The organism is Microbispora sp. KK1-11, assembly GCF_006874435.1.
Classification (GTDB): Bacteria; Actinomycetota; Actinomycetes; order Streptosporangiales; family Streptosporangiaceae; genus Microbispora; species Microbispora catharanthi.
The window spans coordinates 1-56,277 of the sequence record NZ_VIRJ01000042.1 but is presented as its reverse complement, the minus strand read 5'-3'; the positions used below and the strand labels follow the sequence as shown (position 1 = coordinate 56,277).

The 56,277-nt window shown below is 70.7% G+C and carries 55 protein-coding genes, 1 tRNA gene and 1 pseudogene (1 of these 57 only partly in view); 39 read left to right on the top strand and 18 right to left on the bottom strand.

All coding sequences use genetic code 11. The features are described from left to right. Nucleotides 1–1,995, bottom strand: partial view of a GH1 family beta-glucosidase gene (locus tag FLW16_RS46060; RefSeq protein WP_142565969.1) — the 5' portion only. It extends 360 nt beyond the left edge of the window; 1,995 of the gene's 2,355 nt are visible here — the first part of the coding sequence; its start codon is at nt 1,993–1,995; its stop codon lies beyond the left edge, outside the window. Nucleotides 1,996–2,240: 245 nt separating this feature from the next. Here FLW16_RS46060 and FLW16_RS38700 point away from each other — a divergent pair, with 245 nt between their 5' ends. Both FLW16_RS38700 and FLW16_RS38695 read left to right on the top strand, forming a co-directional pair. Continuing rightward, the gene (locus FLW16_RS38700) at nt 2,241–4,100 is read left to right on the top strand and encodes a glycosyltransferase family 2 protein (protein WP_142565968.1); all 1,860 of its coding nucleotides are present in this window, start codon (nt 2,241–2,243) and stop codon (nt 4,098–4,100) included. Nucleotides 4,101–4,175: 75 nt separating this feature from the next. Next, nucleotides 4,176–5,225, top strand: a complete 1,050-nt coding sequence (locus tag FLW16_RS38695; RefSeq protein ID WP_142565967.1) for an energy-coupling factor ABC transporter permease — start codon at nt 4,176–4,178, stop codon at nt 5,223–5,225. Here FLW16_RS38695 and FLW16_RS46350 read toward each other — a convergent pair. After that, nucleotides 5,170–5,307 (bottom strand): hypothetical protein, encoded by a 138-nt coding sequence (locus FLW16_RS46350; RefSeq protein WP_221891490.1) that lies wholly within the window; start codon nt 5,305–5,307, stop codon nt 5,170–5,172. The genes FLW16_RS38695 and FLW16_RS46350 overlap by 56 nt on opposite strands. A gap of 77 nt (nt 5,308–5,384) precedes the next feature. Between FLW16_RS46350 and cbiQ the strand changes: the two genes are divergently transcribed. The 6 genes from cbiQ (at nt 5,385) to FLW16_RS46055 (ending at nt 10,159) form a co-directional block, all read left to right on the top strand. Next, nucleotides 5,385–6,149, top strand: a complete 765-nt coding sequence (gene cbiQ, locus FLW16_RS38685) for a cobalt ECF transporter T component CbiQ (protein WP_142565966.1) — start codon at nt 5,385–5,387, stop codon at nt 6,147–6,149. Beyond that, a complete protein-coding gene (locus tag FLW16_RS38680; protein WP_142565965.1) occupies nt 6,146–6,898 on the top strand; it encodes an energy-coupling factor ABC transporter ATP-binding protein in 753 nt (250 codons plus the stop codon). Before cbiQ ends, FLW16_RS38680 begins: the two co-directional genes overlap by 4 nt. 40 nt (nt 6,899–6,938) lie before the next feature. Continuing rightward, nucleotides 6,939–7,283 (top strand): STAS domain-containing protein, encoded by a 345-nt coding sequence (locus FLW16_RS38675; RefSeq protein ID WP_142565964.1) that lies wholly within the window; start codon nt 6,939–6,941, stop codon nt 7,281–7,283. Between the two features lie 33 nt (nt 7,284–7,316). Then, on the top strand, nt 7,317–8,096 hold the full coding sequence (locus FLW16_RS38670) for an SDR family NAD(P)-dependent oxidoreductase (RefSeq protein ID WP_142565963.1): 780 nt from the start codon (nt 7,317–7,319) through the stop codon (nt 8,094–8,096). 15 nt (nt 8,097–8,111) lie between these two features. Then, nucleotides 8,112–8,909 carry a crotonase/enoyl-CoA hydratase family protein gene (locus tag FLW16_RS38665; protein WP_260616070.1) on the top strand — a complete coding sequence of 266 codons (798 nt, stop codon included), beginning with the start codon at nt 8,112–8,114 and terminating at the stop codon, nt 8,907–8,909. 290 nt (nt 8,910–9,199) lie between these two features. Continuing rightward, complete coding sequence (locus FLW16_RS46055; protein WP_185949785.1) at nt 9,200–10,159, top strand: collagen-like protein; 960 nt, start codon at nt 9,200–9,202, stop codon at nt 10,157–10,159. Nucleotides 10,160–10,169: 10 nt separating this feature from the next. Here FLW16_RS46055 and FLW16_RS38655 read toward each other — a convergent pair whose 3' ends face one another. Then, nucleotides 10,170–11,078, bottom strand: coding sequence for an SDR family oxidoreductase (locus FLW16_RS38655; RefSeq protein WP_142565962.1), 909 nt, complete (start codon nt 11,076–11,078; stop codon nt 10,170–10,172). Beyond that, complete coding sequence (locus tag FLW16_RS38650) at nt 11,075–11,677, bottom strand: TetR/AcrR family transcriptional regulator (protein WP_142565961.1); 603 nt, start codon at nt 11,675–11,677, stop codon at nt 11,075–11,077. Before FLW16_RS38650 ends, FLW16_RS38655 begins: the two co-directional genes overlap by 4 nt. Before the next feature lie 133 nt (nt 11,678–11,810). Between FLW16_RS38650 and FLW16_RS38645 the strand changes: the two genes are divergently transcribed. Next, a complete protein-coding gene (locus tag FLW16_RS38645) occupies nt 11,811–12,437 on the top strand; it encodes a rhomboid family intramembrane serine protease (RefSeq protein ID WP_142565960.1) in 627 nt (208 codons plus the stop codon). 113 nt (nt 12,438–12,550) lie between these two features. On the opposite strand, the gene serC is transcribed toward FLW16_RS38645, so the two are convergent. After that, nucleotides 12,551–13,675, bottom strand: coding sequence for a phosphoserine transaminase (gene serC / locus FLW16_RS38640; RefSeq protein WP_142565959.1), 1,125 nt, complete (start codon nt 13,673–13,675; stop codon nt 12,551–12,553). Nucleotides 13,676–13,799: 124 nt separating this feature from the next. Between serC and FLW16_RS38635 the strand changes: the two genes are divergently transcribed. Beyond that, nucleotides 13,800–16,538: an ABC transporter substrate-binding protein gene (locus FLW16_RS38635; protein ID WP_142565958.1), complete on the top strand. Its 2,739-nt coding sequence runs from the start codon at nt 13,800–13,802 to the stop codon at nt 16,536–16,538. Nucleotides 16,539–16,665: 127 nt separating this feature from the next. Here FLW16_RS38635 and FLW16_RS38630 read toward each other — a convergent pair whose 3' ends face one another. Next, nucleotides 16,666–17,772 (bottom strand): citrate synthase 2, encoded by a 1,107-nt coding sequence (locus FLW16_RS38630; RefSeq protein ID WP_142565957.1) that lies wholly within the window; start codon nt 17,770–17,772, stop codon nt 16,666–16,668. A 170-nt stretch (nt 17,773–17,942) separates the two neighbouring features. Here FLW16_RS38630 and pdxH point away from each other — a divergent pair, with 170 nt between their 5' ends. Further along, nucleotides 17,943–18,587, top strand: a complete 645-nt coding sequence (gene pdxH / locus FLW16_RS38625) for a pyridoxamine 5'-phosphate oxidase (protein ID WP_142565956.1) — start codon at nt 17,943–17,945, stop codon at nt 18,585–18,587. Between the two features lie 35 nt (nt 18,588–18,622). Here the strand turns inward: pdxH and FLW16_RS38620 are convergent, their stop codons facing one another. Continuing rightward, nucleotides 18,623–19,189, bottom strand: a complete 567-nt coding sequence (locus tag FLW16_RS38620) for a UdgX family uracil-DNA binding protein (RefSeq protein WP_260616067.1) — start codon at nt 19,187–19,189, stop codon at nt 18,623–18,625. 124 nt (nt 19,190–19,313) lie between these two features. On the opposite strand from FLW16_RS38620, the gene FLW16_RS38615 reads away from it, so the two are divergent. Together FLW16_RS38615 and FLW16_RS38610 are read left to right on the top strand one after the other, a co-directional pair. After that, nucleotides 19,314–20,018 (top strand): metal-dependent transcriptional regulator, encoded by a 705-nt coding sequence (locus tag FLW16_RS38615; protein WP_139580490.1) that lies wholly within the window; start codon nt 19,314–19,316, stop codon nt 20,016–20,018. A 120-nt stretch (nt 20,019–20,138) separates the two neighbouring features. Then, a complete protein-coding gene (locus tag FLW16_RS38610) occupies nt 20,139–22,367 on the top strand; it encodes a SpoIIE family protein phosphatase (protein ID WP_142565954.1) in 2,229 nt (742 codons plus the stop codon). A 36-nt stretch (nt 22,368–22,403) separates the two neighbouring features. On the opposite strand, the gene FLW16_RS38605 is transcribed toward FLW16_RS38610, so the two are convergent. Next, complete coding sequence (locus tag FLW16_RS38605; RefSeq protein WP_142565953.1) at nt 22,404–23,294, bottom strand: hypothetical protein; 891 nt, start codon at nt 23,292–23,294, stop codon at nt 22,404–22,406. Nucleotides 23,295–23,445: 151 nt separating this feature from the next. Here FLW16_RS38605 and FLW16_RS38600 point away from each other — a divergent pair, with 151 nt between their 5' ends. Beyond that, nucleotides 23,446–24,237 carry an alpha/beta fold hydrolase gene (locus FLW16_RS38600; protein ID WP_142565952.1) on the top strand — a complete coding sequence of 264 codons (792 nt, stop codon included), beginning with the start codon at nt 23,446–23,448 and terminating at the stop codon, nt 24,235–24,237. 65 nt (nt 24,238–24,302) lie between these two features. Beyond that, nucleotides 24,303–24,464 carry a hypothetical protein gene (locus FLW16_RS44175; protein ID WP_167538831.1) on the top strand — a complete coding sequence of 54 codons (162 nt, stop codon included), beginning with the start codon at nt 24,303–24,305 and terminating at the stop codon, nt 24,462–24,464. A 21-nt stretch (nt 24,465–24,485) separates the two neighbouring features. Here FLW16_RS44175 and FLW16_RS38595 read toward each other — a convergent pair whose 3' ends face one another. Then, a complete protein-coding gene (locus tag FLW16_RS38595; protein WP_142565951.1) occupies nt 24,486–25,631 on the bottom strand; it encodes an acyl-CoA dehydrogenase family protein in 1,146 nt (381 codons plus the stop codon). A gap of 247 nt (nt 25,632–25,878) precedes the next feature. Between FLW16_RS38595 and FLW16_RS44170 the strand changes: the two genes are divergently transcribed. After that, nucleotides 25,879–27,303, top strand: coding sequence for a hypothetical protein (locus FLW16_RS44170; RefSeq protein ID WP_185949784.1), 1,425 nt, complete (start codon nt 25,879–25,881; stop codon nt 27,301–27,303). An 11-nt stretch (nt 27,304–27,314) separates the two neighbouring features. Continuing rightward, nucleotides 27,315–28,202 carry a class F sortase gene (locus tag FLW16_RS38585; protein ID WP_185949783.1) on the top strand — a complete coding sequence of 296 codons (888 nt, stop codon included), beginning with the start codon at nt 27,315–27,317 and terminating at the stop codon, nt 28,200–28,202. An 11-nt stretch (nt 28,203–28,213) separates the two neighbouring features. Here the strand turns inward: FLW16_RS38585 and FLW16_RS38580 are convergent, their stop codons facing one another. Beyond that, a complete protein-coding gene (locus FLW16_RS38580; protein WP_142565949.1) occupies nt 28,214–28,975 on the bottom strand; it encodes a hypothetical protein in 762 nt (253 codons plus the stop codon). Nucleotides 28,976–29,124: 149 nt separating this feature from the next. Here FLW16_RS38580 and FLW16_RS38575 point away from each other — a divergent pair, with 149 nt between their 5' ends. The 5 genes from FLW16_RS38575 (at nt 29,125) to FLW16_RS38555 (ending at nt 34,701) form a co-directional block, all read left to right on the top strand. Further along, the gene (locus FLW16_RS38575; protein ID WP_142565948.1) at nt 29,125–30,381 is read left to right on the top strand and encodes a hypothetical protein; all 1,257 of its coding nucleotides are present in this window, start codon (nt 29,125–29,127) and stop codon (nt 30,379–30,381) included. 156 nt (nt 30,382–30,537) lie between these two features. Then, nucleotides 30,538–31,464 carry a hypothetical protein gene (locus FLW16_RS38570; RefSeq protein ID WP_142565947.1) on the top strand — a complete coding sequence of 309 codons (927 nt, stop codon included), beginning with the start codon at nt 30,538–30,540 and terminating at the stop codon, nt 31,462–31,464. Between the two features lie 8 nt (nt 31,465–31,472). Beyond that, nucleotides 31,473–32,390, top strand: a complete 918-nt coding sequence (locus tag FLW16_RS38565) for a class F sortase (RefSeq protein WP_142565946.1) — start codon at nt 31,473–31,475, stop codon at nt 32,388–32,390. Nucleotides 32,391–32,469: 79 nt separating this feature from the next. Then, entirely contained in the window at nt 32,470–33,468 is a 999-nt protein-coding gene (locus tag FLW16_RS38560) for a hypothetical protein (RefSeq protein ID WP_142565945.1), read from the top strand. A gap of 87 nt (nt 33,469–33,555) precedes the next feature. Further along, nucleotides 33,556–34,701: an acetyl-CoA C-acetyltransferase gene (locus FLW16_RS38555; RefSeq protein ID WP_142565944.1), complete on the top strand. Its 1,146-nt coding sequence runs from the start codon at nt 33,556–33,558 to the stop codon at nt 34,699–34,701. Nucleotides 34,702–34,765: 64 nt separating this feature from the next. Here FLW16_RS38555 and FLW16_RS44165 read toward each other — a convergent pair whose 3' ends face one another. The 5 genes from FLW16_RS44165 to FLW16_RS38535 all read right to left on the bottom strand — a co-directional run bounded on the left by FLW16_RS44165 (nt 34,766) and on the right by FLW16_RS38535 (nt 40,017). Further along, a complete protein-coding gene (locus FLW16_RS44165; protein ID WP_185949782.1) occupies nt 34,766–34,912 on the bottom strand; it encodes a hypothetical protein in 147 nt (48 codons plus the stop codon). A 282-nt stretch (nt 34,913–35,194) separates the two neighbouring features. After that, a complete protein-coding gene (locus FLW16_RS38550; protein ID WP_396687049.1) occupies nt 35,195–37,075 on the bottom strand; it encodes an acyl-CoA dehydrogenase family protein in 1,881 nt (626 codons plus the stop codon). Nucleotides 37,076–37,112: 37 nt separating this feature from the next. After that, nucleotides 37,113–38,498, bottom strand: coding sequence for a cell wall metabolism sensor histidine kinase WalK (locus FLW16_RS38545; RefSeq protein WP_142565943.1), 1,386 nt, complete (start codon nt 38,496–38,498; stop codon nt 37,113–37,115). A gap of 10 nt (nt 38,499–38,508) precedes the next feature. Continuing rightward, on the bottom strand, nt 38,509–39,207 hold the full coding sequence (locus FLW16_RS38540; protein ID WP_142565942.1) for a response regulator transcription factor: 699 nt from the start codon (nt 39,205–39,207) through the stop codon (nt 38,509–38,511). 78 nt (nt 39,208–39,285) lie between these two features. Next, a complete protein-coding gene (locus FLW16_RS38535) occupies nt 39,286–40,017 on the bottom strand; it encodes a methyltransferase (protein ID WP_142565941.1) in 732 nt (243 codons plus the stop codon). 188 nt (nt 40,018–40,205) lie between these two features. On the opposite strand from FLW16_RS38535, the gene FLW16_RS38530 reads away from it, so the two are divergent. Together FLW16_RS38530 and FLW16_RS38525 are read left to right on the top strand one after the other, a co-directional pair. Then, nucleotides 40,206–40,757 carry an RNA polymerase sigma factor gene (locus FLW16_RS38530; protein WP_142565940.1) on the top strand — a complete coding sequence of 184 codons (552 nt, stop codon included), beginning with the start codon at nt 40,206–40,208 and terminating at the stop codon, nt 40,755–40,757. Further along, nucleotides 40,741–41,490, top strand: coding sequence for a hypothetical protein (locus FLW16_RS38525; RefSeq protein WP_142565939.1), 750 nt, complete (start codon nt 40,741–40,743; stop codon nt 41,488–41,490). The genes FLW16_RS38530 and FLW16_RS38525 overlap by 17 nt, the downstream gene beginning before the upstream one ends. Nucleotides 41,491–41,499: 9 nt before the next feature. Here the strand turns inward: FLW16_RS38525 and FLW16_RS38520 are convergent, their stop codons facing one another. Next, nucleotides 41,500–42,519 carry an adenosine deaminase gene (locus FLW16_RS38520; RefSeq protein ID WP_142565938.1) on the bottom strand — a complete coding sequence of 340 codons (1,020 nt, stop codon included), beginning with the start codon at nt 42,517–42,519 and terminating at the stop codon, nt 41,500–41,502. A gap of 74 nt (nt 42,520–42,593) precedes the next feature. Between FLW16_RS38520 and FLW16_RS38515 the strand changes: the two genes are divergently transcribed. The 3 genes from FLW16_RS38515 (at nt 42,594) to FLW16_RS46345 (ending at nt 44,796) form a co-directional block, all read left to right on the top strand. Then, entirely contained in the window at nt 42,594–43,094 is a 501-nt protein-coding gene (locus FLW16_RS38515) for a SigE family RNA polymerase sigma factor (protein WP_079319144.1), read from the top strand. Next, nucleotides 43,091–44,089, top strand: a complete 999-nt coding sequence (locus FLW16_RS38510; protein WP_142565937.1) for a PASTA domain-containing protein — start codon at nt 43,091–43,093, stop codon at nt 44,087–44,089. Before FLW16_RS38515 ends, FLW16_RS38510 begins: the two co-directional genes overlap by 4 nt. A 260-nt stretch (nt 44,090–44,349) precedes the next feature. After that, a complete protein-coding gene (locus FLW16_RS46345; protein WP_221891488.1) occupies nt 44,350–44,796 on the top strand; it encodes a DUF4143 domain-containing protein in 447 nt (148 codons plus the stop codon). Here the strand turns inward: FLW16_RS46345 and FLW16_RS38500 are convergent. Next, nucleotides 44,709–45,914: a pyridoxal phosphate-dependent aminotransferase gene (locus FLW16_RS38500; protein ID WP_142565936.1), complete on the bottom strand. Its 1,206-nt coding sequence runs from the start codon at nt 45,912–45,914 to the stop codon at nt 44,709–44,711. The genes FLW16_RS46345 and FLW16_RS38500 overlap by 88 nt on opposite strands. Before the next feature lie 235 nt (nt 45,915–46,149). Here FLW16_RS38500 and FLW16_RS38495 point away from each other — a divergent pair. The 6 genes from FLW16_RS38495 (at nt 46,150) to FLW16_RS38470 (ending at nt 49,298) form a co-directional block, all read left to right on the top strand. Further along, nucleotides 46,150–46,222: transfer RNA gene (locus FLW16_RS38495), tRNA-Trp, on the top strand. Nucleotides 46,223–46,297: 75 nt separating this feature from the next. Further along, entirely contained in the window at nt 46,298–46,555 is a 258-nt protein-coding gene (gene secE / locus FLW16_RS38490) for a preprotein translocase subunit SecE (protein ID WP_030510284.1), read from the top strand. A 55-nt stretch (nt 46,556–46,610) separates the two neighbouring features. Beyond that, nucleotides 46,611–47,393 carry a transcription termination/antitermination protein NusG gene (gene nusG / locus FLW16_RS38485; RefSeq protein WP_142565935.1) on the top strand — a complete coding sequence of 261 codons (783 nt, stop codon included), beginning with the start codon at nt 46,611–46,613 and terminating at the stop codon, nt 47,391–47,393. Between the two features lie 92 nt (nt 47,394–47,485). Next, nucleotides 47,486–47,917: a 50S ribosomal protein L11 gene (gene rplK / locus FLW16_RS38480; protein WP_030510282.1), complete on the top strand. Its 432-nt coding sequence runs from the start codon at nt 47,486–47,488 to the stop codon at nt 47,915–47,917. 71 nt (nt 47,918–47,988) lie between these two features. After that, on the top strand, nt 47,989–48,702 hold the full coding sequence (gene rplA, locus FLW16_RS38475; protein ID WP_142565934.1) for a 50S ribosomal protein L1: 714 nt from the start codon (nt 47,989–47,991) through the stop codon (nt 48,700–48,702). Between the two features lie 98 nt (nt 48,703–48,800). Further along, a complete protein-coding gene (locus FLW16_RS38470; protein ID WP_142565933.1) occupies nt 48,801–49,298 on the top strand; it encodes a MarR family winged helix-turn-helix transcriptional regulator in 498 nt (165 codons plus the stop codon). 7 nt (nt 49,299–49,305) lie between these two features. Here the strand turns inward: FLW16_RS38470 and FLW16_RS38465 are convergent, their stop codons facing one another. Next, nucleotides 49,306–50,523, bottom strand: coding sequence for an amidohydrolase family protein (locus FLW16_RS38465; protein WP_142565932.1), 1,218 nt, complete (start codon nt 50,521–50,523; stop codon nt 49,306–49,308). A 188-nt stretch (nt 50,524–50,711) separates the two neighbouring features. On the opposite strand from FLW16_RS38465, the gene FLW16_RS38460 reads away from it, so the two are divergent. From FLW16_RS38460 to FLW16_RS38435, 6 genes and pseudogenes are all read left to right on the top strand, one after another. After that, nucleotides 50,712–51,569 carry a DUF1396 domain-containing protein gene (locus FLW16_RS38460; RefSeq protein ID WP_142565931.1) on the top strand — a complete coding sequence of 286 codons (858 nt, stop codon included), beginning with the start codon at nt 50,712–50,714 and terminating at the stop codon, nt 51,567–51,569. Nucleotides 51,570–51,792: 223 nt separating this feature from the next. After that, the gene (gene rplJ / locus FLW16_RS38455; RefSeq protein WP_030510277.1) at nt 51,793–52,317 is read left to right on the top strand and encodes a 50S ribosomal protein L10; all 525 of its coding nucleotides are present in this window, start codon (nt 51,793–51,795) and stop codon (nt 52,315–52,317) included. Between the two features lie 78 nt (nt 52,318–52,395). Continuing rightward, the gene (rplL, locus tag FLW16_RS38450) at nt 52,396–52,791 is read left to right on the top strand and encodes a 50S ribosomal protein L7/L12 (RefSeq protein WP_076438522.1); all 396 of its coding nucleotides are present in this window, start codon (nt 52,396–52,398) and stop codon (nt 52,789–52,791) included. Between the two features lie 192 nt (nt 52,792–52,983). Next, nucleotides 52,984–53,472, top strand: coding sequence for a hypothetical protein (locus FLW16_RS38445; RefSeq protein ID WP_142565930.1), 489 nt, complete (start codon nt 52,984–52,986; stop codon nt 53,470–53,472). Next, nucleotides 53,469–53,975 (top strand): hypothetical protein, encoded by a 507-nt coding sequence (locus tag FLW16_RS38440; protein WP_260616062.1) that lies wholly within the window; start codon nt 53,469–53,471, stop codon nt 53,973–53,975. Before FLW16_RS38445 ends, FLW16_RS38440 begins: the two co-directional genes overlap by 4 nt. A gap of 420 nt (nt 53,976–54,395) precedes the next feature. Continuing rightward, nucleotides 54,396–56,277, top strand: a pseudogene (locus tag FLW16_RS38435) (DNA-directed RNA polymerase subunit beta); the annotation flags it as partial.

The window sequence follows — 56,277 nt, the reverse complement described above, 5'->3', positions numbered from 1 at the left end:
GTCCTCGTGGAGCGTGGCCAGATGCCCGGCGAGGCGGTCCTGTACGGCGACAAGGTCCATGGGGCCGCAGATCATCCCGATGCGGCGGCGGCCCCGGTCGAGAAGGTGCCGGGTGGCCTCCCTCGCGCCGCCCGCGTTGTCCACGTCCACGTGCGGCACGAGGGAGGCGATCGCGGGCTTGCCGAGCAGCACGACCGGCACCCCGGTGCGGGCGAGCCGCTCGGTGAGCGTGTCCGGGCCGTCCGGCGGGACGAGCACGACCCCGTCGACCTGCCGCGCCTCCACGTGCCGGATGATGCGCCGGTGGCTCTCGGCCGTGTCGGCGAGCATGAGGGTGATCTGCTTGCCGGCTCCTTCCAGGACGCTGGTGACGTACTGCACGACGGCGGAGGTCAGCGCCTCGCCGCCGTGCCGGGGAACCGACAGGACGAGCGCGACCGAGTCGGTCCGCCGGGTGACGAGGCTCCTTGCGGCGGCGTTCGGCACGTAGCTCAGCTCCTGCACGGCGCGCAGCACCGCGGCGCGCACATCGGGGCTGACCCGCGTTTCCCCGTTCACGACCCGCGAGACCGTGGCCCGGGAGACGCCCGCGCGGGCGGCGACGGTCTCGAGAGTGGGCCGCTTCGGCCGCTCCGCGCCGAGCCCGTTGCGCTTGATGACGTCGCGATACCACAGCGCGCTGTCCTTGAGCAGCCGCCGCTGGGTGGTGAAGTCGACGTGGACGATGCCGAACTTGCGCCGGTAGCCGTCCGCCCATTCGACGCAGTCGAGCAGCGACCACAGCAGGTAGCCGCGGACCCGGGCGCCCTCGTCGATCGAGGTCCGCAGGGCCCGCAGGTGCTCCTCGACGAAGCTGATCCGGTCGACGTCGTGGATGCCGTCGCCGGTCACGACGTCCTCGAAGTCGGCGCCGTTCTCGGTGATCATCAGCTCGGTCTCGGGATACTCCTCGGACAGGCGCCGCAGGAGCAGGGACAGGCCGCTCGGCATGATGGGCCAGCCCATCGCGGTGACGGCCGTGGGCACGCTGCAGAACAGCACGCCCTCGCTGCCCGGGAAGGCCGGGTCGGCCGGGGCGCTGGGCTGGGCCTGCACCGCGATGGGCGTGTAGTAGTTGACCCCCAGCAGGTCGATGGGCCGCCCGATGACGTCGAGGTCTCCGTCGCGGATGTGGCCGAGCCCGGCGGTCTTCTCGATCAGCGGCAGCAGCTCGGCGGGGTAGCGGCCGCGCAGCAGCGGCTCCAGGAACTGCCGGTTGTGCAGGGCGTCGATCCTCGCCACCGCCTCGGCGTCCTCTTCGGGGATGCCGGCGGACATGTCTCCGAGCTGCGCGGGGGTGAGGACGGGGGAGAGGTTCAGCACGACGCCGGCTCTCGCGGCGCCCCGCGCGCGCAGCGCCTCCAGGCCCAGCCCGTGCGCGAGCAGCATGTGGTGGGCGCTGACGAACGCGTCGGCCGCCGACCGCAGGCCCGGGGCGTGCACCCCCGAGCCGTGGCCGAGGAAGGCGGCGACCCACGGCTCGTTCAACGTGAACCAGGTGTCCACGCGGTCGCCGATCCTGTCGTACACGACGCGGGCGTAGTCGGCGAAGTGGCGGGCCACGTCGCGCGAGGTCCACCCCCCGCCGTCCTGCAGCGCCTGCGGCAGGTCCCAGTGGTACAGCGTGGCGTACGGCGCGATGCCCGCCTCCAGCAACTCGTCCACGAGCCTGTCGTAGAAGTCGAGCCCCGGGCCGTTGACGCGGCCGTGCCCCTCAGGCAGCACCCGCGGCCAGCTGACCGAGAACCGGTAGGCGGCGATGCCCAGGTCCTGCATCAGCCGGACGTCCTCCGGGTGGCGCGCGTAGTGGTCGCAGGCCGGGTCGCCGTACGCCCCACCCGCAAAGGCGTCCCAGATGGAGGGGCCACGGCCGTCGCGGTCGGTGGCGCCCTCGATCTGGAAGGCGGACGTGGACACTCCCCAGACGAAACCCTCTGGGAACAACGCGGTGCGCATCTACGCGAAACCCCCGGTGACTCGGTGAGCGCTCAGTCTGCCGCCTCACGCGCCGGACCCGCCACTCAGATGGCCGCCGCCGGTCCCGGCCGCGAGGAGCGCGAAGCCTCCGACGAGCGGGCCGCGGCCTCCACCGCGTGTCGCCCGAGCCCACGCGAACTTGGTGAGCAGCGGTGAACACGGTGGGACGCGCCCGGCGCGGCGAAGGCGGGTCGGGGCAGGTCGTCGGCACATAATGAAGGGCGATGGATACGGAGAGTGACCAGCGCGCCGATCGGGGGATCGACGTAAGCGTCGTCGTCCCGGCGTACAACCGCCGGGCGTCACTCGACCGTTGCCTCACCTCGCTGCTCGTGCAGCGGGTCGCCAAGGAGATCATCGTGGTCGACGGCGGCTCGCGGGACGGAACCCGAGCGCTGCTCGGCCTCTACGCCGCGCACCATCCCCGGCTGATCACCGTGATCCAGGACGCCCAGCCCGGCACGCCCGGCGGCGCCCGCAACCGCGGACTGGAACGAGCGGCCGGAAGATACGTCTACTTCTGCGACGCCGGGGACCACCTCGCCCCCGACGCGCTGGCCCGCCTGGTCGCCGTGGCCGACGGGAACGGCGCCGACATCGTCGTGGGAAAGGTCGCCGGGGCGCGCCAGGGATTGCGGGAGAACGCCGACAAGGCCTCCTTAACAGCCGTCTACGATGATCTGTCCTGCTTCAAGCTCTTCCGCCGGGACTTCCTGGAGCGGCACGCCATCCGCTTCGACGAGACGCAGCGGCGCGGAGAGGACATGACCTTCACCGTCCACGCGTACTGCCACGCGCGGGTGATCTCGGTGGTCGCGGACGGGGACTGCCACCACGCGGAGGGCGGGGGAGAGGCGTCCGCGCGGGATCCGCTCGGCTGGCTGCGTGTGGTCCGCACGCCCATCGAGGTCATGGCGCGGCACGTGCCGCCCGGCGCGCTGCGCGACCGCCTGCTCCTGCGGCACCTGCGCCGCGACGTGCTGGCCCAGCTCGGGGTGCCGTTCCTGGCGGCCTGTGAGGCCGAGCGCGAGAAGATCGCCGTCGAGGTGGCCGACATCTGCGGCCAGTGGCTGACGCCGGGCGTGCGCGCCGGTCTCGACGGTGTGGACGCCGCCCGCGTCGCCGCGCTCGACGACCCCGACCGGCTCGTACGGCTCGCGCTCGTCGAGGCCGCGCCGCTGCGGCACCGGCTGAACGGCGTCGAGTGGCGGGGCGACCGCCTGGTGATCGAGGGGTGGGCCGCCCTCGCCGGCGCGGACGGCGTATCGGACAGCGCTGCGCTGACGGGCACAGTGCTGACCGGCACTGCGCTGACCGGCACTGTGGGCCTGGTGTTGCGCGAGCGCATGTCGCGTGAGGAGCGCGTGCCCTCCGTGACCCGCGGCGCGACCGGCGCCGCCGGATCCTTCACCGCCGTGCTCGACGTGGCCGCGCTGCCGCCCGGGGTGTGGGACGTCCACGTGGCCGTCGAGTGCGAGGGCGCGCGCAGGCTCGCCCGGCTCGGCTCCCGCCGCGAACCCGGAACCGGTGTTCCGCCCGCCCACCTGGTGGGCGGGGTCGTCGCGGTGCCCTTCCTCACCCGGTCGCACGGCCACCTCGGACTCGACGTCGGCGGGCACGTCGCCCGGATCCCCGCCGCCGTACGGCTGACGCGGGCGTGGTGGCGGGGCAGGCGGCTTCGGGTCGAGGGACAGGCGCTGATGGGCGAGGAGGCCGCCGCCGCGGCCGTACGGCACCTGATCTGGCGCGAGCGGGCGTCGGGGCGGGAACACCGTGAGCGGGCGGTGGCGGTCGGGCCACGGGAGTTCGCGGCCGAGACGGCCGGCCTGCGGCCCGGCACCTGGGACGCCTACCTCGAACTCGTCCTCGGCGGTCCTCCGGTGCGCTTCCCGGTCAAGGTCGCCGACGCGGACGCGCTGGACCGAACCCTGCGGTGGTGGTGCGGCGCGCTGAGATGGGGAGTGGTGCAGTGGACCGTCCGGCCGTACGCCACGGCGGTCAACCGGCGGCTCAGCGTGTCGGTGCGGGTGGCGACCCCGCTGACCGTGGTCAGGCGGATGGCCAGGATCCTGCGCCACCACTAATTGCGAATCGTTTGCAACAACAACCCGGTGCTCTAAAGTGGGAGGAGATTCGCCCGTTTCGAAGGGGTTACAGCCGTGCACGTGCCCGATGGGTTCTTTGACGTCCCCGTGTCCGTCGGTGCCGGGGTCTTCGCGGCCGCCGGGGTCGCCGTGTGCCTGCGGGGCGCCAAACGGGAGCTCGACGACCGGACCGCCCCCATGGCGGGCCTCGTGGCCGCGTTCATCTTCGCGGCGCAGATGCTCAACTTCCCCGTGGCGGCCGGCACCAGCGGTCACCTGCTCGGCGGGGCCCTGGCGGCGATACTCGTCGGGCCGTACACCGCCGTGTTGTGCGTGGCGGTCGTGCTGCTCGTCCAGGGATTCTTCTTCGCCGACGGCGGGCTGACCGCGCTGGGCGTCAACATCACGCTGATGGCGATCGTGACCGCGGTCGTCGGCTGGGCGGTGTTCCGGCTGATCACGCGGGGCGGGCCACGCGGGCGGGCGACCCTGGTGGCCGCGTCGTTCGTGGCGGCGCTGGTCTCCGCCCCGGCGGCGGCGCTCGTGTTCACGGCCCTGTTCTGGCTCGGCGGCACCGCGCCGATCGAGGTGGGCTCGGTGGCCGCCGCGATGGGCGGTGTTCACCTGCTCATCGGGCTCGGCGAGGGCTTCATCACCGCGCTCACCGTGAGCAGCGTGCTGGCCGTGCGCCCCGATCTCGTGTACGGCGCGCGTGGGATGACCAGGGCGCTGACGCTGCGCACCGCCGATGGGGATGTTCAGGTCGGGCCGGCGGCTCCGGAGGCGCCCTCTGCCGGGATCGGCCTGCGTCCGGTCCTGGTGGGTGGCGCGCTCGTGGCCGTGCTGCTGGCCGGCGTCGTCTCGTTCTACGCCTCCAGCGCCCCTGACGGGCTGGAGAAGGTGGCGGCCGACAAGGGCCTGAGCGCGCAGGAGAAGCCGCACTCGGCGGAGAACGGCCCGCTGGCCGACTACAGCGTCAAGGGCGTGGAGAACCAGCGGCTGTCCGGCGGCCTGGCCGGGGTGGCGGGCGTCGCGCTGACGGTCGTGGCCGGAGGCGGTGTGTTCTACGTCATCCGCCGGCGCAGGCGCGCGACCGACGCGATGACGCCCGCGAGCGCCCAGTGAGTTCGCCGAGCTCGATGAGCACGGCGCCGATGAGCACGGCGCCGATGAGCACGGCGCCGATGAGCACGGCGCCTCTGAACACCGCGCCGATGAGGCCGTGAGCGCCCTGCCCGCATGCTGGGCGGGGCGGGTCGGCGATGATGAGACTGTGAGTGCGAAGTGAGCGCCGGGCACCATCACCCGATCTACCGGCCCGCCGACACGCCCGTCCACCGGCTGCCGCCCCAGTGCAAGCTGGCGGCGGTCGTCGCGTTCGCGGTGTTCGTGGTCGCCACGCCGCGCGATCGCTTCTGGGCGTTCGCCGTCGACGCGCTGCTGCTGGCCGCCGTCGCGGCCGCCGCCCGGGTGCCGGCGGGCGCGATCGTGCGGCGCATGGCGATCGAGGTGCCGTTCGTGCTGTTCGCGCTCGCGATTCCGCTGATCGGCACGGGCGAGCGGGTCCAGGTGCTCGGCCTGTCGTTGAGCGCCCCTGGCCTGTGGGCGGCCTGGAACATCCTGGCCAAGGCCTCGCTGGGTGTGGTCGCCTCGATCCTGCTGGCGGCCACGACCGAGCCCCGCATGATGCTGCTCGGTGCCGAACGGCTGCGGCTGCCCCGGCTGCTCGTGCAGATCGCGACGTTCATGCTGCGCTACCTGGACGTGATCCTCGACCAGATGCGGCGCATGCGGATCGCCAGGGAGTCGCGGGGATTCGTCGCCCGGGACCTGAGGCAGGCCCCCGTGCTGGCGAAGTCGGCGGGCGCCCTGTTCATCCGCTCGTACGAGCGGGGGGAGCGGGTCCACCTCGCCATGCTGAGCCGCGGCTACACGGGCGAGATGCCGACGATTAGGGATATATCGGCGACTGGGCGAGACTGGGCGATGGCGGGCATGCTGCCCTGCCTCGCCGCGGTGACGGCCCTACTGGCGTGGAGCACGACATGACCTCCGGCAGCCCCTCGCTCACGGTGAGCAGGCTCGCGTACGCCTACCCCGACGGGACGCAGGCGTTGTACGGCGTGGACCTGACGATCGAGCGGGGGGAGCGGGTCGCCCTGCTCGGCCCGAACGGCGCGGGCAAGACCACGCTCGTCATGCACCTCAACGGCATCCTCACGGCCGGGCACGGGACGGTGGAGGTGGCCGGACTCCCCGTGCGCGCGGACACCCTGCGGGAGATCCGCCGCCGGGTCGGGCTGGTGTTCCAGGATCCGGACGACCAGCTCTTCATGCCGACCGTGCGGGAGGACGTCGCCTTCGGCCCGGCCAACCTCGGGCTGCGCGGTGAGGAACTCGACCGCCGCGTGCGCGACGCGCTGGAGCGGGTCGGCATGCTCGATGCGATCGACCGGCCGCCGCACCACCTGTCCTTCGGACAGCGCCGCCGGGTGGCCGTGGCCACGGTGCTGGCGATGGAGCCGGAGATCCTCGTCCTCGACGAGCCGTCGTCCAACCTCGACCCGGCGTCCCGCCGCGAGCTGGCCGAGATCCTCAAGAGCCTGGACGTGACCGTGCTGATGGTCACCCACGACCTGCCGTACGCGCTCGAGTTGTGCGAGCGTTCGCTCATCATGTCCGAGGGGGTGATCGCCGCCGACGGGACGACGCACGCGCTGCTCGCCGACGAGCGGTTGCTCGCCGCGCACCGGCTGGAACTTCCCTACGGCTTCGCCGTCCCTGCTCAGCCGGGGTGATGGATAAGTAAAGTGGGCCGGAGCTGAGGAGGTCCCGACGATGAAGCTGCGGCTCGCGCGCCAATCGCTTTCCAATGCCGTGGTGGTGGCCGTGGAGGGAGAGCTCGACCTGTTCACGGCCCCGTTCCTGCGTGACGAGATACGGGACGCCATACGCGACGACGGACCGACGCTCGTGCTGGACCTCGGCGAGCTGTCGTTCATGGACTCCAGTGGGCTCAGCGTGCTCATCGAGGCATGGCGGCTCGCCACGAGCGAGGGCGGCGGGGTGTGCCTCGCCTCACCGCAGCCTCCGGTGGCCCGCATCCTGCGCACGACCGGCCTGGACCGGCGGATCAAGGTCTACCCCGACGTCGACACCGCGATTTTGCAGCACCCCGAGTAGAACTTCATTCGGTTCGCGCGTTAAGGTCCGGCTATGGATCTGAACGGAGCAGCAGCAATCATCTCGGGCGGCGCCAGCGGCCTCGGCGAGGCGACGGCCCGCGAGCTGGCCCGCGTCGGCGCGACCGTGGTCGTGGCCGACCTGAACGCGGAGCGCGGCAAGGCGCTGGCCGACGAGATCGGCGGCGTGTTCGCCCACACCGACGTGTCCGACGAGGCGTCGGTGCAGGCCGCGGTGGAGGCGGCGGTCGCCACCGGCAAGCCGTTGCGCGCCGTGATCAGCAGCGCCGGCATCGGCTGGGCGCAGCGCACCGTCGGACGGGACGGCTCGCCGCACGACCTGGCGGCCTACCGCAAGGTGATCGACGTCAACCTGATCGGCACCTTCAACCTCATGCGCATCGGCGCGGCGGCCATGGCCAAGACCGAGCCGGCGGACGAGGACGGCGCCCGCGGCGTGGTCATCAACACCGCGTCGGTCGCCGGCATCGAGGGCCAGACGGGCCAGGTGGCGTACTCCGCGTCCAAGGGCGGCATCATCGGCATGACCCTGCCCGCGGCCCGTGACCTCGCGGCCATCGGCGTCCGGGTGCTGACCATCGCGCCGGGCATCATCGACACCCCGATCTACGGGAAGATCGGTGACAAGAACGCCGAGGAGTTCAAGGCCAAGCTCATCGGGCCGGTCGCGTTCCCCAAGCGGCTCGGCAAGGCCTCCGAGTTCGGCCACCTGGTGCGCACGCTCATCGAGAACGACTACATGAACGGCGAGGTCATCCGTTTCGACGGCGGCATCCGCTTCCAGCCCAAGTAAGCCGAGTGAGGTCAGGTGTCCGAGGTGAACTCCGGGCCGGCCGCTGAGCCGGACGAGGTACTCGTAGAGATCGTCGACGGCGGCGTGGCCGTCGTCACCATCAACCGGCCGAGGGCCAGGAACGCCGTGAACGGCGCGGTGGCGCGCGGGATCGCGGCCGCCCTGGACGAGCTGGACGAAAGCCCCGACGTGTCCGCGATCGTCCTCACCGGGGCGGGCGGCACGTTCTCGGCGGGCATGGACCTGAAGGGCTTCCTCACCGGGGACATGCCGGTGGTCGAGGGCCGGGGCTTCGGCGGCATCACCGAGGCGCCGCCGAAGAAGCCGATCCTCGCCGCGGTCGAGGGGTACGCGCTGGCCGGCGGCTTCGAGCTGGCCCTGTCCTGCGACATCGTCGTCGCGTCCGAGGAGGCCAAGTTCGGCCTGCCGGAGCCCAAGCGCGGCCTGGTCGCCGGCGCGGGCGGGATCATGCGGCTGCCGCGCAGGATCCCGTACCACGTCGCCATGGAGATCGCCCTGACCGGCGATCACTACCCGGCCGCCCGGCTGTACGAGCTGGGGCTGGTCAACCGGATCACCTACCCGGGCGAGGCGCTCAACGGCGCGCTCGAACTGGCCCGCACGATCGCGGCGAACGCGCCGCTGGCGCTCGCCGCGACCAAGCGGGTCATCGTCGAGTCGGCCGACTGGTCGCTCGACGAGATGTTCCGCAAGCAGGGTGAGATCGTGAGCCCGGTCTTCACCTCGAAGGACGCGATGGAGGGCGCGGCGGCCTTCGCCGAGAAGCGCGCCCCCGTCTGGAAGGGTGAGTGACCCTCACCTCGTAAGGCCATTCGGGGCGCTCCGCGCAGTGCCCGCTTGGGGCGCTCCGCGCAGGGGCGCCCCACGTCATTTCCGGGGTGTCGCGCGCGTCGCCGTGCGGTCCCGGGACGTCTCCCGGGACCGGTGTCCCCGCCGGGGCGGGACCTCGGGGCAGTCTCCCTGTCCGGCTGGGTCGCCGTCCTCACCCGGATGGCGGACCACGCATCGGCCGCCGAGATGACGCGCCGTCCCGGCCCGCCCTCCTACCTTCCCTTGTGAAGATCACCACGAAGGGGAGACAGATGAATCTGCGGACGGGACGTGGGACCTGGCTGGCGGCCGGGGCGGTGGCGGGGCTGCTCGTGGGCGGCGGGGGAATCGCCGTGGCCACGACGGCGGCGACGACCTCGTCGATCGTGGCCTGCGTGGGAGGCGACGGCGTGATGCGAATGATCGGGGAACTGGAGTCGGCCCAGGCCGGGGCGGCGGGGCTCGCCGCGCCCACTCCCACCGCGACGGTGCCCGCGTCGGTGTGCCGCGCCGGCGAGCGGATGGTCACCTGGAACGTCGCCGGTCCCGAAGGCCCTCAGGGTCCGCAGGGCGCGACCGGTCCGCAGGGCGCGACCGGCCCGCAGGGCGCGACTGGTCCCCAGGGTCCGAAGGGGGACAAGGGCGAGCCGGGCGCCACCTACGGGCAGACCTACATCGCCCAGAAGAGTCCCTCCTACGAGAGGGGAACGCGGGTCGAGGTGGTGCGGATCCCCCAGGTGCCCGCGGGAGACTACGCGATCCAGACCAGCGTCAACACCAAGATCATCATTCCGTCCCCCGGGAGCCAGACCGTCACCTGCGAGGTCAGCGCACCCACGGGTGTCACCTCCGCCATGCCGCGGCAGTCCGGCTACAGCAAGTCGGACGGTGGCATCCTGCTCTCCTTCTTCGTCACCGCCAAGCTGGACACGCCCGGCCCGGTGGTCCTCACGTGCGAGCTCTCTTCCGAGAACTACATAAGGGTCACCTCCGAGAGCAGGCTGATGGCGACCAGCGTGCCCGAGGTCGTCACGACTTCGCCGTCCGCCACGCCGTCCGCCACGCCGTCTGCCCCTCCGACCGCCACGCCGTCCGCCACGCCGTCTGCCCCTCCGACCGTCACGCCGTCCGCCACGCCGTCTGCCCCTCCGACCGTCACGCCGACCGCCACGCCGTCCGCCCCTCCGACCGCCACGCCGTCCGCCCCTCCGACTGCAACGCCGTCGCGCTGACGAAGCCAGGTCAGAGCGGGTCGCCGAGGGGGCCGTGATCCTCCTCCAGGACCTCGGCCCAGTGGGCGGCCCAGTCCGGCTGGGTGCCGTCCGCGTCGGTGAAGCCGTACTCCCTGTACAGCCCCCAGGTGGCCAGGGCGCGTCCGGTCTTGGCCATGACGCCGGGGTCGGCGGCCAGGGCGGCGACGGCCCGTCCCAGATAGGCAGGGGTCTCAGAGTGGGCGAAGTGCGGGTCCTTGCGTGCACCGTCACGCCAGTCGGCCTCGGTCACGCCGAAGTGCTCCAGCATGGCTTCCGAGCGCAGGAAGCCCGGCGTGACGGCGACGGCCGCGACGCCGTACGGCTTGAGCTCCGCCGCCTGCGCCACGGCGAGGCGGATCACCGTGGACTTGGCGATGTCGTAGAAGAACGAGCCGCGATAGCGGGCCGTGTTGCCGTCGGTGACCTCCACGACCAGGCCGCTCCGGCGGGCCACCATCAGGGGCAGCGCGAACCGGCTCGTGACGATGTGGGTCTCCACCGCCCGGCGCAGCAGCCGCAGGCCGGTGTCGAGGTCCTGCTCCCACAGGGGATGCTCCCAGTCCGTCAGCGCGTCGCCGCCCCACACCGAGTTGACCAGGACGTCGAGCCGCCCGTTCTGCTCGTCGGCGATCCGCTCGACCAGGGCGCGCACCTCCTCCGGGTCGCTGTGGTCGGTGCGCACGGCGATGCCGGTGCCGCCGGCCGCGGTGACCCGCGCGGCGGTCTCCTCGACGGTCTCCGGGCGGTCCAGGTCGGAGCGGCCGGCGGTGCTGCTGCGGCCGGTGACGTAGACCGTGGCGCCCGCGGCCCCGAGCTCGACGGCGATGCCGCGGCCGCCGCCCCGCGTGCCTCCCGCGACCAGGGCGACCTTCCCGGCGAGCGGCTGTCTGTCGTTCACGACATCTCCTTCGAACGGGTATGAGGCGAGAGGAGGGCGGTGACCGCCCGCCGGAGCCGCTCCGGCAGCGTGTCCTGCCGGTCGAGGGCCCACGTCAGGCCGGTGCCGGCGATCAGCGCCTGGACGGACCCGGCCAGCGCGGCGGTGTCGGTGCCGCTCCGCAGCTCTCCCTCGGCCACCGCCTCGTCGAGCAGGGCCAGGATCGCCCTTCGCTGCGCCTCATGGACGGCCAGGGCGTACTCGTGCAGCTGCGGATCGGTGAGGTCCATGCACAGGAACGCGAGGTGATTGGCGAAGCGCTCCGGGGTGTCCATGAGGGCCATCGACTCCTCGGCCAGCGCCATCAGCGCCGCCAACGGGGAGGGACGTCCCTGCCGCAGCCGGTCGTGGTGCGCCTCCGCCTCGTGCGCGGACTGTCTCGCCAGCGCCACCAGCAGGCCGCGCTTGGACTCGAAACGCTGCACGAGAGTGCCGGGCACGAGCCCCACCTCGTCGGCGACCGCGGCGAGGGTCAGCCCGGCGGGCCCCACGCGTCTGATCACCTCGGCCGCCGCTCGCAGGATCACCGAATCGTCCACTCCGCGGGGTCGTCCCGCCACCGGCCCCTCCTTTTATAAATGACTGTTCATTTATTAATACAGCCGTCCGGCCTCTCCTGGCAACCCGACGGCATGATCCCGGCGGATCGGGGCAGTCCGCTCGTTCGTGAGCGGGACTGCGTACGGTGAAGCCATGAGTGATTCCGGGCCCGGGCTCCCCCGGCCGGGCCGGTCGATGCGGGAGCGGACGTCCGCGCTGCTCACCGGCGCCCTCGGGAGCGCGATCCTGATGATCGTGCTCGTAGCGGTGATGTGGGCGATCGAGATCGTCGACTACGTGGAGAACGGACGGCTCGACAGGTACGGCATCGTCGCCCACGAGCCGGACGGTCTGCCCGGGATCCTGTTCGCGCCGTTCCTGCACGCCGGGTTCGGCCATCTGATGGCGAACTCGCTGCCGCTGCTGATCCTGGGGTTCGTGGCCGCGATCAGGGGGATCGGCAGGTTCCTCGCGGCGAGCCTGGTCATCATCCTGGTCAGCGGGCTGGGCGTGTGGTTCACCAGCCCGCCGGACACACTGACGATCGGCGCGAGCGGCCTCGTCTTCGGATATTTCGGTTATGTGGTGGCCCGGGGGTTGTTCGACCGCCGGGCCCTCGACATCGTGCTCGGCGTCGTGGTCGCCGTGCTGTACTACTCGATCCTGTGGGGGGCCCTGCCCACCCAGCCGGGTGTCTCCTGGCAGGGCCACCTGTTCGGCCTCATCGGCGGCGTGCTCGCCGCCTGGCTGCTACGCCGCCGAAAGATCGCGACGACCTGACGCGCGAACGGCTGCCGCACCCCGGCACGGGACCGGAAAAACGAAAAAGCCGACGGTCCGGAGACCGCCGGCGAGATCGGCGGCCGCCGGAGAGGCGGCCGCCGGGAGAACCATTAGAGACGCTCGACCACGTAGTCGACGCAGGAGGTCAGCGCCTCGATGTCGGCGGGGTCGATCGCCGGGAACATCGCGATCCGCAGCTGGTTGCGGCCGAGCTTGCGGTAGGGCTCGGTGTCCACGATGCCGTTGGCCCGCAGCACCTTCGCGACCGCCGCGGCGTCCACGGCGTCGTCGAAGTCGATGGTGCCGACGACGTTGGAGCGCTGCGCGGGGTCGGCCACGAACGGCGTGGTGTACGACGTCTTCTCCGCCCAGGTGTACAGCCGCGAGGCGGAGTCGGCCGACCGGGCGGTGGTCCAGGCGAGGCCGCCCTGGGCGTTCATCCAGTCGATCTGGTCGGCCAGCAGGAACAGCGTGGCGACCGCCGGGGTGTTGTACGTCTGGTCCTTGACCGAGTTGTCGATCGCGGTCGGCAGGCTGAAGAACTCGGGCACGAACCGGCCGCTTTCGGCGATCTCCGCCACCCGGGCGAGCGCCTTCGGCGAGAACAGCGCGATCCACAGGCCGCCGTCGGAGGCGAAGCTCTTCTGCGGGGCGAAGTAGTAGACGTCGAACTCCTCGGCGGAGACCGGCAGGCCGCCGGCGCCGCTGGTGGCGTCCACGAGGACGAGCGACTCGTCGTCCGCGCCACCGCTGGTCGGCCGCTTGATGGGCATGGCGACGCCGGTGGAGGTCTCGTTGTGGGTGAGCGCGTAGACGTCCACGCCCTCCTCGGCGACCGGCAGCGGGTGGCTGCCCGGCTCCGACTTGATCACCGACGGGTCGGCGAGCCAGGGGGCCTTCTTCGCGACGGTCGCGAACTTCGAGGAGAACTCCCCGAAGTTCAGGTGCTGCGACTTCTCCCGGATCAGCCCGAAGGACGCGATGTCCCAGAACGCCGTGGTGCCGCCGTTGCCCAGCACGACCTCGTACCCCTCGGGGAGGGAGAACAGGTCGGCGAGCCCGGCGCGGACGCGGGCGACGAGGTTCTTCACCGGCTTCTGCCGGTGGGAGGTGCCCATCACCTTCGCTCCGGCGTCGGCGAGAGCGGCGAGCTGCTCGGGGCGTACCTTCGAGGGCCCGCAGCCGAAGCGGCCGTCGGCGGGCTTGATGTCAGCGGGAATCACGATGTCAGCCACGGTTCAAGCGTAGTGAGACCTGCGGATGCTCTAGACCATGGTCCGGATGGTGAGACATCATGGTCTCGTTTTAAGATCACGCACCACCTCAGGAACGGACTCCGCCCCCCCGGGAGACATCCGCGTGGCCGACCCGCACGCCGTCATCGAGGCACTGGTTCGCAGGCCGTTCTTCTGGCGCTCCGACCGCCCCCTGCCCCTCGTCCTCGTGGTCGGCCGCGACGGCGGCGCCTTCGACGCGGCCCGGCGGCTCGCCGTCCCCTTCGAGGACTCCCTCCCGCAGGCCACGGTCAGGGCGGGGGAGTACGACACGCTGCGTGAACTCGTCGCGGCGCTGGCGGGGGAGCACGGCCAGCTCGGCATGCCCGTCGGCGGCTCGTTCCTGCCCCCGCCGCGGTTCCCGCTCGTCCAGTTCGTGCTGTGGGCGCGGCGCCAGCGCGAGGAGCCGCCGCCCGGGGAGCCGGTCGACGTGCCGGGCCGGACCTGGCCGCCCGACCCCCAGTCGCGTACGGGCCAGGAGGAGTTCAGGGAGCGCCTCAAGGACTGGCGCAGGGGCAGGTACGGCGGGGACAGAGGGCGCAGGACCGCGGCGGACTTCCTCGGCCGCGCGGCCACCACCTGGGTGCCCGTGGGCACGCTCGCCGCCTGGGGGCTCGGCGGTGCCTCCGACCTGGTCGGCCTGATCCCGTGGGCGCTCGGCGTGCTCGTCGCCGTCGTCGGCACGTTGATCCAGGCCATGCTCTCGATCAGGGGCTCCCTCTTCAACGGCTGGTTCAGGAAACAGCCCTACCTGACCAGGAAGCCCTTCGAGCGCCTGGCGAAGTACGCGCTGCGCGTCGCCAACGCGAGCGAGGCGGAGGTCGAGCGGCTGCTCGTCCACGCGTTGTGCCGCGATCTGCGCCAGGCGTACCAGAAGTGGCTGATCCCGTGGCCGAGCTGGGGCCGCGGCCTGTACGCGATGCTGGTCCTCGACGCGCGGTGGTCCGGCGACGTCAACGAGCGGTTCCTGCGGACGCTGGAGGAGACGGTCGAGGAGACCGGGCTGCTGCCGCCGCTCCTGGTGCTGGCCGCGGTGCCCGAGTCGTTCGCGCCGGGCAGCCGGCCGGTCACCGCGGGCCCGATGTCGGACCTGTCCGCGCTCGTGGCGTCGTGGCGGACGGCGGCGCGGCGGCGGGTGCCGCCGCTGCGGCTGATGGTCAGCGCGCCCGCGATCCCGCTGGACGACGACCACCGGCCGCGCCTGCTGGGCAGCCGGATGCGGGCGATCGGCTACTGGTGCGTGATGGCGCTCCTGCTCATCGGTCCTGTCGTCCTGCTCGGGCGCATCCAGCAGGACCGCAACGCGCACTGCGGCGGCCTGTCCTGGGGCGAGCGCGTCGGCAAGGAGTGCGTCGGCGTCGTGAACGCCGACGGGCCCACCCCGGACGGGCTCTTCCCTTCGAGCGACATAACGAGGCTCGTCTCCCGGATCGACCGCAACAACGCCCTGGCCAGGGAGGCAGGGACGTACGTGAGTGTGGTGCTGTTCGGCGAGTACTCCGTCGCGCAGGACCAGAACGACAGCGCGTTCGTCGGGGCACGGGCGGAGCTCACGGCGGTGGAGGAGTACCAGCGGGGCGTCTCGGGCGCGCCCCGCCTCCAGGTGCTGGTGGCCAACGCCGGCACGAACTTCCAGCAGGGGCGGCGTACGGCGCAGCTGGTCAGCGAGATGGCGGCCGAGGACCCCCGCGTGCTCGGGGTGATCGGCTTCCAGCGCAGCGTCCGCGGCGTCGAGGAGGCCATCCAGACCCTGCACACGGCGAAGATCCCGATGCTGGTCACCACCGCGACCGCCGACAGGCTCGGCTACCTGCCGGACGGCCCCGCCCGGTCAGGGGCGAGCTACCCCTCGCCGTACGTGTTCCGCCTCGGGCCGTCGAACCAGCGGCAGGCGCGGCTGGCCGCCCGGTTCGCCCGCGAACGGCTCCTCGGCGGTGTGCGCAAGCCGGCCGCGGTGGTCGTCCAGGACCAGACGGACGACGACAACTACACGAACAACCTCGCCGACGACTACGCGGACGAGGCGGGCGCGGTGGGGATCGCGGTAAGCGACCGCGTCGCGTACAAGGACCGGGGAACGGGCATGGACCTGGCGGTGAGCCGGGCCTGCGGTCACGGGCCCGACCTGCTCCTCTACGCGGGGCGCGCGGCCGACTTCCTCGACTTCCTGCGCTATGTCGAGGGCAAGGACTGCGGCAAGGAGCCGATCAAGGTCCTCGCGGGCGACGACGTCATCAAGGCGGTGGCCAACAGCGGCGCCGTGATCGGCGACTACCGGCGCGTCCAGGTCTACTACGCGGCGCTGGCGAGCCGCGAGCTGTGGCGCGACGGCGCCGCGGCGCCGACGGGCTTCGTGCAGAGCCTGCTGAGCGGCCGGCACGCGAAGGAGTCCGACGACAACCTCATCCTCAGCTACGACGCCGTGAAGCTCTTCTACGAGCGCGTCAACGCGGCCTATCGGGGCGGGCTGCCCAGCAGGGGAGACGTGCTCTACCAGATCTCCCTCGTCTCCCCGCGCGACAGGTGGAACGGCTCGGGCGGGGTGATCTCCTTCGGCGCCGCCGTCCACGAGCCCGAGAACAAGGCCATCGCGATCCTCAAGGTGAACGACTCCGGCGGGTCCGAGGTCGCGGAGCGCTGCGGGCGCCTGGCGACCACAGAGCCCGAGGACACCAAGGAGATCTGCCGGAACCTCGACGGGGACGCCGGGGAGCGCGCGGCCCGGAACGCCCCGGCGGTGGTCTCGTCCGCTCACCCGTCCGTGAGCCCGTCCGTGAGCCCGTCCGCGAGCCGGCGCACGGACGCCGCGGACTCCGGCCGATGACGCGTCCGGACACGGGAACGGCCCGCCCGGAAAGGGCGGGCCGTCAAAGGCGCTGACGGTGCGCGGGCGGGTCCGGCGGCCTCTCGGAGCTTGTGGCACGCCGCAGGGCCACGACCCGCGCCGAGGCTCAGACCTTGCCGACGACCTCGGCGGCGCCGGGCACCTCGTTGATGGAGCGCTGCTTCGGGCCCACATAGTTGGCGCTGGGGCGGACCAGCCTGCCCGTGCGCTTCTGCTCCAGGATGTGGGCGGCCCAGCCGGCGGTGCGGGCGCAGGTGAACATCGAGGTGAACATGTTCGACGGCACCTCGGCGAAGTCGAGGACCACCGCGGCCCAGTACTCCACGTTGGTCGCGAGGACCCGGTCCGGCTTGCGGGCGTGCAGCTCCTCCAGCGCGGCGGTCTCCAGCGCGGCCGCGACCTCGTAGCGCGGCGCGCCCAGCTCCTTGGCCGTACGGCGCAGCACGCGGGCGCGCGGGTCCTCGGCCCGGTAGACCCGGTGGCCGAAGCCCATGAGCCGCTGGCCCTTGTCCAGCTCGCTCTGGACGTACTTGCGGGCGTCACCCATCTTCTCGACGCCCTCGATCATGTGCAGCACGCGCGCGGGCGCGCCGCCGTGCAGCGGGCCGGACATCGCGCCGACCGCGCCCGACAGGGCGGCCGCCACGTCGGCGCCCGTGGAGGCGATCACGCGGGCGGTGAACGTCGAGGCGTTCATGCCGTGCTCCGCGGCCGAGGTCCAGTAGGCGTCGATGGCCTTCACGTGCTTGGGATCGGGCTCACCGCGCCAGCGGACCATGAAGCGCTCGACGATGCTCTCGGCCTCGTCGACGCGCTTCTGCGGGACCATGGGCAGGCCCAGGCCACGAGCCGACTGCGCGACGAACGACAGAGCGGTCACCGAGGCGCGTGCGAGATCGTCGCGGGCCTGGGCGTCGTCGATGTCGAGCAGCGGGCGGAAGCCGTAGGAAGGCGCGAGCATGGCCAGCGCGCTCTGTACGTCTACTCGGATGTCGCCGGAATGGACGGGAAGTGGGTACGGCTCCGCCGGGGGCAGGCCCGGCTGGAACGTGTTGTCGACGAGCAGGCCCCAGACGTGTCCATAGGAGACGTTGCCCACGAGCTCTTCGATGTCGACGCCCCGGTATCGCAGGGCGCCCCCTTCTTTGTCCGGTTCCGCGATCTCGGTCTCGAACGCCACCACGCCTTCGAGCCCGGGTTTGAAGTCGGACATTCTCGGCCGCCTCCCTCTCTTGTGAAGTCCAGAGCCTTGATGTCGAGATACCGGCGGGTCAATTTAACCCGCAGCGCCCGACTGTCGCGCCCCCGGCCCTACCCAACGGGGTTCTCCCAGGTAGGGGCCACCGAGCGAGACGTACGCCGAGCACGCGAGAATACCTTTCCGTGGACAGCGCTTCGCACCTCCCCGGGCTCCGGCACAGCTACGAAGGTGAGCCCCTGCTCGAATCCGGCATGGCAGCCGACCCGGCGACGCAGTTCGCGCTGTGGTTCGCGGACGCGGTCGCCGCGGGCCTGCCTGAACCGAACGCCATGGTCGTCGCCACCAGCTCCGCCGGTGGCCGTCCCTCCGCCCGCACCGTCCTCCTCAAGGGCTTCGACGAGCGCGGGTTCGTCTTCTTCACCAACTACGAGTCTCGCAAGGGCCGCGACCTCGGTGAGAACCCGCGGGCCTGCCTGCTGTTCCCGTGGCATCCCATCAGGCGGCAGGTCCGCGTGGAGGGCTCCGTCGTACGGCTCCCGCGCGAGGACAGCGCCGCCTACTTCCACTCTCGCCCGTACGGCTCCCGCATCGGCGCGTGGGCCTCCCGGCAGTCGGCGGTCGTGGAGTCGAGGGAGCAGCTCGACGCGAGGTTCCGTGAGCTGGCCGAGCGCTGGCCGCAGGACCCGCCGCTGCCGGACTTCTGGGGCGGCTTCCGGGTGGTGCCGGCGGAGGTCGAGTTCTGGCAGGGCCAGACCGACCGCATGCACGACCGGCTCCGCTATCGCCGGACCGGCGGAACCTGGACGCTGGAGCGCCTCGCCCCCTGAGGTCCCGCCCCCTGAGGGCCCGCCCCCCGATCCGATCAGGGCAGCCCGGCCGCGACGGTGAGATCGGCGAGGAAGCCCGAGTACGCCTCGTCCCGGTCGGGCGCGCGCAGGATCGCCGAGGGGTGGATCGTCGCCACGTAGTACGCCCCCTCGCGCCGGGGGACCGGCTCTCCCCGATGCCTGGTGACGCGGAAGTCCGGGCCCAGCAGGGCCCGGGCGGCCGTGGCCCCCAGCACCACCGTCACCTCCGGGTCCACCAGGCGCATCTCGGCCTCGAGCCAGGGCCGGCAGGCGTTGATCTCTCCCACGGTGGGCTTCTGGTGGATTCTGCGTTTCCCGCGGGGCTCGTACTCGAAGTGCTTGACCGCGTTGGTCACGTACACCGCCTCGCGCTCGATACCCGCCTCTTCGAGCGCCTTGTCGAGCATGCGGCCGGCGGGCCCGACGAACGGCGCGCCCTCGCGGTCCTCCTGGTCGCCCGGCTGCTCGCCGACCAGCATGAACCGTGCGTCGGGAACGCCCTCGCCGAAGACCGTCTGCGTGGCGGCGCGGTAGAGGTCGCAGCCCTCGCAGTGTCGTGCGGCCTCCCTGAGCGCGGGCAAGCTGATCTCCGCCGGAAGGAATCGCTGGGCTCCGATGTTTCCCACCCTGGGTCGCTTCCCCAATAAGGTCGGCTGCGAACACGCGGGGAGGTCGTAGCATCGATTTACAAGGACTGGAGGAGCCTTGACCGCACACGGCCTGATCGACACGACGGAGATGTATCTCCGGACGATATTCGAGCTCGAAGAGGAGGGCATCGTCCCGCTCCGCGCTCGGATCGCCGAGCGCCTGCAGCAGAGCGGTCCGACCGTCAGCCAGACGGTGGCGCGCATGGAGCGCGACGGCCTGGTCAAGGTCGAGGGGGACAGGCACCTCAGCATGACCGCGCTGGGCCGCACGCTGGCCATCCGCGTCATGCGCAAGCACCGCCTGGCCGAGTGCCTGCTGACCCAGGTGATCGGCATGCCATGGGAAGAGGTCCACATCGAGGCGTGCCGCTGGGAGCACGTGATGTCGGAGTCGGTGGAGACCCGGCTCGTGAACCTTCTCAAGAACCCCCGGGTGTGCCCGCACGGCAACCCGATCCCCGGTCTGGACGAGCTGGGGGTGCCGCAGTCCGGTTCGGCCGGAGATGAGATGGTGTCTCCCATGGTGACCCTCGCGGGACAGGCCCCCGTGCCCGTTGTAGTGCGCCGAATCAGCGAACAAGTGCAAAGCGACCCGGCCGTGATGCTTAAACTCAAGCAAGTTGGGATACAACCCGGACGCGAGGTGACGCTCGCGGCGAGTGACAACGGTGTAACGGTGACTGGTGATGGTGAGGTGGGAACCACGACCGCGGACCTTCCGAGGGACGTCGCCTCACACGTTTTTGTCACCAGACGATGACGGAATGAGTTGTGCCTGGTTGAATCCCCTAGGGAGTCCTTTCATTTCTCGCGACCCAGCCTTCGCAGGAGCGCCCGTGCCCGGCATAGCGAACCCACCTCGTCAAGGGACGGTCGTGGCATGAGGCGATGGGGAGATCTGTCACAGGACGCCGACGACCACCTTTCCGCCGGTTCCGTTCTCGACCACGCGGAGATGGCCGTGGTCGTGACCGACCGCTTCAGCAATGTCCTGTACTGGAACCCCTTCGCCGAGCAGCTGTTCGGCCGCGTGGGCGCGTCTCCGGGCAAGGAGTCGCTGCACACCCTGGGGATTTCGGAGAAGGACCATCCGCTCACGGCCGAGCTGGCCAAGCACGTGCTGCGCGGCGGTGTGTGGGAGGGCACGTTCGACGTGGCCCGCGGCGACGGCTCCACGATCTACGTGCGCGCGCAGGCCGTGCCGCTGCGGCACCCCTCCGGTTCCGTGAGCGGCATCGTGATCACCGCGCGCGAGGCGATGCGCAGCAACGAGCGTGAGAAGGACCGCTTCGGCCTGCTCGAGCGGATCGGCGAGCGGCTCGCCGGCTCCCTGTACGTCGAGGAGACGCTCAACCGGGTCGCGGAGATGCTCGTCCCGCAGTTCGCCGACCACTGCTTCATCGAACTGGTCGAGGGCGACCGCCTGGTGCGCAAGGTCTCCACGCACGTGAACGGCTGGACGCCCCCGCCGGACACCTGGCGGCCGGTGGGCGCGGAGATCAGATACCCCCTCGGGCACTACGCCGAGGCCGCCGTGCGCCGCCAGGAGACGATCCTGGTCGAGGACCTCTCCCAGGTCAGCTATCCGGCGCCGAGCGAGGGCGCGGCCCGGCTGTGCGGTGAGATCGGGATGACCTCGGCCATCGTCGCCCCGCTGTGCGTGCGCGGCGAGACGCTCGGCCTGATGTACCTCGGCCTGTCGAACCTCACGAACCGGCGCTCGCCCCATTACGACACCTTCGACCGCGACTTCGTCGGCGCCATCGCCACCCGCGTCGCGCTCGCCGTCGACAACGCGCTGCTGTTCGAGGAGGAGCGGCACACCGCCGAGTCGTTCCAGAAGCACCTGCTCCCGCGTCAGCCGCTGCCCTCGCTCGACGGCCTGGAGATCGCGGTCCGCTACTACCCGGCCGCCCCGCTCGCCTCGCACGGCCAGGGCATCCAGACCCAGGTGGGCGGCGACTGGTACGACGTGATCCCGCTGTCGGCCGGGCGCGTCGGCATCGTGATCGGAGACGTCGAGGGCCGGGGAGCCAAGGCGGCTGCGGTCATGGGCCAGCTCAGAGCCGCGTTGCGAGCCTTCGCCCAGGACGACAAACCGCCCGCCGACATCCTCGCCCGCCTGGACGAGTGGACCAGGATCGTCGCCGCCCCGGAACACGACGACTTCGGCGCCGACATCACCAACCCGCCGATCGTCACCTGCCAATACATGGTGTACGACGCGTGGTCGAGGCAGCTGTCGTTCGCGAACGCCGGGCACGCGCCCCCGCTGCTGATCGTGGACGGCGAGGTCAGAGACCTGGACATCACCGAGGTCGGCCAGCCGCTCGGGGTGCGGGCCAAGGGCATGCACGCCGACCTGGTCTACAAGGAGGAGACGAGGGAGCTGCCGCCCGGCGCGACCCTGCTTCTCTACACCGACGGCCTGGTCGATCGCAGGCCGCCGCGCGACTCCGCCACGAGCGTTCCCGGCGACGACGAGGCGCTCGACATCCTGCGGGAGAAGCTCGCCAAGGCGTCGGGGGAGTCCGTCGAGCGCATCGCCGACCTGGCGACGGTGGCCGTCCCGGGCGAGATCGACGACGACATGGCCATCCTCGTCGTCCGTTCGGCGGGCACGGAGCTGCAGTCCCAGGAGCGCACGTTCCCGGCCCAGCCGATCATGGTGAGCGAGGCGCGGCGGATGGCGTCGGAGGCGTTCGAGGGATGGCAGGTCCCCGAGGAACGCGCGGAGCTGGCCTGCCTGCTCGTCTCCGAGGTCGTGACCAACGTGGTCCTGCACGCCGCCAGCGCCAGCGTGCCGCGCCGCGAGCTGGTCCTCGACGGGCCCCCGCTGCCGTTCGACGAGTCGTGGGACGTGCCGGGCTTCGAGGAGGAGATCGCGGGCGACAAGGAGTTCACCCTGCGGCTGCGCAGGGGCGGGGAGTCGGTCTGGGTCGAGGTCTTCGACCAGGATCTGCGCCTGCCCCGCATCCGCAGCGCGGGGGAGAACGACGAGGGCGGCCGTGGCCTCTACCTCGTCGACCAGCTGGCGCGACGCTGGGGCTCCCGCCCGACCCGCGAGGGCAAGGCGGTCTGGTTCGAGATCCCCATCGGTGGTCGTTAGGTCGTGACGCGCCCCCGCCGCGGGGGCACGCCACGGTCAGTTCTTCTGCTTCATACAGCTGTAGCCGCTCGGCCGGTCGGGTTCGAGCGTCACCTGCCGCAGCACGGTCGCCTCCATGGAGATGCGGAAGGTCTCCTGGTTCGCGCAGTCGTACAACGCGTACGCGCCCTCGCGTTCGCCGAGCAGCAGCACCTCCACACCGCCGCGCAGCACCTTGCCGCTTTCGCGATCGTTGAGCACCACCCACTGGTCCTGGAAGCCCACCATCGACAGGAGCATGCTGGCGGGCCTGCCCTTCTCGGCGACGGCGAGCGCGTCGCTCTCCATCTGCCCCATCAGCGCGAAGCCCAGCCCGATGCCGGTGAACGCGGCCACCACGATCTTCATGCCCGCGCGGCCGGCCGGACGCCGCCGCAGCAGCCGGAACGGCACGAGGAAGGCCAGGGCGCCGATCACCGCCGCCGTGATCACGACGCCGGCCAGCGACGCGCCCTCGCCCAGCCCGAGGTAGCCGAGGAAGCCCCAGTAGCTCGCTCCGCACCACAGCGCGCCGGCGGTCGCGGCGGCCCACGGGCGCACGCGTACGGCCTGGGCCAGGCGGGACAGATGGCCGAGGGTGGCCTTGTCCAGCAGCCAGACGGCCGCCACGAGGACGCCCGCGAGCAGCGCGCCGGCGATGATGAGCAGGATCAGTGTCCCCACCAGGCGGCCGAACATGGTGGCCTGGTCGATGCCCGCCTGTTCCGGGCTGATGTTGAAGATGCCGTACACCTGCTGGATGCCGAGATAGAGCAGCGCGTAGAGGGCGATGCCGACGGGCACCACGACCGATCCGCTGCGTTCCAGCAAGTCGATGACGCCGGCTTTCCCGTCCGGCTCCGGCAGGTCGGCGAGGCCGGTGTGTTCCTCCGGCTTAGTCATGGTCATTTGTCGGTTCATTTCGTCTTCAATCAATGCGACGGAACATGATTGCAGCCCGCGCGGACGAGCATGCACCGAATCCGCCTCGACGGACGGACGGCGGACGCGACGCGCTGCGCGCTTCTTTCCGGCCGTCCCGGGTGCTTGACTCGGACGCATGGAGCTCGCCCACGACCGTCGCGGCAGCGGCCCGCCGCTGGTCCTCCTCCACGGCATCGGTCACCACCGGCACGGCTGGTTGCCGGTCCTCGATCTGCTCGCGGAGCGGCACGACGTCATCGCGGTGGACCTGCCCGGCTTCGGCGAGTCCCCGCCGCTGCCGCACGGCACGCCGTACAACGTGGAGACGCTGGGGCGGGCGGTGCGGGAGTTCTGGACCGGGCTCGGCCTGAGCCGGCCGCACGTCGCGGGCAACTCGCTGGGCGGCTACATCGCGCTCGACCTGGCGTCCTCCGCCGACGTCCGCACGGCCGTCGCGCTGTCTCCCGTCGGGTTCTGGTCCCGGCCCGAGCACGCGTACGCGCGGGCCGTGCTGCGCCTGCTGCGGCTGGCGGCGCGGGCGAACGGGCTGCCCGCGCTCGCGGCCTGCACGGACGAGGGGAAGGCGTTGGCTCTGGGCCTGGTCGTGGCCCGTCCGGAGCGGCTGTCGCGTGAGGCCGTGCTCGCGGCGGCCGCGGCGCTGCGCGAGTGCGTGGGGTTCGAGGAGACGCTGGACTCGCTGGCGTGGGTCGCGCCACCCGCGCCGCCCCAGGTGCCGGTCACCATCGCCTGGGGCGACCGCGACCGGCTGCTGCCGCGCCGCCAGGCCGTACGGGCGGCGCGGTGGGCGGGGCAGCGGGCGCTGCTGCTGCGGGGCTGCGGCCACGTGCCGATGAGCGACGACCCGGAACTGGTCGCGCGGGTGATCCTTGAAGGCAGCATCCTCGAAGGCGGCGAAGACCCTCGCTGAGTCTCTCCGTGCTGCTTGTGCCGAGGGACACGCGGGGGCGGGGAAACCCACGCATACTGATCAGTGTGGACACCGGACTCATCCTTCTGGTCTTCCTGGCGCTCCTGTTCGCGTGGCTGCTGAACAAGGTGCGCCGGTTCTTCCGGCTGAGCCCGGTGGCCTACGGAGGCGTGATGGTCGTGTTCGTGGTGGCCATGCTGCTGATCTGGGGACAGCAGCACAGCTGATCGGCCGCTGGTTCGCGGGGGTCAGAAGCCGAAGGACCGGCCGATGATCTCCTTCATGATCTCGGTGGTGCCGCCGTAGATCGTCTGCACGCGGCTGTCCAGCCAGGCCTTGGCCACCGGATACTCCAGCATGTAGCCGTAGCCGCCGTGGAGCTGGACGCACCGGTCGATGACCTTGTTCTGCAGCTCGGTCGTCCACCACTTGGCCTTCGCGGCGTCCACCGCCGTGAGCTCCTTGGCGTTGAGCGCTCGCACGCTCTTGTCCACGTAGTGGCGGGCGATCTCCACCTCGGTGGCCAGTTCGGCCAGCAGGAACCGGGTGTTCTGGAACTTGCCGATGCTGCGGCCGAAGGCCGTACGGTTGCGGCAGTACTCGATCGTCTCCTCCAGCACCGTCTCGGCCGCGGCCACGGCCGCCACCGCGATCGACAGCCGCTCCTGCGGCAGGTTGTTCATGAGCTGGAAGAAGCCCTGGCCCTCCTCGTCGCCCAGGAGATTGGCCACCGGCACCCGGACGTTCTCGAAGAACAACTCGGCGGTGTCCTGCGCGTGCATGCCGACCTTCTCCAGGTTGCGGCCGCGGGTGAAGCCCTCCATGCCGCGCTCCACCACCAGCAGCGAGGTGCCGCGCGCGCCCGCCGAGGGGTCGGTCTTGGTCACGACGACGACGAGGTCGGAGTTGATGCCGTTGGTGATGAAGGTCTTCTGCCCGTTCACCACGTAGTGGTCGCCCTCTCGGACGGCGGTGGTGCGGATGCCCTGCAGGTCGCTGCCGGCTCCCGGCTCGGTCATCCCGATGGCCGTGATCAGCTCGCCGGACGCGAAGCCGGGCAGCCAGCGCTGCTTCTGCTCGTCGTTGGTCAGATCGACCATGTACGGCGCCATGATGTCGTTGTGCAGGCCGAATCCCAGGCCGCTGGCGCCGACGCGGATGATCTCCTCGACGATCACCATGTTGTAGCGGAAGTCGGTGATCCCCGAGCCGCCGTACTCCTCCGGCACCGAGAAGCCGAACATGCCCAGCTCGCCCGCCTTCTTCCACACCTCGCGGGGGACGATGCCGTCCTTCTCCCACTGCGCGTGGTGGGGGACGACCTCGCGGGCCATGAACTCACGGACGGTCTCGCGGAAGAGGTCGTGCTCCTCGTCGAAGAGGTCTCGCCGCATCGGGTACGCCTTCCGGCTCAGAATCTGTTGGCCGCACCAGAATACGATTCTGGTCCTCCGCTGGTCGATCGGCGTCACGTTGTACGGAGTGTCACAACTCCGAAACCATCGTGATAATGACCCCTTTGACCGCTTCGGTTGCCCCTAAGATCTACCTTCGGTTTGCTATAGGCCCGCCAGGGCGGACCTGTGATCGGAGTATGCGGTGATTCGGTGGAAATCTGGTCTTCCTAGGACCATGGCCGCCTTGGCCCTCGGCCTGGCCGGTACGGCGATGGTCGTCACCCCGTCGTCGACAGCGGGCGCCGCCACCGCCACACTCGTCGTCGACTACGCCTGCAACGGCGGCATCGCCGGAACGGGCTCCGGGACCGTGAACCTCCGGACGAGGCTCACCGTCCCGACGACGCTCAACGTCGGCGACCCGCTCAACGTCGAGTGGAAACTGAACTACAAGGACGCGACGCGCCTCGGATCGCCCGCTTACATGCCCAACGGTGGTCGGATCGATGTGACCGGCCGGGCCAACATCAGCGGCAGCTGGATCGGGCAGCTTCAGCCGAAGGGGACTGTGGATCAGTCGGGGCCAATGGACAAGGGCACCCCGCTCAATCTGCCCGTCGGCATCTCGGACTTCGGCCATACCGACCGCGCAGGCACTGTCACGGTCCGGCCAGGCAACACGTTGTTCGTCGATTTCCGGCCGGCGGCCTCGGAGGTCATGGTCAACGACGACGATCCCGCCATCACCTACAGCGGCGGCTGGGAGGACCACGACGGGCTCCCGTTCGAGGACCACGACTATCACCTGGATCTGCATCGGACCACGGTCAAAGACGCCTGGGCGTCCTACACCTTCAAGGGCACCGGCATCGAATACGTCGCGCAGAAGGACCGGGACGCGGGGCCGATAGAGATCGCCATCGACGGCCAGGCGGCGACTCCGCCGCGGGTGGACCCGTCGCGAAACGCCGACGGCACTCTCGTGAACGATGCCCACAAGGGCGGCCAGACCCTGTGGAAGTTCCACGGTCTGAAGTATGAACAGCACACGATCACAATCAAGAACGTCGAGGACGCCAAGCTGGGCCAGCTCGACGCCTTCCGTGTGATCACGCGTGATCTGGTCAATCCGCCGAAGGAGTACCGCGCCGAGTGCACCCTCGCCAACGCACCGGGTGCCATCCAGGTGGAGATCGGAGGCGGTGACGACAACCCGGCCAGCCCGTCGCCGGACAGCTCGCCTTCTCCGGACAGCTCGGCCAGCCCTTCCGGGAGCGTCTCACCGAGCGCGTCGCCCACCCCTTCCCCGTCGCCGAGCGGCGGTAATCAGTCGCCTTCACCCTCGCCCTCGCCTTCGGCTTCGGCTTCTCCGTCGGCCAGTCCGTCGCCGGCTGCGGCGCAGACGCAGAACTACGTCGTGACAGCGGTGGTGACGCAGGGCAGCCCGTCGCCGACGGCGACGAGGACGGTGACACTGACCGCGACGCCGAGCGTGGCGCAGGTGGCGATCACCCCGCAGGGCGGTGCGCAGACCGGTGAGGCTCCGGAGCGCGTGTCGTCCTCGGGCATGCTGCTGATCGGCTCGGGCGGCGCGTTGTTGATGATCGGCATGCTCAGCGGTGTGGCGATGCTCCGGCGCAGGGCGGCGCACTCGGGCGAGCGGAGCTGAGGAGGATGACGATGAACGACACTCCTGACGGCGGGGCTCCCGAGCAGGGCAGCACGGGCGCCGACGCCAAGAAGACGCGCAAGCCGCTGCCCCAGCCGGTCCTCGCGGGCCTGCTCGTGGCCGGGTCGTTCGGCGGCATCGCGGCGGTGATGGCCGGGATGCTCGCCGTGCTGAGCCCCTCGGACTCCGCGGAGGGCGGGCCGGTCCCGGGTGCGGTGAACGTCCAGGACGCGGGCAGCGTGGCCTTCCTGCCGCCGACCGTCGGCCCGGGCGGGCCCGGTGTGCCGCTCACGGCGGCGGACCCGACCGCGCCGCCGCCGGCTCCCGCGATGCAGCCGATCGCGCCGCTGACCCTCACGAGCGTGGCCTCGTCGTCCTCGAAGCCGCTGTCGTCCTCGTCGTCCGGCGCGAAGAAGACGACGACGACCAAGAAGGTCACCGGCAGGCCGCTCAAGATCAGCATTCCGGCGATCGGCGTGAAGGCCGCGGTGGGCTCGGTGGGCGTGGACAAGGCCGGCGTCATCCAGACGCCCCCGCTGAGCAAGCCCAGCCTCACCGGCTGGTACCGCTTCGGACCGGCCCCCGGTGACCAGGGGCCGGCGATCATCCTCGGGCACGTGAACACCCGCAAGGGCGCCGCCGTCTTCAGCCGCCTGCGCGAGCTCAAGCGCGGCAACAAGATCGCCGTTCTCCGTGCGGACGGCAAGATGGCGATCTTCACCGTGGACGGGATCGAGCAGGTCAGCAAGTCGACGTTCCCGACCAAGCGGGTCTACAGCAACACGATCACATCGTCGCTGCGGCTGATCACCTGCGGCGGGGTCTACAACGCCAAACAGCACCACTACACCGACAACATCATCGTCTACGCGACGCTGACCCAGACCAAGGGCAAGTGATCGCGAGGTGATCAGCCCGTGCTGATCACCTCTTCGCCCTCTCGCGCCTCGCGCTCGGGCGGATCGTGCGGCCTGCGCCGCATGGCCGTCCGAGCCGCGCGCTGGACCAGCAGCGTGCCCGCCACCGCCGCCACCGCGACGGCCAGCAGCGCGTACGGCTGACGCCACGGCGAGGAATCACCGACGGCCGCGGAGACCTGGGCCGGCTGGGTGGCGCGGGCCGGTTCGGTGGCCCGGGCCGGCTGCGCGGACGCGGCGGGCGTCGCGGCGGGAAGGCGGTTGGGGATGACGGACGCCGCCTTCCAGGGGAACCCGGGCGGCTTCACGGGCCCCCAATAATCCATGACCTCGGTGCCGGCGGACACCGGGAACTGTGGCGGAGCCGCCTTCAGCCCGCCCGGCACCGTGAGCGTGCCGATCTCGTACGGCGCGAACATGCCCTGCAGTCCCTGCACCCGCCACCGTCCGGCCGGCACCTCGACGGACGCGGCGTAGTGGGCGGGTTCCGGCAGCGGCGTCCCGTCGAACGTCAGCGTCGTGCCGTCCTCCCCGGTCAGACGCAGGCCGACCGGATCGAGCCCGCCGGGCCCCTCGTACGGATGGGTGCCGTGCTGGAGCACCCAGAAGCCCACCGTGTAGGAGACATCGGGCCGCACCTCGGCGGGAATCGGGTCGAGTTCGGTCACGGCCCAGAAGCCGGCCCGCGCGTGAGCGGGCAGGGCCGGCGCGAGGATCGCGGCCATCGCCGCGAGGGCCACGAACAGTCGTCTCATATCAATACCTCCACCCTCCCTACCGTGGGAGGGCGATGAAGGTTCCCTGAGAATTTCCTGACATACGGGGCCCGCCGGTTATGCCGGCGGTCAACTCCTGGGAAACTGTTCGCTGCTTTGTCCGTGACTGTGGTGGCAGGAGAGACGTCGTGCCCGACCTCAGTGCCCGGCGCAGGAGTGCCAGGCGTCGCATCGCGGCCCGGTCGGCGGCGGGAGCGACGGCCGCGCTAGTCCTGATGACGTGGCCCGTGCTCGCGGCGACCAAAACCACGACCGTGCCGTATTCCTGCACTCCGGCCGGCGGCACCGCCGCGACCTACCCCGTGAACGTGACCCTGGTCACGCCCGACGACCCGGTGGTGAGCAGCACGGCGACCGTGACCTGGCGGATCGCTCCCGCGTCGCCGTCGAGCGGCCAGAGCGCGATGGTGGCACCGGCGACGGGCATCGCGGCGAACGACGTCATGGTCGCCCAGGGCCTGGTGGAGGTGACCGGCGCTCCCGTCGTGAGCGAATCCGCCACTCCCAGCCCATCGCCGACCCCCACGCCCTCTCCGTCTGCGTCGCCTTCCGCATCGGCCACCCCCTCCCCTTCGGCCTCGCCGTCATCGGACGGCACGAACGACACGGAATCCGCCGGCGGCGCGGAGTCCCAGGTGGCGACGGACACCTCCCCGACCCCCTCCGCGAGTGCGTCACCCTCCGCCGGCGCGACTCCCTCCAACGAGGACACGGGCTCGACCACGGACGACACCGAGACCGGCACGGGGGAGGAGAGTCCTGCGGCCATCACGCTGAGCCCGTCCGCCTCCACGGTGCTTCCGTCGTCTCTCTCGCCGTCGGCCACGCTGACGCCGATCCCCGAACTGCTCGTCACGCTGACACCGACGGCGGTGGGCACGGTCGGAGTCGCGGCGGGGGACTTCACGCTGAAGCTGCGACCGGCGGGGGACACCACCGGCTCGGGCGAGGCGCTCTACACGTGCACGCTGCCGCAGTCCGCGACCCGGGCGTCGCTCGCGCTCACCGTCGCCGCCTCCTCGTCCACCTCGCCGTCCCCCTCACCGTCCGCTTCGCCCTCCCCGTCGCCGAGCCCGACCGACAGCGACGACGCGGGCGGCAACACGAGCAGCTCGCCCACTCCCAGCGCCGGAGCGTCGACGACCCCGACCACGAGGACCACGGCGACCACCACGGTCACGGCGACCGCGACGGTCTCCCGCACGACGACCAAGCAGATCAAGACGACGCCGCTCGGCGGCGCGCAGACCGGGGCCGGGGGCGACGCGGGACCGGACGCCCGGCTCGTCGTGCTCACCGGTCTGGCGCTGATGGCCGCGGCGGCGGCCGGAGGGCTCCTGCTGCGGCGCTTCGGTCCGAACCCCGGCTCGTACGGCAGGCACTAGCGTCCGGCTGAGGCGGACATGTCCAGAACGCGAGAAACTTTGAGCAAGTGGAGGCGGTCTTGGGGTTTTTGTCCGTATGATCTCTACCTGACTGTGACCGTATGCTGGAATGCTGGTACGCCTGTTGACTGCGAGCATCGAAGTGGAGAGAAGTCAGTGCTGAAGTCAAAGGCGCGGGGCCGTGTCGCCGGAAGGGCCGCCGCGGCCGGAGTGGTCAGCGCGGGCCTTCTCCTGGGCCTGAGCGCGCTCGGCGCGCGAGCCGACACGAAGACCGTGACGTACACCTGCACTCCGGGCACGGGCGGCACCGGCGTCACGCACGATTTCACCGTGACGCTGACCGCGAGCACCTCGGCGGTGAGCGGCACCCAGTACACCGCGACCCTGAGCATCGCGCCGGTCACCACCGGGGCGGCGTTCACCGCGCCGGTGGCGATCGCGAGTGGTGCGGCGATGGAGTTGCAGCCCGTCGTCTCGGCGTCGGCGCTGCCGGCGGGCATGACCGCGGGCGTGTCCACACCCTCGCCTACCGGTGCGGCGTTGACCGCGTCCGTCGCGGCGGGAGGGGCGATGCCGACGCTCCCCACGGCCACGCTGACCGTCACGCCGTCGACCGGAGCCACCTCCGTCGTGCTGACGGCGAAGGACTTCAAGATCGGCATGATCGCGCCCGCCGGCACGGGCACGACCACGACACCCACCACGCTCTACAACTGCGTGGTCGCCACGACGGGCAGCACTCTGCCGGCCGTGGCGACGATTCCGGTGACGAGCGCCTCGGCGTCCCCGAGCGCGAGTGCCAGCGCCAGCGCCAGCCCCAGTGCCTCCGCGAGCGCCTCGCCCACGCCGCGTAACACCAGGACGGTGTACGAGACGGTCTTCGCGTCGCCCACGCCGGCCAAGACGAAGAAGACGAAGTCCTCCCAGGTCGAGAACACTCCCGGGGGTGGCGCGGCCACCGGCGGTGGAGGCGATGCGGGCCCCGACGCCCGCCTCTTCGTCCTCACCGGCACCGCGCTCATGCTGGCGGCGGGGGCCGGCGGACTCGTGCTCCGGGCCCGGCGCCGCCCGGTGAGGCAGTAGGACGCGCCATGACCACCCCGCCACCTGGACAGTACCCGCCGGGCCAGCCGTACGGCGTGCCTCTCGGGCCGGGCGGGCAGGGCTACCCGCAGCCGGTTTACGGCCAGCCGGTCTTCCAGCCGGTCATGCTGCCCCAGATGCAGCATGTGCAGCCGGTGCCCCCGCCGCAGCCACCGGAGGAGAAGCCTCCCGGCGACGGCGCGGAGGCCATCAGGCGGGTGCTGATCACGGCGGCCATCCTGGGCTTGGTCGTCGTGATCGTGGGCGTAGTGATCATGGTGAACAACCCCGACGAGTACGCCGTGCCGACCCGTTCGACGGTGAAGCTCGCGGCGCCGCAGAACGGGCTCGCCCCCTCCGTGGGGCCGGGCGGCGCCGGGCAGCCGCTGACGCAGGCGGTCGCCACCGCGCCTCCGCCGGTTCCGAACATTCCGGCGGCTCCGGCGATGCAGCCGTCCACGCCCAAGCGCCTGGTCATTCCCAAGATCGGCGTGAACGCCCCGATCAAGTCCGTCGGTCTCGACCGCTCCGGTGCGATCCAGACGCCCCCGATCAGCAACCCGAACCTGGTCGGCTGGTATCGCGGAGGCCCGACGGCGGGTGAGTCGGGCCCGGCGGTCATGCTCGGCCACAAGGACACCACCTCGCGCAGCGCCGTCTTCACCCGCCTGCACGAACTGGCGTACGGCGACAAGATCGAGGTGTACCGCCTCGACGGGACCGTGGCCATCTTCACGGTGGGCGGTATAGAGCAGGCGAACAAGCAGACGTTCCCCACCAACCGGGTGTACGGGCACGCCGACAACGCCGAGCTCAGGCTGATCACCTGCGGCGGCAAATACAACTATTCGACCGGTCACTACTTCGACAACGTCATCGTCTACGCCACGATGACCGGAACGCGTCTGGCGAAAACGAAGTCCTGAGCCGGGCACCTCGCCGGAAGGACTCGTGGCCGGCGGCCGTCGGGGCTATGGTCTCTTCGACCGATCATGAGGAGGGCCTGTGGGCTGGTTCTCGAAACTCCTGCTGCCCGGTCGGCTGCGCACGGGACCCACGGCGCTGCTGCCCGTCCGGCCGGACCCGAAGACATTGCTGGCGGTCGCACAACTCGCCGATCCCGAGGCGAGAACCGACGGCGACGACATCCTCGCGGGCGGGTCGCGCATCCAGCCGCCCGTCGAACTGACCGGAGACGTCCTCGCCAAGCTCGGCGTGCCCGACGAGGACAGGCTGTGGGCCTGCCGGATCGCCGCCGAGGGCCCGCTGCCGGTGGACTTCTTCGACAAGAGCCTGGCCGAGGGCATCGCGTACCGCCTGGGCGGCTGGTCGCTCTGCCAGGGCGAGCCGCTCGATCCGGCGGAGGACGGCGGAGACCCGCTGGTCTACCTGCCGGCCGTGCCGGAGCCCGAGGAGATCCTGCCGATCCTGGGCGGGCTGCTGGGCCTCGTCGAGGCCGTGGACACCGAACAGTGGCCAGAAGGGGAACTCGTCGACGGCGTCGTCCACGTCCCCGTCCGCCGTGGCAGGGTGGCCGACGTCTACGTGGGCGCAGACTTTGTGGTCACGGTCGAGGAGGGGCACCGTATGCCGCCCGCCGCCCAGACCCGCTGGCCGTACCTCACGGAGATCGCGATCGCTCGGGTCTCCCCGGTCGCACGTACGGAGGAGAGCGGAGGCGAGGACGCCGAGCTCGCCCGTGCGGCCTCCGGAGATGCGGCCGGCGGCCGGGCGGAAGACGTGACGAGCGCGGACGCGGCCCCGGGTCCGCCGGATGGCGGCTCCGACACGGAAGACGCCGGCTCGGGCACGGACGCCGGCTCCGATATGGAGGACGCGACGAGCCGGAACGACGCGGAGGACGAGGGCGAGGCGCAGGGGGCGCTGCTCGCGCGGGCGGCCGTGGCGCTCGCGCTCGCGGACGGGCTCCGGGGGATCGCGGCCGACAGCCGGGGTTTCCAGCTCGCCGAGCCCGCCGATGTGCTTCCGGGAGGTTATGCCTGAACATGCCCGTATCGTCGCCTCCCCCGACGAAAGTTCTGATGTAACCTCTCACTAACCGAACATTGCTCGGTTTCCTATGGAGGCACTGTGGCAGAGGCGTACATCGTCGGGGCGGTCCGCACGCCGGTCGGCAAGAAGAAGGGCGGGCTCTCCACGGTCCACCCGGTCGACCTGGCCGCCCACACTCTCTCCGCGCTCGTGGAGCGCACCGGCGTCGACCCCGCCGCCGTGGACGACGTGATCATGGGCTGCGTCATGCAGTTCGGCCCGCAGTCCATGGACATCGCGCGCAACGCGTGGCTCAGCGCGGGCCTCCCGGAGACCGTGGCCGGGGTCACGATCGACCGGCAGTGCGGCTCGTCGCAACAGGCCATCCACTTCGCCGCGCAGGGAGTGCTGTCGGGCACGCAGGACCTGGTGGTGGCGGCCGGCGTCGAGTCGATGTCCATCGTCCCGATGGGGTCGAGCATCACGGCGGCGCTGGAGAAGGGCATGCCGTTCCCGTTCGGCGACAAGTGGGTCGAGCGGTACGGCAAGCAGGAGATCTCCCAGTTCCGCGGCGCGGAGCTGATGTGCGAGAAGTGGGGCCTGGAGCGGGACGAGCTGGAGCGCTACGCCTACGAGAGCCACCAGCGGGCCGCGAAGGCGATCGCCAACGGCCACTTCAAGGACCAGATCGCCCCGGTCGACGGCGTGACCGACGACGAGGGCCCGCGGCCTGACACCACGCTGGAGAAGATGGCCGAGCTGAAGACCCTGCGCGAGGGCGGCCGGATCACCGCGGCCACCTCCTCGCAGATCTCCGACGGCTCCGGGGCGCTGCTCATCGCCTCGGAGCAGGCGGTGCGCGAGCACGGGCTGGTCCCGCGCGCCCGCATCGTCACGCTCGCGCTGACGGGCGACGACCCGGTCTACATGCTCACGGCGCCGATCCCGGCCACCCGCAAGGCGCTGGCCAAGGCGGGGCTCGCGATCGGGGACATCGACGTCATCGAGATCAACGAGGCGTTCGCCCCGGTGCCGCTGGCCTGGCTCAAGGAGATCGGGGCCGACCCGGCGCGGACCAACCCCAACGGCGGCGCCATCGCGCTGGGTCACCCGCTGGGCGGCACCGGCGCGATCCTCATGACCAAGCTCCTGCACGAGCTCGAGCGCACCGGTGGGCGGTACGGCCTGCAGACGATGTGCGAGGGCGGCGGCCAGGCCAACGTCACGATCATCGAGCGCCTCTGACCGTTTCCGCATGAAAGGGCGCCCCGGATCACCCGGGGCGCCCTTTCTTCGTCGCGAAGCCGGCTTACTTGGCTCTCGGCAGCCGCCGCGGCTGCCGCACCGGCCGCATGGGCGGCGCCGGGATCTGGCGCGGCGGCGGGAAGGAACGCTGGGGCTGCGGCGTGCGCGGGTTCTGCTGCTTGCCGCTCTTGCTGGACGCGCGAGTACGCATACGGGATCTCCTTGTACGTCGGGAACGCGGCACCGAGGTGCCGTCACTCAGCTGCCGCGTCGGATGGACAGGGCCGGAAAGCTGAGCGGATCAGCGCTCAGAGGGCTGATCAGCGGTCGCCGTACAGAATCCACATGCCGGTGACCCTAACAAGCCGCCGTATCCCGGTACAAAGGGTTTTTCGCGCCGCCGAAGCGTATCGCCGTGCTCGTCATCACCGCCGTCGCCGTCCCCTCGGACCACGGCCCCGCCCCGTGCTCGCGCGGGGCGGGGCCTCGGCGTTCAGCCGATGCGCCGGTGGACGTCATCGAACATGGACAGCCCGGTGCGCTGGGGGGCGATCCACGGGCCCTCCAGCGACGGGTCGACGATCCCGTCCTCCATGAACGTGTAACGCCCGTCGAGCACCCGCCGGGCCAGCCGTACGTCCTTGGCGTCGGTGTTGTCCCACAGCCGGTCGAACAGCGCCTCGGCCCGCTGCCTGGCCTGGTGGCAGAAGGTGTCGGCCAGCTCGTACGGCTTGCGCCCGAACTCGGCGGAGTCCTCCTGGGCGCGCACGCAGACCGCGGTGATGGCGAACAGCTCGGCGCCGATGTCCACGATCCGCGACAGGAACCCCTGCTTGTGCTCCAGCCGCGCCTGCCAGCGCGACATGCCGTAGAACGTCGACCTGGCGAGCTTGCGGCTGGTCCGCTCGACATACCGCAGGTGCTGGGCCAGCGGGCCGAACTCGGCGTACGACGTGGGCACCTGGCCGGGCCCGGTCACCAGGCTCGGCAGCCACCTGGCATAGAAGGCGCCGGCCCGGGTGGCCGCCCGCCCCTTGGCCCGCAGGCCGGCCTTCGGATCGACGAGCTCGCCCGCGACCGACAGGTGGGCGTCCACCGCCTCGCGGGCGATGAGCAGGTGCATGATCTCGGTCGAGCCCTCGAAGATGCGGTTGATCCGCAGGTCGCGCAGCATCTGCTCGGCGGGCACGCCGCGCTCGCCGCGGGCGTGCAGCGACTCGGCGGTCTCGTAGCCGCGCCCGCCCCTCATCTGCACCAGCTCGTCCATCAGCTTCCAGGCCATCTCCGTGCTGTACAGCTTGGCGAGCGCGGCCTCGATGCGGATGTCGTTGCGCTCATCGTCGGCCATCCGGCTGGACAGGTCCACCACCGACTCCAGCGCGTACGCGGTGGCGGCGATGAAGGCGACCTTGCGGGCGATGGCCTCGTGCCGGCCGACCGGCCTGCCCCACTGGACCCGCTCGCACCCCCACTCGCGGGCGATCTTCGTTGCCCACTTCGCCGCGCCGACGCAGGTGGCAGGAAGGGAGAGGCGCCCGGTGTTGAGCGTGGTCAAAGCGATCTTCAGGCCCTGGCCCTCGCGGCCGATCAGGTTCTCCACCGGCACACGCACCTGGTGGAAGCGCGTGACGCCGTTCTCGATGCCGCGCAGGCCCATGAACTGGTTGCGGTGCTCGACGGTGATGCCCGGGGAGTCGGCCTCGACCACGAAGGCCGAGATCTTGGCACCGGTCCGGGCCATCACGACCAGCAGGTCGGCCACGACGCCGTTGGTCGTCCACAGCTTCACGCCGTTGATCACGTACGCGTCGCCGTCGCGGACGGCGGTCGTCGACAGCCGGGCGGGGTCGGATCCGACGTCCGGCTCGGTCAGCAGGAAGGCGGAGATCTCGCCCCGGGCGCAGCGGGGCAGGAAGCGGCGCTTCTGCTCGGGAGTGCCGAACAGCCGCAGCGGCTGCGGAACCCCGATGGACTGGTGGGCCGACAGCAGCGCGCTGAGTGCGGGGGAGCACGAGGTCACGAGTGCGAGCGCGCGGCAGTAGTACAGGTGGCTCAGCCCCAGCCCGCCGTACTCCTCCTCGGTGGTCATGCCGAAGGCACCGATCGCCGCCAGGCCCTTGATCACCTCGTCCGGGATCACGGCGGTGCGCTCGATGAGCGCGGGATCGACCTTCTCCTGCAGGAACGCCCGCAGCGCGCGCAGGAAGTCGTCTCCCTTCTTGATCTCCTCCTCGGTGAGGCGGGGGGCGGGATGCACGAGGTCCAGCCGGAAGTCCCCGAGGAAGAGCTGCCTGCCGAAGCTCGGGCGGGTCCACTCCGTCTCGCGCGCCTGCTCGGCCACCTCTCTGGCCTTGGCGTAATCGGTCGTCATCATCGACCTCCTCGGCGGTGAAACGAGCTGTCCTCGTTAACTACCCGCCAGTAGCCTCTTGCATCGCGGGAAGCGCGATGTGTACGGCCGTCCCTTCACCGGGGGAGGAAACGATGCGGCACCGGCCGCCGTGCGCCTCCACGATGGCCTTCACGATCGACAGGCCGAGCCCCGCCCCGCCGGACAGGTGGTCCTCTCCGCGCTGGAAGCGGTCGAAGGCGCGTTCGGCCTGCTCCGGGCTCATCCCCGGCCCGGTGTCACGCACCTCGATCGTCACCGACTCCAGGGCACGCAGCAGCCGTACGGCGGCCCGGGTGCCCTCGGGGGTGTGCGCCCGCACGTTGCCGAGCAGGTTGACGAGCACCTGGCGGACCCTGGCCTCGTCCACGGTCGCGACCAGCGACGGCGGCGCCTCCACCGTGACGGGGTGCGCGGGGTCGAGGGCGGCCGAGTCGGCGGCCACCTCGCGGGCCATCTCGGCCAGGTCGGTCTCGTCGAGCGCGAGCGCGGTGCCCCGGTCGAGCCGCGCGAGCTCCAGCATCTCGCCCACCAGGCGGCCCATGCGGTCGGCCTCGGCCTCGATCCGCCCCATGATCTTGGGCAGGTCCTCGGGCGGGATCGCCCCGGCCCGGTACAGCTCCGCATACCCGGAGATGGTCGACAGCGGGGTGCGCAGCTCGTGGGAGGCGTCGGCGGCGAAGCGGCGCACGCGGTCCTCCGACGCCTGGCGGTCGCGGAAGGCGCCGGCGATCCTGTCGAGCATGAGGTTGATCGCGGCGCCGAGCCTGCCGACCTCCGACGGCCCCTCGGGCATCCGGGCCGACAGGTCGACGCGCTCGGCCACGAGGTGGGCGGTGCTCGCCATCTTGCCGAGCGGCGCCAGACCGCCGGCGATCAGCAGCCGGCCGCCCGCGGCCAGCAGCAGGATCAGCGCCCCGCCGGTCGCCAGTTCGCTGATCAGCAGGTGGCGCACCGGGTCGTCCACCGCGTCCAGGGGCACCGCGATGACCATCAGCCGCAGACCGCTCGGCGACATCGCCGCGGCCGCGATCAGCTCGTGGCCGCCGCTGGGGTCGAGGTCGAAGGTGCGGCCCTGCGCCGCGTACGCCAGCAGCCTGTCCTTGCCCAGTGCCTCGGTCAGGCCGGGCACGGCCGCGGCCTCGTCCGCGTCGCCGCTGACCAGGTGGGCGTGCTGCTCGCTGAGGTTGTAGACCGCGAGGGCGTAGGTCGAGCCGGTCAGCGCCTGCGCGAGGGGGTCCCCCTCGACCACCCGGCGCGCCGCGGTGACGGTCGCCGCCACCACCTGCCCCTCCAGCCGCGTACGCAGGTGACCGCGCAGGACGACGACGCTGACGAGGGAGAACACGACCAGCAGGACCGCGCTCACCCCGAGCAGCCCGGCGAGCAGACGCGTCCTGAGCGACATCACCGGTCCGTCACATGTCCTGGGGCGGGCGCAGGGAGTATCCGATGCCGCGCTGGGTGTGGATCAGTGGCGGGCCGAGCGGGTCGAGCTTGCGGCGCAGGTAGGAGATGTAGGTCTCCAGCACCTGCGAACTCCCGCCGTAACCCCAGACCTCCTCGAGCAGGCGCCGCTTGGTCAGCACCAGGCCGGCGTTGGCCATCAGGAAGGCCAGCAGGCGGAACTCGGTCGGCGACAGCTCCACAGGGACGCCGCCGCGCCGCACCTCCCAGCGCGCCTCGTCGAGCTCCAGATCGGCGACCTGGAGGATCGGCCCGTGCGCCCGCTCGGCCGCCTCCGGCACGGTCGTACGGCGCAGCACGGCGCGGATCCGCGCGACCAGCGCCTCGACGGAGAACGGTTTGGTGACGTAGTCGTCGCCGCCGAGGGTCAGCCCGCGCACGGTGTCGGCGACCGCGTCGCGGGCGGTCAGGAAGATCACGGGAGGGTGCACGCCGTCGGCCCGGATCCGGCGGCACACCTCGAAGCCGTCGATGTCGGGCAGCATGACGTCGAGGACGACCAGGTCGGGCTGGTTCCTCAGCACCTCGCCGAGCGCCGCGGCCCCCGTGCCCACGGCCGTCACCCGGAAGCCGTGGAACCTGAGGGCGACTTCCACGATGTCCCGGATGTTTGGCTCGTCCTCGACGACGAGGATCCTGGTTTCACTCATGGGGGACCCATTGTGCAGGTAGAAGGCATTTGTCGCACAATTCGGGTCTCCGGGGGGCCGCTCCGCGCGGCACTCGCGTCAGCGCGGGACGCGGGCCACGCAGAACACGGTCTGGCCGAACGGCGGACGGACGAAGCGCTCGATGAGCCGGGTCAGCGGCACGACCGTGCGGTCGTAGATCTTGACGAGCCGGGGGTCGGGGTAGCCCACGCCACCCCGCCGCACGGCCGCCCACCAGGCGATGCCGCCGAGGAAGTTGATCGGCTTGAGCACCTGCACGTCGAGGCCGGCGTCGGTGACCGTCTTACGCAGCGTGGCGGGGGTGTAGCGGGTGACGTGCCCCACCTTGCGGTCGAAGTCCCCGTAGAGCTGCATGTAACCGGGCACCCAGATGATGATCCGCCCACCGGGAGCGGTCACCTTGGCCAGCGACCGCAGCGCCTCGGCGTCCTCCTCGATGTGCTCCAGGACGTTCATCATCACGACGGTGTCGACCGGGTCGGCAAGGGGGATCTCGGTCGGCAGGCCGAACTGGAGCACCGACACGTCCTCGCGGTCGGCGAACCTCTTGCGCAGTTGCTCCACGCAATAGGGGTCGAAGTCGCTCACCACGAGCCGGTCCAGGCGCGGCAGGAACTGCTCGGCGAAGTGCCCGAGACCCGATCCGATCTCCAGGAGCGACCGCCCGACGTGCGGCGCGACCATGTCGAACTCGTACTGCCGGTAGTTCTTGGCCTCGTCGCCGCCGAGGTGGTTCTCCAGAGCCTCGTCCCCGGCCGCCGGCTGGACTACTCGGTCATACCCAGACATAGGATCCTCGATCTGCACGCTGACGGTCGTGGAAAGTGTAGTGCCCGCCCCATCGGCGGGCGTCCGCTTCGCCGGAGGGGCCGCCGATGAGAGCTTCGGGCGGCACTGTTCTTTCGGCGGCGCTGTGGACGTGATGCCCGCCTGATCGTAGGCTTCACCTCCGTCCCGACGCCCCCGATTCCCCCCATATGGACGACGACGAGGCAGTGACCCGCGCCCTGGCCGGTGACCTTGACGCCTACGAGGCGCTGGTCACCCGATACAGCGCGGTCGCCCACCGTACGGCGAGCCTGCTCGGGGCGGCCGACGAGGCGGAGGACGTCGTCCAGGAGGCGTTCGTCAAGGCGTTCCGCCACCTCAAGGGCTTCCGCCGGGGCGCGTCCTTCCGCCCCTGGCTGCTGCGCATCGTGGCCAACGAGACCCACGACCTCACCCGGTCGCGTGGCCGCCGCTCCGACCTCGCCGTACGGCTGGGGCGCGAGCGGGAGCCGTACGGACCCGGGGATCCCGAGGACCCGGAGGGCGCGGCCGTGGACGCCGACGGCAGGACCCGCCTGCTGGAGGCCGTACGCGCGCTGCCTGATGGGGAACGCGAAGCCGTGGTCTGCCGGTATTTCCTGCAGTTGTCCGAGGCGGAGACGGCCGAGGTCCTCGGTGTGCGGCTCGGCACGGTCAAGTCGCGGACGTTCCGGGCCCTGCGGCGCCTGCGGGAGGAGGTGGGCCGTGAGCACTTCGGATGACAGCGATCCGATCGCACCGGAGGACGTCGAGGCGCGGCTCCTGGCCCTCGGCGAGGAACTGGCCCTGCCCCCCGTGCCGCCTCCCGCCGACGTGGCGCGTGCCGTACGCGCCCGCATCGAGCACGGCGGGGCCGGCGACAGGGCACGGCGGCGGGCCGCATGGCGGCCGTCGCCGCGCGTCGCGGCAGCGGCGGTGGCGGTGCTGATGGCCGTGCTGCTCGGGGCCACTCCGCAGGGCCGGGCCGCGGTGGTGTCGGTGCTGCGCTTCGCGGGCGTCGAGATCCACGTGGGCGGCGCAGGACCGCTGCCCACGGGAGTGCCGAGTCCGTTGCCCGGCGAGCGCCGGGTGACGCTGGAGGAGGCGCGGCGGACCGCCCGTTTTCCCGTCGCCGTGCCGTCCGCGCTCGGCGAGCCGTCCGACGTACGCCTCGCCGACGGTGGCCGGGTGGTGACACTCCTGTGGCCGGGCGTCCGGCTCGACGAGTTCGACGGCACGCTGGGCGTCGTCTGGCACAAGGAACTGGGAGGACCGTTCCCCGAGCAGGTGGGCCTTGTCGGCGGATGGTGGATCCCGCGGCCTCACGGCGTGTCGTACGTGCCGGCGGGCGACGGCGCGCCGCGCGAGGAGCGGGTGGCCGGGCCGACGCTCATCTGGCAGCACAGGCTGGTCGGGCTGCGGCTGGAGGGGCCGGACCGCGCCGAGGCCGTGCGGATCGCCTCCTCGGTCCGATGAGCCGGAGACTCACTCGGGGGAGACGAGCCAGGCGTCGATCTCGCTCAGCAACTCCTTCTTGAGCGCGTCGGGCGCCGTCGACGACCGGATCGACTGCCGGGCGAGCTCGGCGATCTCCGCGTCGCCGAAGCCGTAGACGTCCCGCGCGAGCTCGTACTGCGGCAGCAGCCGGGCGCCGAACAACAGCGGGTCGTCGGCGCCGAGGGCGATCGGCACCCCGGCCTCGAACAGCCGCCGCAGCGGCACGTCCTCGGGCCGTTCCGCCACCCCGAGGCCCACGTTGGACAGCGGGCACACCTCGCAGGTGATCTGCCGGTCGGCCAGCCGCTCCATCAGGCGGGGCGACTCGGCCGCGCGCACGCCGTGGCCGATCCGGTCGGCGCCCAGGTCGTCGAGGCATTCGGCGACGCTCGCCGCGCCCAGCAGTTCGCCGCCGTGCGGCACGGCGAGCAGCCCCGCATGCCTGGCGATCCGGAAGGCGTGCTCGAAGTCCCTGGCCCGGCCACGCCGCTCGTCGTTGGACAGGCCGAAGCCCACCACGCCCTTGCCCTCGTACCGGGCCGCCAGGCGGGCCAGTGTCCTCGCGTCGAGCGTGTGCCGGATGCGGTTGGCGGCCACGATCACCGCCATGCCGATCCCGGCCTGCCTGGCCGCCTTCTCCGTCGCGTCGAGGACGAGTTCGAGCGTCTCGGTCAGCCCGCCGAAGCGCTGGGCGTACCCGGACGGGTCGACCTGGATCTCCAGCCAGCGCGACCCCTCCCGGGCCTCGTCCTCGGCGGCCTCGCGCAGCAGCCGGTAGACGTCCTCGGGCCGGCGCAGCACCGACCGCGCGATGTCGTACAACCGCTGGAACCGGAACCAGCCGCGCTCGTCGGTCGCCCGCAGTTTCGGCGGCCAGTCCTCCACCAGCGCGTCGGGGAGGTGGACGCCCTGCTCCCGGGCGAGCTCGATCAGCGTCGAATGCCGCATCGAGCCGGTGAAGTGCAGGTGCAGATGTGCCTTGGGGAGCGTGTCTAGTGGACGTGCCATCTCCATATGTTGCCGCATGTCGCTCTCAACCCGATGCAGGGTTGGCGCGTTGGGGAGGGACGAAAGGGGAGCTCATGACCGAAGAAGACGAGGCGGCCTTCGACGAGTTCCTGGCCGCGCGCAGCACCGCCCTCCTGCGTACCGCGATCCTGGTCTGCGGAGCCTCGGCGTCCGACGCCGAGGACATGGTCCAGAACGCGCTGGAGAAGGTCTACCGGCACTGGCCGCGCATCCGGCACGACAACCCCGAGGCGTACGCGCGCCGGGTCGTGGTGAACGGCGCGATCAGCAAGGCCAGGCGGCGCAAGGTGCTTCAGGAGATCACCTTCGCCCAGCCGCCGGAGACGCCCGTGGAGTCGCCCGACCTCGGCCTGCGGGACGTGCTCGTCACCGAACTCAGGAAGCTGCCGGCCCGGATGCGGGCCGTACTGGTCCTGCGCTACTGGGAGGACCTGTCGGAGGCCGAGACCGCGGCGCTGCTCGGCTGCTCGGTCGGCACCGTCAAGAGCCAGGCCGCCCGCGGTCTGGCACGCGTGCGCGCACGCATGGAAAACCTGGAAGGAGCGTCCGCATGAACGTCGAAGAGGCGCTGAGGGATGCCATGGCCGCTCAGGTCGCCGGCGTGCACGCGTCGCCGTCGCTGGGCCAGAGCGTGCGGCGGCGCAGCCGTCGCCACGTGGTCAGGTTTCGTACGGCGGGCGCGGCCGTGCTCACCGCGGCGGTCGCCGTGGGCGTGCCCGTGGCGTTGACCGTCCGGCCCGACACCGCCCCGGCCGTCGGCAGCCTCGCCGGGACCGGCGCCACCGGCCCCGAAGTCCCGGTCGCGTCCGCGGCCTCCTCCGGCGACACGGTCGCCACGCCGGAAGGGGTCGTCCCCGACGTGGTCGGCAAGAGCGCCGCGGAGGTCAACGCCCTCCTGAAGGAGGCCGGCTACACGGTGAGGATCACGAAGGTCGTCACCGACGAGGCCCCGGTGGGGACGGTATTCGCCCAGATGCCGCAGCCGGGGACGGCCGCTCCCGCCGGGGCGGCGGTCACGATCACGATCGCCACGAAGGCCGGTCCGACCCCCGTCGACACGGAGGGCACGCAGGACCCGCGGATGCCCCAGGACCTCGGCGACCTGGGGGACGGCCGGACGCTCGGCGGCGTGCACGTCGGCTACCTGCCCGAGGGGCTCGAATGGGGCAAGTGGTCCGGAAAGGACGGATTCGGCAAGCGGAGCTACACCACGAGCTGGGTGGAGCCCGGGCTCGAACCCGGCATGTACAGCGTCCAGATGATCGTCTACCGGAAGGACGCGGCGAGCATGCTGGCCAAGCGCATGCAGGGCTACGCCGCGCAGGGCGCCGAGCCGGTCGAGGCCGGCGGCAGGAAGGCCTACCTGGTCAGCCTGTCGGAGGGCGGCGACCGGATCCTGGACGGCGGCACCCGGACGATCGTGTGGACCCTCGCTCCCGGCGTCGGGGTCGAGGTCATGATCAGCCCTGACTACGCGGCCAAGATCGGCAAGGCGGCGGCCGACAGGGAGCTCAAGAAGATCGCCGCAGGAGCCGCCCTCGGCAAGTGACCCCGCCCCGTTCCGCGCCTCCGCGCCCCAGTGGGCCCGGAGGCGCCGGCCGTACCGGGCCGACCTCAGCGACGCAGTGGGTCATCTTTGTACTGCCGCCTGGGTCATCTTGGTACTGAGCGCTGGGTCATCTTGATACTGAGCGCTGGGTCAAGTTGGTAGCGTGCCTGGACCGGCGCAGCCGCCCGATCTGGCCGGCTATATCGACTTCGCGTTGCGCAGCGGCTTTCCGGAGGCGCAGCGGATGCCCGCTTCTGCGGGTGGACGGACAGGCGGTCTTCCGCGACGGCGATCTGCTCGGCCGGTTGCTCGACACCTTCGTGGTCCAGCAACTACGCGCGGAGGTACCGGTGTGCGACAGCCGGCCCCGCATCTATCACCTGCGCCAGGACCAGGGGCGGCACGAGATCGACATCGTTCTGGAGCTCGGCATGGGACGAGTGATCGGGATCGAGGTCAAGGCCGCCGCCACCCCGCGCCACGATGACGCGAAGCACCTGCGGTGGCTGCGGGACGAACTGGGCGACCGATGTCATCGGCATGACGAAGGCCCGGTCCCACGTGGTGGGGACCGGGCCTTCGTGCGAGGTTCGCGAAGCCCCAGTGGCCTCGATGACGCTCAGTGCGCCTCGGCCAGGAGCTTGGCCACCCGGCTGACGCCCTCGACCAGGTCGTCGTCGCCCAGCGCGTACGACAGGCGGAAGTAGCCCGGGGTGCCGAACGCCTCGCCGGGCACCAGCGCGACCTCGGCCTCCTCAAGGATGAGCTCGGCCAGCTCGGCCGAGGTCTGCGGGCGCCTGCCGCGGACCTCCTTGCCCAGCAGCGCCTTGATCGACGGGTACGCGTAGAACGCGCCGAACGGCTCGGGGCAGACCACACCGGGGATCTCGTTGAGCATCCGGACCATGGTCTGGCGGCGCCGGTCGAACGCCGCGCGCATCTGGGCGACGGCCGACAGGTCGCCGGAGACGGCCGCGAGCGCGGCGGCCTGGGCGACGTTGGAGACGTTCGAGGTCGCGTGGGACTGCAGGTTCGTCGCCGCCTTGACCACGTCGGACGGGCCGATCAGCCAGCCCACCCGCCAGCCGGTCATGGCGTACGTCTTGGCCACGCCGTTCAGCACGACGACCCGGTCGCGCAGCTCGGGCACGGCGGTGGCGATGCTGGAGAACTCCGCCTCGCCGTAGACCAGGTGCTCGTAGATCTCGTCGGTCACGACCCACAGGCCCTTGTCCAGTGCCCAGCGGCCGATCTCCTCGACCTGGGCAGGGGAGTAGACGGCCCCCGTCGGGTTGGACGGCGAGACGAAAAGCAGGACCTTGGTGCGGTCGGTCAGCTTCTCCTCGAGCTGCTCGACCGAGGCCAGGTAGCCGGTCGTCTCGTCGGTGACCACGTCGACCTGGACGCCGCCCGCGAGCTTGATCGCCTCCGGGTACGTCGTCCAGTAGGGCGCCACGACCAGGACCTCGTCACCGGGGTCGAGCAGCGTGGCGAACGCCTCGTAGACCGCCTGCTTGCCGCCGTTCGTCACCAGGACCTGGGCGGCCTCGACCTGGAACCCGCTGTCGCGCAACGTCTTTTCGGCGATCGCCTGCTTGAGCTCGGGCAGACCCCCGGCCGGCGTGTACTTGTGGAACCTGGGGTTCCGGCATGCCTCGACGGCGGCCTCGACGATGTAGTCGGGCGTGGGGAAGTCGGGCTCGCCGGCGCCGAAGCCGATGACCGGGCGACCGGCCGCCTTCATCGCCTTGGCCTTGGCGTCCACGGCCAGAGTCGCGGACTCGGAGATCGCGGATATGCGCGCGGAGATGCGAGGTCGGGTCATGCCTCCATCGTTCCAGACGCGCCGCGCGGTTTCGTCTCCATATCCAGGATGCGGACGGGTTCGCACGGTAGCTTTAGACCGCACAGGAACGGCACCCGGGCCGCCTCCGGGCGGTGCGGCGACCATGTGGTTCGACGGAGTGGTGAATCCCGCGTACACTTCACCGACTAGTGGGCCACGTGAACGCCACGGCGGACGCTTCAACGCGTTTCTCGGGTATCGTGGTGCACGGCTTAGGGCACTAGCGCAATTGGTAGCGCACCGGTCTCCAAAACCGGCGGTTGGGGGTTCGAGTCCCTCGTGCCCTGCGGAGTGCGGTCCGCGCAACAATGGCGTGAAAGCGCGCCGCAACTGCGACGGACACGACGGATCAGGTGAGGACTGTGGCGATCGACACCCGCGGTGAAACCGCTGGCAAGCCAGGCAAGCCGACCAGTGAGAAGAAGGCAAAGCGCACCTCGCCCGCTCTGTTCTACCGGCAGGTCGTCGCCGAGCTGCGCAAGGTCATCTGGCCCCGGCGCAATGACCTGATCTCGTACACCGTAGTTGTCCTGGTCTTCGTTGTGATCATGGTTGGGCTCGTGTTCGGGATCGATACGCTGCTGGGTAAGGCAGTGCTCTGGCTCTTCGGCGGATCCTGATCCCGCCCGAGACGTCGCAGCACGTCAAGACACCAAGCGAAGAAGGAAGAGTCCCGTGTCCGAGTCCCCGATGCCGGCCGACCGCTCCCATGACGAGCATGACGAGTGGGGCACCGAGCAGGACGAGGCCGTAGCAGAGGTCGAGGAGACCGAGGAGACCACGGTCGCCGACTCAGACGGCGGTGACGGCGGCGAAGACTCGGCCGAGGCCGCCGCGGAGGTCGACGAGGACGGTGACGTCCTCCCGGATGTCGACCCGGTCGAGGAGTTCAAGCGTCAGCTTCGCGGCCAGTTCGGCGAGTGGTACGTCATCCACTCGTACGCCGGTTACGAGAACCGCGTGAAGCAGAACATCGAGAGCCGTATCGGGTCGCTCAACATGGAGGACTTCATCTTCCAGGTCGAGGTGCCGACCCACACGATCACGGAGTTCAAGGGCGGCAAGAAGACTCCGATCAAGGAGCGCGTGCTTCCCGGTTACGTTCTGGTCCGGATGGACCTGACCGACGAGTCCTGGGCCGCGGTGCGCAACACGCCCGGTGTGACCGGCTTCGTCGGCCTGTCCAACAAGCCGAGCCCGCTGAACCTCGACGAGGTCGCCAAGCTGCTCGCCCCGGAGCCTTCCGAGGAAGTCAAGAAGGCCGCGACCAAGGCGACCACCGCGACCGTCGACTTCGAGGTCGGCGAGTCCGTCACGGTCATGGACGGGCCGTTCGCCACGCTGCCGGCCACGGTCAGCGAGATCAGCGCCGAGTCGCAGAAGCTCAAGGTCCTCGTCTCGATCTTCGGTCGAGAGACCCCGGTTGAGCTGTCGTTCAACCAGGTCTCGAAGATCTGACCGTCTCGCGTAGACTCGATAGCCGTCCTCACGCACGCCCTGCTTCGGCGTGCCTGAGGCTTTTGTAGGACAAAGGACCCGGAGAAGGACAAATGCCTCCAAAGAAGAAAGTCGCGGCACTGGTGAAGGTCCAGCTTCCCGCTGGACAGGCCACCCCCGCGCCGCCGGTCGGTACCGCGCTCGGTCCGCACGGCGTCAACATCATGGACTTCGTCAAGCAGTACAACGCGGCGACGGAGGCCCAGCGGGGCAACATCATCCCCGTCGAGATCACCATCTTCGAAGACCGCACCTTCACCTTCATCACGAAGACGCCGCCGGCGCCCGAGCTGATCAAGAAGGCCGCCGGTCTGCAGAAGGGCAGCGCGAACCCGCACAAGGACAAGGTGGGCAAGCTGACTCGCGAGCAGCTTCGCCAGATCGCCGAGACCAAGATGCAGGACCTCAACGCGAACGACGTCGAGGCCGCCGAGAAGATCATCGCCGGCACCGCCCGCTCCATGGGCATCACCATCGCCGACTGACTCTCCGCCTCATCAAACGCAGTGGGAGGGCTGGCGCAGGCCCGGACCACGATCTCCACGAGGAGCATGAAGTGAAGCGCAGCAAGAACTGGAAGAACGCGGCGGCCGAGGTCGACCGCGCGGCCCTGTACAGCCCGCTCGACGGCGTACGGCTGGCCAAGAAGACCGCGACCACGAAGTTCGACGCGACCGTCGAGGTCGCCCTGCGGCTGGGCGTCGACCCGCGCAAGGCCGACCAGATGGTCCGCGGCACCGTCAACCTCCCGCACGGCACCGGCAAGACCGCCCGGGTCCTGGTCTTCGCGACCGGTGACCGTGCCGAGGAGGCCCGCGCGGCGGGCGCCGACATTGTCGGCTCCGACGAGCTGATCGACGAGGTCTCCAAGGGCCGTCTCGACTTCGACGCGGTCGTCGCCACCCCGGACATGATGGGCAAGGTCGGTCGTCTGGGCCGCGTGCTCGGCCCCCGCGGCCTCATGCCGAACCCGAAGACCGGCACCGTCACGCCCGCCGTGGCCAAGGCCGTCACCGACATCAAGGGCGGAAAGATCGAGTTCCGGGTCGACCGGCACGCGAACCTGCACTTCATCATCGGCAAGGCGTCCTTCGACGACCGTCAGCTCGTGGAGAACTACGCCGCGGCGCTGGACGAGGTGCTGCGTCTCAAGCCGTCGGCGGCCAAGGGCCGTTACCTCAAGAAGGTCACCTTCACCACGTCCATGGGCCCGGGCATCCCGGTCGACCCGAACGTGACGCGGGCGATGACCGCCGAGATCGAGGCCTGAGCCTTCCTCGGCCGATAACGACGACGGAAGCCCCCGCCCTTTCCGGGCGGGGGCTTCCGCGCGTCTGGAGATAATCAGACGGCGAATAAACTCGGCGCGTGACCGAAGAGCGCAGGGATTCCGTCGATCACATCCTCGACCAGTGGCGGCGCGAGCGGCCCGACCTGGACCTGTCGGCCATGGGGGTCTTCGGTCGCGTCGCCCAGGTGGCCCGGGTGGTCGAGGGCCGGGTCGAGGAGGTACTCGACCGGCATGGCCTGCGCTCGGGGGACTTCGACGTGCTGGCCGCGCTGCGCCGTTCCGGCCCGCCGTACACGCTGATCCCCTCCGAGCTGTCGGACATGGTGATGATGTCGCGCGCCGGCATGACCAGCCGGCTCGACCGGCTGGAGGCCGCCGGACTGGTCGAGCGCAGTCTCGATCCGGCCGACCGGCGCAGCTTCAAGATCACGTTGTCGGAGAAGGGGCGCGAGGTCATCGACGCGACGCTCACCGACCACGCGGCGAACCTCGCCAGGCTCGCGTCGGGGCTGGCCCCGGAGGACGCCGTGACGCTCGATCGGTTGCTGCGCGGCCTCCTGGCCGCCCTCGCGTAGGCCGTACTCAGGCCCGGCTCTGCCGCACGCCGCGGCGCCAGACCTCGCGGAGGGCGCGCGTGGCGGTGATGTCGCGAGTCGGATCGCCGTCCACCAGCAGCAGGTCCGCGCGCAGGCCCGGCGCGATCCGCCCCCGATCGTGCAACGCGAACAGCCGTGCGGGGACGGCGGTGGCCGCGGCGAGCGCCTCCTCGCAGGTGAGGCCCGCCTCGGTGAGCAGCGCCAGTTCGCGGTGCATGCTCACGCCGTGCGGCGGAGCGAGGAAGTTGGCGTCGGTGCCCGCCACCACGGCCGCGCCTGCGGCGTGGAGGGCCCGGGCCGCGCCGAGGGCGTTGACGAGGCCTCGCGGATGCACCGGGACCACCCCAGGGTTCCTCCGGGCGGTCCCGTACGTCCCCTCCGGCAGGCGTGACGCGATGCGCTCGTCCTCGAAGACCTCCGCGCCGCCCCCGCCCCCGGTGATCACTTCGACGTAGCCGAGCGTGCTGACCACGAAGACGCCCTGCCGGGCGATGCGCGCGGCCAGTTCGGCCACGTACGGATCCTCGGGCCCGAGGTCGTGGAAGACGTGGGTGAGCGCGTCGACGCCCGCGTCGAGGGCGATGGCGGCCTCCCGGGCGGTGGCGATGTGCGCCACGGCCATGAGCCCCGCCGCGTGCCCGGCCTCGACCAGGGCGGCCGCGACGCCGGGGGACAGGACGGGCAGGTCCAGCCCGGCGGTGGAGCCGTCGTCAATCACGATCTTCAGGTAGTCGGCGCCCTCGGCCAGCCGCGCCTCGACGAACGCCTCGGCGTCGCCCGCGGCCGCGATCGTGTCGAAGGGGCCGACGGCATCGCCCAGGTGCTCCAGCCCGGCCGCCTCGGCCGCCATGATCTGGCTGGGGTGTCCTCCCGGCGCGGTCGCGAGCACTCCCGAGCTGCGCAGGTCGGCCACGTCGTCGCGGTCCGCCGCGAGCCGCCGCTGTCTGGCGAGGTTGGACGGCAGGCAGAACATGTCGAGCTCGGTGGTCACCCCGAAGGCCAGCGCCTGGGCGAGCATGCCGTCGGAGACGTGCGTGTGTGCGTCGAGCAGTCCGGGGAGCAGCGTCCCGCCCGAGCCGTCGATCTCGGTGTCGGTCCGCCCTCCGTCCCACTCCGCGATCCGGTCGTCCTCGATGAGCACGTCCACCCGGGGGATGGTGCGCTCCCCGTCGAACACCCGCACGTCCTTGACCAGCGTACGCATGGCTCTCCTTCGCCGCCGTCTTTGATTCGCCGTCAGATAGTACGAAGCCTAACTATCGGAAGGCAAACAAGGGCAATGTAGAGGTTTTGTGCACGGCTCATGAGGGTTTGCCCCGCAGCGGCGCGCTGATGGCGTTAGGCGCATAAGGTCAAGGGCAGGTAAAGGGGGACACCGAAGGGATGGAAACAATGCGACGACTACTGGTGGCCGCCGGGGCGGTGGCCGCGATCACGGTCGCGGGATGCGGGACGACCGCGACTCCGTCTCTCCAGAACGTTCAGCTCTCGGCGGCCGAGGTCATCCAGCAGACCGCGCAGAAGGCCGGCGACGTCAACACCTATGCCGCGGACCTCGTGGTGAACGTCACCGACGCCAAGGGCGGTCAGGGAGGGGTCGTCCAGGGCACGATGCTCTACCAGAAGACCCCGCAGATCGCCTCGGACATCAACCTCAGCCAGGTGGCGTTCAACGGGCAGAGCGTGCCCGGCGGCGTGCGGGTCATCCTCCAGGGCGACGTGGCGTACGTGAAGCTCGACATGCTCAAGACCCTGGTGGGCGCGACCAAGCCGTGGATCAGGCTCGACCTGAAGCAGCTCGGCTCGCAGGCCGGCGTGAACATCGACCAGTACCTCGCCCAGGCCCAGCAGTTCGACCTGAAGACGAGCGCCGCCATGCTCACGGCGTCCAAGGACGTCAAGTCGGTGGGCAGCGAGCAGGTCGGCGGGGTGGAGACGACCCACTACTCGGGCTCGTTCCCGGTGGACGAGGCGGTCAAGCAGCTCCCCGAGGACCAGCGCGGCCGCATGCAGGGCGAGCTCGCCAACGCCAAGGACGTCAAGTTCGACGCCTGGATCGACGCCCAGGGCCTGCCCCGCAAGGTCGAGCTGAACGGCGGCAAGCCGGACGCCGGTACGTTCAAGGCCACGGCGATGTTCAAGTCGTTCAACGAGCCGGTCTCGATCGAGGCGCCGGCCGCCGACCAGGTCGGTGAGCTGCCGCAGACGCTCCCGCACGCGATGCAGCAGCCGTCCGGCGCCGGAAGCTGATTTGGCGTCCTGCCGGTTGACAACGTAGTCTGTCTCCTGCCAAAGACCGCCGGTCGTCGTCGGGCGTGCAGCCCGGTGACCGAAGGATCCACGTGAGTGGACGGCCCGCGTAGGTGTGGAGAAGCTTGAGGACGTTCGACGTCCGTCCAAGCCCCGTGCGCCTGCGCCGGGGCTTGTCTGTTTTCCGAGGGCCTTCGCCGGCGGCACATCTGGAAGGAGGCCCATGGCGAAGGCGGAGAAGAGCGTCGCGATCGCCGAGCTCAAGAGTGAGTTCGAGGGATCCAGCGCCGCCGTTCTGACCGAATACCGCGGTCTCACCGTCGCTCAGCTCAAGCAGCTGCGCGTCTCTCTCGGTGGGAATGCGAAGTTCGCCGTGGCGAAGAACACGCTTACCAAGATCGCGGCCAACAACGCCGGGATCACCTCTCTGGACGACCTGTTCCAGGGTCCGACCGCCATCGCGTTCGTCAAGGGCGACGTCGTGGAGGCGGCCAAGGGTCTGCGTGACTTCGCCAAGGCCAACCCCCTCCTGGTGATCAAGGGTGGTGTCGTCGACGGCAAGTCGATGACCCCCGACGAGATCACGAAGCTTGCCGACCTTGAGTCCCGCGAGGTGCTCCTCGCGAAGCTGGCCGGCGCACTGAAGGCCAAGCAGTCCCAGGCTGCCGCCACCTTCGCCGCGCTGCCCACCACGATGGCTCGACTGGCCGAGGCTCTGCGCGCCAAGCGCGAAGAGGCCGGCGAGTAGGTCCGCGCAGCGGACGGGGGAAGCGCGCACCGCGGTCCCTTTACACGTTTTTTGCTAGATCCACTGGAGGAACACATCATGGCGAAGCTCAGCACCGACGAGCTGCTCGAGACCTTCAAGGAGATGACCCTCCTTGAGCTGTCCGAGTTCGTGAAGGTCTTCGAGGAGACCTTCGACGTCAAGGCCGCCGCTCCGGTCGCCGTCGCCGCCGCCCCGGCCGCCGGTGGCGCTGGTGGCGCCGCTGAGGAGGCCGAGGAGCAGGACGAGTTCGACGTCATCCTCGAGGCCGCCGGCGACAAGAAGATCCAGGTCATCAAGGAGATCCGCGCCCTGACGAGCCTGGGCCTCAAGGAGGCCAAGGACCTCGTGGACGGCGCTCCGAAGCCGGTCTTCGACGGCAAGGTCAACAAGGAGCAGGCCGAGAAGGCGAAGGCCGCCCTGGAGGGCGCCGGCGCCACGGTCACCGTCAAGTAAGACGGTCTTGTAACACGCTTCACCGAAGGGGCGGGTCCATCCAGGTGCCGGATGGGACCGCCCCTTTCGCATGCCCGGGCGCGTACGGAATCCAGACCCTATGGGCAGGGCGGGCCCGTTGATCTATCGTGCGGAATAGGATCCGCGCGACGTGAACGGGCCGAGACGACCGGGTGCTCAGGAGGTGCGAGGATGCGGCGCGCGCTGACCGTCGGGCTCGTCCTCCTCCTGGCCGTGCTGGCCCTCGCGGTCGACCGTCTCGCCCGGGCCCGTACGGAGGCCCTCGCGGCGGCACAGGACCGCGAGATGGCCGTACAAGCCGCCGCGGCGCACGCCGTGAGCCTCATGTCGATCGACCACCGCCGCATCGACGACGACATCAAACGCGCCCTGGCGACCTCCACGGGCCCGGAGAGGGCGCAGTACGCCGCCCGGCAGGCGGCCCTGAAGGCCGCCACGCTGAAGAACAAGGCCGTCCAGACGGGCGTCCTGCGGGCCTCCGCGCTCGCCTCCCTCGACGGCGACCGGCACACGGCGCAGGTGCTGATCGTCGGCGATGCGGTGATCCATTGGGAGGACGGCAGGAAGGCCCCTCCGGAGGAGCGCTTCTTCCGCTGGCGCATGGACGTCACGAGGGCCTCGGGCCTGTGGCTGGTCTCGCGGGCGGAGCTGGTGCAGTGAGGCGCCTGCTGCGGGCGCTGACGGCCCTCATGGCCGCCGGGCTGGCCGTCGCCGCCGTGTGGCTGCTGCTCGACCTGCGCCGCGTCCAGGCCGCCGAGAGGGCGTCCAGGGAGGCCCTGTCGGCCGCCCGGTCCTACGCCCCGGACATGTTGTCGTACGACTACCGTACGATCGATCGGGACATGCTGAGGGCGGGCGCGCACGCCACCGGGCAGCTGGCGGAGCACTACCGGACACTCGCGGCGACGCTCGGGCCGCAGGCGCGCGAGCGGCGGACGGTGCAGCACGCGGTGGTGGCCGCCGCCGGCGTGGAGTCGGCGACGCCGGAAGAGGTCCGGGTGCTGCTGTTCGTGAACATGATCACGACGCGGTCGGGCCCGGGTCAGGAGGAGCCGAAGCAGCAGGTCAGCCAGGGGAGAGCGCGCCTGGTGATGGTGACGCAGGGCGACGGCTGGCGGGCCTCCCGGCTGTCCACGCTCCTGGGTGACACGCCCGTTCCCTGAGCCCGTAGCTAAATTGTTAGTAAAGAAGACGTTTAGGCCGTGCCGGTGGCTGGGTATTCAGGGCACGGCGGCGTCGACCGACGGTCAGCGTTGGGCCGTTCGCGTGACTGAGCGTTACCCGTCTCCGGTCCCGGGTAGGGACTGGATCCCCGGCACTCGCTCGGTCCCGAGAGCGGAAAAACCCAGCGTGACGCCTGTCGGTTAGGCGAAATGTCGGCTCTCGGGCTTGACGTTTCGGCGCTGACGGGTGATGCTGCCACCAACGTGGAGCGCAGAGCGATAGCGGAGTGGACAGGTGTATGCCGATCGGCTACACTGCCCCTTTGCGCTGCCCTTTGACGACCGTCTCTCTGAGTAACTCTTAGTCCTGGTCGTCTGGCGTGCGTGTAGTCAGTCCGCGAGCCCTCGGAAGGACATCTGTTGGCAGCCTCGCGCAACGCCTCCGCCGTACCCGCCGGTCCCCGAACCGTGTCGTTCGCACGCATCGAGGAGCCGCTCGAAGTACCCGACCTTCTCGCCCTGCAGACCGAGTCCTTTGATTGGCTGCTCGGAAACGAGAAATGGAAGGGCCGGGTTGAGGCGGCTCGCCAGGCCGGGCGCAAGGACGTCCCGGCCCAGTCGGGTCTCGAAGAGATCTTCGAGGAGATCAGTCCCATCGAGGACTTCTCCGGAACCATGTCCCTGTCGTTCCGGGACCACAGGTTCGAGCCGCCCAAGTACTCAGTCGATGAGTGCAAAGACAAGGACATGACCTACTCCGCCCCGATGTTCGTCACGGCGGAGTTCATCAATAACACCACAGGTGAGATCAAGAGCCAGACGGTGTTCATGGGCGACTTCCCGCTCATGACGTCGAAGGGCACCTTCATCATCAACGGCACCGAGCGTGTCGTGGTCTCCCAGCTTGTCCGGTCCCCGGGTGTCTACTTCGACCGCTCGGTCGACAAGACCTCCGACAAGGACCTGTTCGGTTGCCGCGTGATCCCGTCGCGTGGCGCGTGGCTGGAGTTCGAGATCGACAAGCGCGACAGTGTCGGCGTGCGCATCGACCGCAAGCGCAAGCAGCCCGTCACCGTGCTGCTGAAGGCGCTCGGCTGGACCTGCGACCAGATTCTGGAGCGTTTCGGTCAGTACGAGTCGATGCGGGCGACCCTGGAGAAGGACCACACCTCCGGCCAGGACGACGCGCTGCTGGACATCTACCGCAAGCTGCGTCCGGGCGAGCCGCCGACCCGGGAGTCGGCGCAGGCGCTGTTGGAGAACCTGTACTTCAACCCGAAGCGCTACGACCTCGCCAAGGTCGGCCGTTACAAGATCAACAAGAAGCTGGGCGTCCAGGCCGACATCACCCAGGGCACGCTGACCGACGAGGACATCGTGTCCACCATCGAGTACATCGTCCGGCTGCACGCCGGTGAGGAGACGATGGGCCCGGAGGGCTCGGTGGTCGTCGAGACCGACGACATCGACCACTTCGGCAACCGCCGTCTGCGCAGCGTCGGCGAGCTGATCCAGAACCAGGTCCGGCTGGGCCTGGCCCGCATGGAGCGCGTCGTCCGCGAGCGCATGACGACGCAGGACGTCGAGGCGATCACGCCGCAGACCCTGATCAACATCCGCCCGGTCGTGGCGTCGATCAAGGAGTTCTTCGGCACCTCGCAGCTGTCGCAGTTCATGGACCAGACGAACCCGCTGGCCGGCCTGACGCACAAGCGGCGTCTGTCCGCCCTCGGACCGGGTGGTCTGTCGCGTGAGCGCGCGGGCTTCGAGGTCCGCGACGTGCACCCCTCGCACTACGGCCGGATGTGCCCGATCGAGACGCCGGAAGGCCCGAACATCGGTCTGATCGGCTCGCTGTCCTCCTACGGGCGGGTCAACTCGTTCGGCTTCGTCGAGACGCCGTACCGCCGTGTCGTCGACGGCCGGGTCACCGACGAGATCGACTACCTCACCGCGGACGAGGAGGACCGGCACGTCGTCGCGCAGGCCAACACGGCCCTGAACGCCGACGGCACCTTCGCCGAGACCCGCGTGCTCGCCCGCCGTAAGGGCGGCGAGTTCGAGGCCGTCCACCCGTCCGAGGTCGACTACATGGACGTCTCGCCGCGCCAGATGGTGTCGGTCGCGACCGCCATGATCCCGTTCCTCGAGCACGACGACGCCAACCGCGCGCTCATGGGTTCGAACATGCAGCGTCAGTCGGTGCCTTTGCTCAAGAGCGAGGCTCCGCTGGTCGGCACCGGCATGGAGTACCGCGCCGCGACCGACGCCGGTGATGTCATCACCGCCGAGAAGGCCGGTG

Bases quoted from the DNA above. Each gene is read 5' to 3' on its own strand.
- rplK (WP_030510282.1), top strand. From the start codon at position 47,486: ATGCCTCCAAAGAAGAAAGTCGCGGCACTGGTGAAGGTCCAGCTTCCC.
- FLW16_RS38585 (WP_185949783.1), top strand. From the start codon at position 27,315: ATGAACGACACTCCTGACGGCGGGGCTCCCGAGCAGGGCAGCACGGGC.
- FLW16_RS38600 (WP_142565952.1), top strand. From the start codon at position 23,446: ATGGAGCTCGCCCACGACCGTCGCGGCAGCGGCCCGCCGCTGGTCCTC.
- FLW16_RS38540 (WP_142565942.1), bottom strand. From the start codon at position 39,207: ATGAGTGAAACCAGGATCCTCGTCGTCGAGGACGAGCCAAACATCCGG.
- FLW16_RS38675 (WP_142565964.1), top strand. From the start codon at position 6,939: ATGAAGCTGCGGCTCGCGCGCCAATCGCTTTCCAATGCCGTGGTGGTG.
- FLW16_RS38610 (WP_142565954.1), top strand. From the start codon at position 20,139: ATGAGGCGATGGGGAGATCTGTCACAGGACGCCGACGACCACCTTTCC.
- FLW16_RS38580 (WP_142565949.1), bottom strand. From the start codon at position 28,975: ATGAGACGACTGTTCGTGGCCCTCGCGGCGATGGCCGCGATCCTCGCG.
- FLW16_RS38500 (WP_142565936.1), bottom strand. From the start codon at position 45,914: ATGACCCGACCTCGCATCTCCGCGCGCATATCCGCGATCTCCGAGTCC.
- FLW16_RS38545 (WP_142565943.1), bottom strand. From the start codon at position 38,498: ATGTCGCTCAGGACGCGTCTGCTCGCCGGGCTGCTCGGGGTGAGCGCG.
- FLW16_RS46055 (WP_185949785.1), top strand. From the start codon at position 9,200: ATGAATCTGCGGACGGGACGTGGGACCTGGCTGGCGGCCGGGGCGGTG.
- FLW16_RS38460 (WP_142565931.1), top strand. From the start codon at position 50,712: ATGCGACGACTACTGGTGGCCGCCGGGGCGGTGGCCGCGATCACGGTC.
- FLW16_RS38645 (WP_142565960.1), top strand. From the start codon at position 11,811: ATGAGTGATTCCGGGCCCGGGCTCCCCCGGCCGGGCCGGTCGATGCGG.
- FLW16_RS38565 (WP_142565946.1), top strand. From the start codon at position 31,473: ATGACCACCCCGCCACCTGGACAGTACCCGCCGGGCCAGCCGTACGGC.
- FLW16_RS38550 (WP_396687049.1), bottom strand. From the start codon at position 37,075: ATGATGACGACCGATTACGCCAAGGCCAGAGAGGTGGCCGAGCAGGCG.
- rplJ (WP_030510277.1), top strand. From the start codon at position 51,793: ATGGCGAAGGCGGAGAAGAGCGTCGCGATCGCCGAGCTCAAGAGTGAG.
- FLW16_RS38670 (WP_142565963.1), top strand. From the start codon at position 7,317: ATGGATCTGAACGGAGCAGCAGCAATCATCTCGGGCGGCGCCAGCGGC.
- FLW16_RS38465 (WP_142565932.1), bottom strand. From the start codon at position 50,523: ATGCGTACGCTGGTCAAGGACGTGCGGGTGTTCGACGGGGAGCGCACC.
- FLW16_RS38605 (WP_142565953.1), bottom strand. From the start codon at position 23,294: ATGACCATGACTAAGCCGGAGGAACACACCGGCCTCGCCGACCTGCCG.
- FLW16_RS38700 (WP_142565968.1), top strand. From the start codon at position 2,241: ATGGATACGGAGAGTGACCAGCGCGCCGATCGGGGGATCGACGTAAGC.
- FLW16_RS38530 (WP_142565940.1), top strand. From the start codon at position 40,206: ATGGACGACGACGAGGCAGTGACCCGCGCCCTGGCCGGTGACCTTGAC.
- FLW16_RS38520 (WP_142565938.1), bottom strand. From the start codon at position 42,519: ATGGCACGTCCACTAGACACGCTCCCCAAGGCACATCTGCACCTGCAC.
- FLW16_RS38680 (WP_142565965.1), top strand. From the start codon at position 6,146: ATGACCTCCGGCAGCCCCTCGCTCACGGTGAGCAGGCTCGCGTACGCC.
- FLW16_RS44165 (WP_185949782.1), bottom strand. From the start codon at position 34,912: ATGCGTACTCGCGCGTCCAGCAAGAGCGGCAAGCAGCAGAACCCGCGC.
- rplL (WP_076438522.1), top strand. From the start codon at position 52,396: ATGGCGAAGCTCAGCACCGACGAGCTGCTCGAGACCTTCAAGGAGATG.
- FLW16_RS38510 (WP_142565937.1), top strand. From the start codon at position 43,091: ATGAACGTCGAAGAGGCGCTGAGGGATGCCATGGCCGCTCAGGTCGCC.
- FLW16_RS38445 (WP_142565930.1), top strand. From the start codon at position 52,984: ATGCGGCGCGCGCTGACCGTCGGGCTCGTCCTCCTCCTGGCCGTGCTG.
- FLW16_RS38535 (WP_142565941.1), bottom strand. From the start codon at position 40,017: ATGTCTGGGTATGACCGAGTAGTCCAGCCGGCGGCCGGGGACGAGGCT.
- FLW16_RS38630 (WP_142565957.1), bottom strand. From the start codon at position 17,772: ATGTCCGACTTCAAACCCGGGCTCGAAGGCGTGGTGGCGTTCGAGACC.
- FLW16_RS38515 (WP_079319144.1), top strand. From the start codon at position 42,594: ATGACCGAAGAAGACGAGGCGGCCTTCGACGAGTTCCTGGCCGCGCGC.
- FLW16_RS38595 (WP_142565951.1), bottom strand. From the start codon at position 25,631: ATGCGGCGAGACCTCTTCGACGAGGAGCACGACCTCTTCCGCGAGACC.